Consider the following 57,671-nt stretch of genomic DNA (forward strand, 5'->3'; position numbering starts at 1 on the left):
CGACCATGGCGTGAACATCATCTCCGGTTCGATCTCCACCGGTTCTGACCGTGTGGCCACCAGCCAGTTCAGCTTCGAAATGGCTGACCCGCAACATCTGAACACGCTGCTCGCCGCCGTGCGCAAGATCGAAGGCGTGTTCGACGTGTACCGTCTCACCGGTGCCAAGGAGTCCGCCGAGCCGCGCATGCGCAAGATGAAGTAGCGACATGTTGCTGCATATGGAAAAGCGACCCTATTGAGGGTCGCTTTTCCATATGGTCATATGCCTTCGATCAGGCGGTGCGAATCACTTCACCACTTCGACGGAGACGATGCCCACCGGTTCGGTCGGGCGGTCCATGCGATCGGTGGAGACGGCTTCGAGCTTGTCGACCACGGCCTTGGACTCGTCATCGGCGACCTCACCGAAGATGGTGTGGTGGCCGTCCAGCCACGGGGTCGGCACGGTGGTGATGAAGAACTGGGAGCCGTTGGTGCCGTGGATCTGGCCGTCGCGGCCGCGACGCAGTCCGGCGTTCGCCATGGCCAGCAGGTACGGGTGGTCGAACTTCAGGCTCGGGTCGATTTCGTCGTCGAACTCGTAGCCGGGGCCGCCGGTACCGGTGCCCAGCGGGCAACCGCCTTGAATCATGAAGTCCTTAATGATGCGGTGGAAGGTAAGGCCGTTGTAGAACGGATCGTTGGAAGGCTGGCCGCTCATCGGGTCGAGCCACTGCTTTTCGCCGGTGGCGAGACCGAGGAAGTTAGCCACGGTGTTCGGGGCCTTATCGTCGAACAGGTTGATTCTGATGTCACCTTCGGAGGTGCGCATGATAACTGTAGTCATGTCTTCAGATTCTTCCATGCCTTCGGGACTGTTTTGGCCGACCTGCGTCGTGGAGGCACCTAAAGGCACCGGGAAGGATGGAACGGATGGCAATCCCGGAAGGCTTGAACGGAATGAACGGCAAGGCCTGGGCGCGTGCCGCGCGCGAACGTATCGGCATGACCCAGCACGACGTGGCCGTGCTCGCGAACCTCACCGTGGGCATGGTCAAGAAATACGAGTCGAAGAAATACCGGATCCAACCCTCGGAGAGGATGCGGGAGATGCTCGAACATTATCTCGCCGAACACAGGCGCGCCGTCGCGGCCATCGTGGAACGGCACAGGGGAGAGGAGCGGGCCACGCTTTCGTTCTCGCGCGTCTCCGACCTGCCCGGCGACCTGCCCGACTGGATCAAGGCCGAGGCGTCCGCGAAACGGCATGCCGCCGCCGTGCGCGAGGCGGTGGGCGTCGTCGTCGACTACACCTACATGCCCGAAGGAACGAAATAGGAGAGGGAAGGAAGGTCGATCATGTTCGGACTCTACATGCTCGCGATATACCTGGGCGTCGCCGTCATCGGTGCGGGCTTCGTCGCACTGCTCGTCGTCGCGCTGGCGGTGGGACTGGTCACGTATCCCATCCGCATGAGCAGTTAATTTCCGGTGAGATGGCGATGTACATGCCGGTATCGGAAGAGGTGACCAGAGTTTCTTCGGGAAAGACCGTTATGGATTGTAGATAACAGCATAACGGGTAATAATGGGATTGTGCGATAATCAAAGTGAGGATAGTGACATGCGAAGAGAGCATGTCGGTCCGATGCATGATTTGCATCACGGCAATGCATCGGAAAAATATGACAAATGGCCGGCACCGGATTTAATTGTGTCCGATGGTGCTTATGGAGTACGCGGTTTTCGCGGTGATACAACTGACGTTTCCGGTTTGGTTGAATGGTATAAGCCGCATGTTTTGGCATGGGCAAAAGCTGCAAAGCCTTCAACGAGTCTGTGGTTTTGGAACACAGAAGTTGGTTGGGCGACTGTTCATCCTTCACTTCTTGCGACTGGATGGGAATATGTGCAACTTGCATTTTGGAACAAAGGGCTTGCGCATATTATCCGGCATCGGGATTCCTCTTTAATCCTACGGATTATTTCTAATCAAACCCGGTCGATTATTTGATATGCAGCTTTGTGTGCTCCTTACAAAATCAGGCATAGAATACGCTTGTAAATTCCTGCTCCTGAACCTTCATCTTTGCGGTAAACTCTGAATAATTCTGCGCATCCATGGGAATTTTCAGGCCATGCTTGGTAATGCTGATGTCATCACGCGGCACGACATTTTTCTCATAGGTCGAACCACGATTCAACCACAATTTCAAATCGTCAGACCATTCCGCTTCTGGATAGAGATAGTAACCAGCCTTTGCATCAAACCGGAACATATAGGCAAGCACTTGTAAATAATCTCGATTGCCAATGTTGCCAAGGAGCTTATACTTCGCGTCAGCAATGATCCGTGGTTCGCTATTCCGGCTGATGAAATCAGGATAGATCAATCCTACATTTCCATCAAACAGTCTCTGAGCGCCTTTGCCACTCTTGTTCATTGGGTGGTAGAAGATATCTTTAATGAGCAAGTTAATATATTCCTCCCACAGCCATGCACCATCGAACAGAATGCCGTATATCTGCCTCGCTCCCGTACCAATTTGATGTCTCTGGTGTCGAAGGATCAAAAGACACAACCTCTGCAAAGCGAGATACTCCCTGAAATAGGCATGGCGGACGGTATTCTTTTTATTCTGTTCAATGATTTTCTGCCTGTCATACGGTTCATATCCTGGAGTCGCATCTATAACGAGTTTTACCTCGTCTTTCACCTTGATAAGAAGTTTTTTCCCGTAAGGCTTTCTTTTGATGTACTCTATGGTATGCCGCATCAGCTCCATCAGACTGTTATCATAAGAAAACTCTCGCTGGCTGTATGCAACATTTCCTACAAACGGGATGTTCTTCTTTATATGTCTTGCGACATCAATCGTGCCCTTTACATTTCCATCATTGTACCTGTGGCGGATATACTTTTTGAACAAACCCTTCCGCATCGCCGCTTTAAGGTAATGCGGAAACAGAAACAGCAGAAAATTGAACAGCCGATTGTCTTGATTGGCGTCTGCATCCAAATCCACGATGTTTGGAAAGTCCAGAACTTTGTCTAAAAGATACTGGAACAAGTAATCCTCGCCCTCTCCGCAAAAACGGGACGCGATCGCAAGCCGCTCATCACCGTAGCCGAGAAAGCCCATCACATTGCCGGAGCGATAGGTGTCATTGACGCTTTGGAGGATCATCTGATCTTGCGTAATATCCTTTGCATCCTTTACGGTTTCGGGAAATACGAACACACCTTCACGCTCAAGCTGTTCCAATGTTTTATCTGCAATTATGCCAGTCAGCTTCGCTACTTGAGAAAAGGCATCTTTTTTCTGTTGGGAGTTATCCTTGATCCTGAGTAGCTTCATGTACATCACCTCTGGACTGTCGCTGATAGCCATATGCCTTTGCAAACCGTTTCATAATCCCTTCCTCATCGTACATACCCTGAATGTATTCCTGGAGGAGCGGTTGCAGATAATCCGTCCAAAGCTGGTCAAAGTCCAGTGTTTTCAGCTTCAGGAAGTAAGAAGCGCCGATTTGATAATTCTCATTCAAATCATCAACGGCAGCAATTTCCTTGTTAAGGGCAGTCATCCTTCTGATTGCCTCAGCCTCCAACTCCTCGTTTTCCAGCGACGCAAGCATCTCAAGGCGCTCATCCGCTCTGAGCTCTACGAAACGGAAGCGACGACGCATGGCAAAATCAAAGCTGTCTACAGAGCGGTCGATATCGTTCATGGTGCCGATGATATAGACATTTTCAGGAATATAGAACTTTTCGCCAGGGTCAGAGTGCAGATTGGAATACTGCGTGGAGATTTCTCCGGCTTTACCGCGATAACCGGGATCTATTGCAAAGAACAATTCACCGAAAATCTTTGAAATTTCACCGCGGTTGATTTCATCTATGATGAATATGTATTTTTTCAGTTTCTCCTGTTTTGCCTTTGCTTTTGAAACTGTACTTTTCTTCGCTTTGATTGCTTTATAGATGGCAAAGTCATAGGAGTATCCTTGCGTAGCAAACGTCTTTCCGAAAAAGGACGTGATATCCTTTATTTTTTCAAACTTCTGCCCGGATTCCAGCATCTTCCGAACTTCATCCAAACTCAGAGCAAGCCTGTTGACAGATGCGTTACCGGGAATGGAAATATGGATATGCCCGTCATCCACGCCGGTAATGGTAAATTCATTTCCACTGATCGTCTTAAATGTGTTAACGCCAAACTCAACGCCGGAGAAAAAATCTGTCATGGATTCTTGAACCGTGACTTCCTTTTCTACGGTTTCTCTGGATTTTTGGGAGTCCTCATAGTTCTTTCTGGCACGGGCAACAAACTTCTTGAAAATGCCATCCTGCAATTCAAAGCCCATTGTCCCATCATCATTGATTTTCGGTCTTAGTCCTTCAACAAAATCAGAGTAGTCATAACTCGGATGGAACTGAACGAACTCAACCTGTTTTTTCTGCTCGTCAGTAAGAAGTGTGTAATCGTCAAAGTACCCATTGCTGATGATGTCCGCAGCGATTTCTTTGGCAAGATAAGATTTTCCGGTACCGGGCGCACCTCTGAAAATCAGATTTTTTGATTCAATCAGCATGGAAGAAAACGGATTTCGGTATCCCCTGAACTGTTGAACAAGCTCTTCCTGAACAGCAGCTTCCGTTTCTGCCGCTGCGGTTTCCTTCCCATCTTTTTCGCGGTATGTCAAAATAAACTGATCTCCCGGCTCACCGAAACGTTTCAAACATTCCTGAACGAAGATAATCGTAGAGAAGATATTCCAGCAATAGATAACAAACTGCCGTCCGTTGTCATAGCCGTATGTCAGGTACTCTATTGAGTTGCGGTGCTTCTTGAAATCGTCAACACTCGCATAAATACCTCTGATTACGTCGCTGTCCGGGTTATATCTGCAGACAGGGAAGTTCTCCTTGTCCTCAACCGATAATGCAGCAAGCTGCTTTTCGAACACCTGACAGGCAATGCGGGGCAAGGTTTGATTGGAATTTCTTCTTTCGCCTTTGCTGTAGGCTCGCTTGATTACGTCTCCATTTGCCCTCTTGAAACAGGCATCCAGCGGCTTATAGTTATCACCGAGGCTCAGATTATCCATTGTAAAGCGTTCATCTGTTGACGCGACGTTTTCGGCAGTAATAGATAACTCGAATTTTTCTTGCTGCTTAGTCTCCATGGAGAAGCCCAACTTTCCAGATAGTTCTTTGCATAAACGCTGTCAAAGGATTCTGTCGAAATATCCGTGCTGTTTGCCAAATGGTCAGCAACGGCTACCACATACTTCGGCGGATATTTTTCCCATCCTTGGACACAAGTACATATTTTGCGCTTGTATTATGTTCGGGAACTCCGTTTTCATCGATAAATTTCAGGACATCAAAACATCCTGTTTTTTCAGCTTTGGTATAGCCATGCTGCACCTCCTCAAAAGTGTGTACACATGTTATATCGCAAGGAGCGGTCTGTTTTCAATATGATATGAAATTTACCGCCTTAAAATGTAACTTTTCTGCGAATACAAGCTGATTTTCAGTTTCCACAGTGTCGAACATACTCTGCATCGAAATGCCCGTCTATCGACTTTGCGGCTTTATGAGGTGTTTTGCACGACTGCAAATATACGCACTCCTCAGCGAACTGTATGCACTATACAGCGATTCACTGTTTCACAAAGGAACTGTATGAGAGCGATAACTATTTCGCCCTTTTTACTATCCTTGCTTTACAGCGCTGAAAATCGGTGATTTTCAACCCTTAGATGTACAAAAACAGGCAACACCCAACCGAATGTATTTAGTCAAGTCGGCGTTTCGTGATTGGTCACGAAGATTTTTCGGTTTTAGTCAAGGAGCGTTCCGTCCGATTTCTTTGTTTTCTCTTTGGGCTCGGGCGTCGGCTTTCATGCGATGTTCGAGAACATCCATCCGTTCATGGATAGCAATGGGCGGACCGGCTGTCAGCTGCTCAACTTCGTGCTGCTGCGGAACGGATACCGTCCCGCAGCCATCAAATACGATGCGGGTCGGGCATACGCGCGAGGTCTGGAGCCATGGCAGGTGGGCAGCAAGACGGATTCGTTCTGTTCCATTTTCCTAGACTGCGTGGAACAGGAGGAACAGACGCTCGTCGATCTGATCGAGCGGCTTCGCCATCTGAGATAGGTCGCGGGAACACTCGCATGCTTCTTTCGTGTGCGTCGGTAAGCCGCTGATATGCACAGAAGAATGAGATTATTCTTGGGTTCCTGTAGGTGCCTCGTGGAGAACGAGCGTAATCGGCAGGTTTCCCAAAAATCGAAAACCTTGGAATAAGGCCAAAAACAGCTGGCCACGATTATCATGCGAGGTGCGCATGATGATGGTAGTCATGGTCCTAAGTGTCTCATGGGCTTGAGGTCGGGCGGGCTGGATTCCTGTGTGCCGGGCTGCAAGGCGCAGGTGTAGGCGTAGGATGGGTGCATGGATTTGCTGAATCTTGCGGAACAGGTGGTGCTGTGGTGGATGTGCTACTCGTGCATCGGCTGGGTATGGGAGACCGGGCTTAATCTGGTGCTGAAACACAAGTGGGTGGATCGAGGGGCGTTGAATGGCCCGATCTGCCCGATTTACGGCAACGGCGCGCTGCTGGTCATTCTGCTGCTGCATGATGTGACCAATCCGGTGGCCTTGTTTCTGGGCAGTGGCGTTATCGCCTGCACTTTGGAATACGTGGTGTCGTGGCAATATGAGCGTCTGTTCCGCATTCGGCTTTGGGATTACACCGATAAGCCGTTCAACGTCAATGGCCGTGTCTATCTGAACGGCTTTCTGGCGTTCGGTGCTGGAGCCACGCTGATCAAGCTGGTTGTGCAACCCGGGCTCGCGCATCTCACTGCCGCCATGCCGCAGCCTTGGCTGCACATCGCGGCTTGGGGCCTGCTGGCTGTGGCTTTCGTCGATTGGCTGATCAGCACCATGGGCATGGCCGATATGGATAATAGGCTCGCGCGGCTTGGCGAGGATGTCAAGGCCGGTCGTTTGGAGGCGATCGACAAGGCGAATAGCGATATGGCCGAGGCGAATGTGCGTATGGAACAGCGTCTCGCGCAGGCGCAGCGTTCCGCGCGGGATCGTCTTGACCAGGCCCGCGACCGCATCGACGATGCGATTCTTGATATTCGGGCGGTTGGGCGCAAGGGCGAGGCCGCGGCGTTGGATAGGCTTACCGGGGAACATGTGCGCCGTGCGCTGAGCCGCCAGCAGATTCGTCTGCTTCGGGCGTTCCCCTCCCTGCGTTCGTCGGCGCGTCGTGAGTTGACCGACCGTATCCACAAGCTGCTGGAACGTTAACGGTTCTATCGGCTGCCGCCGTGCGGCGGCAGAGACTGCGATGTTTGCCGCGTATGGGGAGTGCAATAGCGCGTAGAGCGATATTTTGACGGTTTGCGGCGTTCGGCGTTGGCGAACCATGTAAAGTTGGCGGTATCCCTCATCTCCGATCGTCACCTCGGCTGTTTTTGTCGAGTCGCAATCGTTTTCTCATATTCGCAGAAAGGAATCGGGCTATTGGACTACCTAGTATTATTGGGCATATTAATTGTAATTGTCGGTTTTGTGTTGAAGCTTGATGCAATTCTCATCATCTTCGCAGCCGCAATCGTCACCGCCCTGGTAGGCGGCATCGGCGTCGACGGGTTTCTTGCCACGCTCGGCTCGTCGTTCGTAAGCAATAGGAGCATGGCAGTGTTCATCATCATTCTGCTGGTGGTGGGCACGTTGGAACGCAACGGCTTGAAGGAAGCCGCAGCGGCGCTGATCGGCAAGGCGAAGCATGCCACGCCCGGCATCGTCATCGCATTGTACGGCATGATGCGTGTGGTGTTCGCCGCGTTCAACGTAGGGTTCGGCGGCGTGGCCGGATTCGTTCGGCCCATCATCATGCCGATGGCCGTCGGCGCCATCGAAGCGGCGGGCTATAAGCCCAGGGAAGAATACGTCGAGGAGCTCAAGGGCATGGCCGCCGGCATGGAGAACGTCGCATGGTTCTTCGGGCAGATGCTGTTCGTGGGTACCGGCGGCGCATTGCTGGTCCAATCGACGTTGAAACCTTTGGGCTACAACGTCGATTTGCTGCGCATGGCGTTGATCGAGATTCCGGTGGCCGTCATCGCCGTTGGAACAACCGCCGCATACTACATCATCAAAGATCGCCATCTGCGCGTCATGTACTACGGCGATGCCGCCGTTTCCGGCACCGCGGCCGCAAGCGTTCAGAAAGGCTGAGTCATGTCGTTCTTTACCAACCCCTCCAACACCATCGGCGCCAAAATACTTGAAGTGTTCTTCATCATCATGGGGCTGATCGTCATCTACACCGGCGTGCGCAACCTCCGTGACAGGTCGAATCCGACACGGTACGGCACCTGCATGTTCTGGAGTCTTCTGGGCGTGGTCATCGCCTTCGGACGGTGGATACCCGCCACAGTGGACGGGGCTCTGATCACACTCATGGCCATTCCTGCGATTCTGCGTCGTGTCGGGAACGGCAAGTCATCCGTTCCAGGCAAGCGGGAAAGCAGCGGAAACTTCGCCAGGATCGGCATGAGGATCTTCATACCGGCATTATCCATTGGCGTGGGAGCCATGATCGGCGCGCTGATTCCCAGCATCGGAGCCCTGGCCGGGTGCTGTATCGGAGTCATGGCATCGGCCGGCATTCTTATGGCGCTGAACCATGCCAATACGCCAAGGGTGTTTCTGGATGACTCCGAGCGTCTGCTCAGTGCGATGGGGCCGCTCAGCATGCTGCCGATGCTGCTGGCCAGCCTCGGCGCGATCTTCACGCAAGCCGGCGTCGGACATGCGATCTCGAAACTGGCCGGCGGCATCATCCCCAAAGGCAATGTGACCATCGGCATCGTGGTGCTTGCCGTCGGCATGATGCTCTTCACCATGGTCATGGGCAACGCCTTTGCCGCCATCACGGTGCTGATCGTAGGCATCGGCGCCCCGTTCGTGCTCGCCTTCGGAGCCAATCCTGCGGTCGTGGGCGTGCTGGCGCTCACCTGCGGCTACTGCGGTACGTTGCTTACGCCGATGGCCGCGAACTTCAACATCGTACCGGTCGCGTTGCTTGAGATGAAGGATCGCATGGGCGTGATCAGGAATCAGATACTGCCGGCGCTGGTCATGATCAGCGTGCAGATCGTGTACATGCTCATCGCAAGTTGACCGGCGCGGCAGCTAAGCGCATCGACGGCAATCACACTCAAACAATCAACCACACCTCAATGTTTTAAGGAGACAAATATGGCAACGGTATTGGTAACAGGATTCGACCCTTTCGGCGGCGAGACCGTCAATCCGGCGTATGAGGCGGTGAAGCTGCTGCCCGGTGAGATCGCGGGCGCCAGGATTGTCAAACAGGAGATTCCCACCGCGTTCACGCGCAGCGCTGTCGCCATCGAACAGGCGTTGGAACGCGAACATCCCGACATCGTCATCAGTGTTGGGCAGGCGGGTGGCCGCAGTACGCTCACCGTGGAACAGGTGGCCATCAATCTTGCCGAGGCGCGCATTCCCGATAATGACGGCGAGCAGCCGCTTGGTACCCCGCTGCGTACGGATGGCGACACCGCCTATTTCGCCACGGTTCCTGTCAAGGCCATGGTCGGTAACGTGCGTGCCCACAATCTGCCGGCGTTCGTGTCGTATACGGCCGGCACCTACGTGTGCAACAGCGTGATGTACAACATGCTCTACCTGTTGGATCGGCGTTTTCCCGGCATTCGTGGCGGATTCATTCATGTGCCGTTCGCGCCGCAGCAGGTGGTTGGCAAACCCAATGGCACGCCGTGCATGCCGTTGCACGATATGGCCAAGGCGTTGGAATATGCGATCGAAGCCGCCGTGAAGAACGAGGATTCGGCTACGGCGATCGCAATGGGGGAGACCCATTAGGAGAAAAGGCCATGCCGAACCCCGCTGCAAGTGCGGTGCATGCTGCGGCGGGCAGGACGGTCGGATGCTGATCGAAAAACGGTGCCGGGTCTGCTGGGCGATTAGGGAAGCCCGCAGACCCGACACCGTTTTTTCGTATATCGTGTGCTCTCCCGGTGGCATGTGCCGTCGGGGCCATAGCGCCGTCAGAGGATGCTGAAATGCTTCAACGCGTTCATGATGCCGTCATGATCCACATCGTCGGTCACATAGTCGGCCACGCTCTTGGGCGCTTCGGTCGCGTTGCCCATGGCCACGCCGATGCCCGTGTATTCCAGCATGTCCACGTCGTTGCCGCCGTCGCCGAAGGAGATCGTCTGCTCGCGGTCCCAACCGTAATGCCGCAGGAAGCGTTCGATGCCCTTCGCCTTGCCGCCGTCGGCGGCGATGAGATCCACGAAGTCCGGATGCCAGCGGGTTCCCCGGATATGCGGGCACAGGGAGACGAGCTCCGCTTCCGTACGCTCGTCGATATACGGGCTGATCTGGAACGTCTCGTAACGCAGCGTGCGCTCATGCGGATCGTCGAAATAGATCTTGGGCGCGGTTTTGCCCAGGCTTCGCCACGTCGCGGCCAAGGTCTCGTTGGAATGGTTGAAGTAGACGTAATCGGACTCGCAGAAGTTGGAGATGACGTTGGGATGCCCGTCGAGCCAGTCGAGGACGGTGGCGATATCCTCCTTGGCGAGTGGTTCCTTCTCCAGGAACCCGTTGCCGTCGACGCAGTATTGGCCGTTGATCCCCACGATGCCGTCGAATTCGACGGGAATGGTGTCGAGCACCACACCCATGACGGACGGCGCGCGACCCGAGCAGATGAACACGCGCACGTCGCGCGCCTTCAACTGGCGCAGCGCCTCGATCGTCGATTCGGGTACGACATGCGTCACGAAACTGGTCAGCGTGCCGTCGATGTCGAAGAAAGCGGCCTTGATATCGGTCGAAGCCATGAATGTGCCTTTCATGATCGCGGGTGATTCGTCGTACATCATTCTATGAACGGACGGGGGAGAAGGACACACCCCCGACGGTGCGTTCGCCCACGGAGGACGGGCTTGCCGCCAGCGGGGCGCGGAACAGCGGCATTCCCGCGTTCGAACACGCGCTATAACGAACGCCGATAAGCCAATTCACCGTTTTCGACGAGTCAGGGCGCGAACGTCGTTTATGGTAGAGCACGGTAACGTTCGGACGGTGCGGTGGCAACTCCCGTGCCCCGGATGGCACACGTTTACGAGAGAGGAAAAGAAACCATGACTCAGGAAGCTCCCCAGCCGGTGAACGGCGAAGAGCCGGTGCGCGTGAACCACACCACCCGCAACATCATCATCGCCGTGGTCGTGATCGCCCTGATCGCGGTCGGCGCCTTCTTCGGCGTCCGCGCGTTCGGCGGCAACAAGACCGCCGAAAAGGGCACCAAGGACAATCCGGTGAAGATCGGCGTCGTGGGCGCCACCGACCCGCAGTGGGTCGAATTCAAGAAGCAGGCCGAGAAGCAGAACCTGTACGTCGACATCGTCGACTTCCAGGACTACACCTCCGAGAACCCGGCCGTCGACTCCGGCGAGCTCGACCTCAACGAATTCCAGCATCTGCTGTACCTCGCCAACTACAACGTCAAGAACAACAAGGACCTGCAGCCGATCGGCGGCGTCGCCATCTACCCGCTGGGCGTGTACTCCAGCAAGTACAAGAACATCAAGGACATCCCGGCAGGTTCCACCGTCGCCATCCCGAACGATGAGACCAATCAGGCCCGCGCCATCGGCGTGCTGAAGGCCGCCGGCCTCGTCACCCTGAAGGGCGATTGGACCGCGTTCACCACCCCGCAGGACGTCGACACCGCCAAGTCCAAGGTCAAGGTGACCCCGTTGAAGGCCGAACAGGTCGCCAACTCCCTCAAGGACCCGCAGGTCTCCGCAGGCGTGATCAACAACGATTACGTCGCCGACGCCGGCCTCAAGCCCACCGACGCGATCTACCAGGACAACGCCGAATCCGAGGAAGCCCACCCCTACATCAACATCTTCGCCACCCGTAAGGCCGATGTGAACAACGAAATCTACAAGAAGGTCGTCGAGATCTTCCAGACCAAGAGCGTGCTCGACAAGCTGCAGGAGAACTCCGGCGGCACCGCGGTGTTCGCCGACAAGTTCACCCCCTCCGAGCTGCAGAGCTACCTGGCCCAGATCGAGAAGGACGCCAAGTCCGCCGAATGATCCCATGCCGGCATGCATGAACGCTCCCTCGCCCACACCGAGGGGGCGTTCCGTGTATCATGCCCCCGTTCGACAAGGTGTAGTTGTAAGTTCTACAACGGCGTGAAACCGCTGAACGAAAGTGACGGTATGACAGAGCAAACCCCCATCATCTCCTTCGACCATGTGGTCAAGGAATTCAAGCAGGCCGGCAAGGCCGCGAAAACCACCCGCGCGGTGGACGATGTGAGCCTGACCATCAACGCGGGCGACATCTTCGGCATCATCGGCTATTCCGGTGCCGGCAAGTCCACCCTCGTGCGTCTGATCAACGCATTGGAGAAACCGACTTCGGGCACGGTCACGGTGCTTGGCACCGAAGTGTCGTCGTTGAGCGAGGCGAAGCTGCGTCCCATCCGCCAGAAGATCGGCATGATCTTTCAGCAGTTCAACCTGTTCTCCACGAAAACCGTGGCGCAGAACATCGCGTACCCGCTGCAGCTGGACCATTGGCGCAAGGACTATCAGGAGCGCCGCGTCAAGCAGCTGCTCGAGTTCGTGGGTCTGGGCGAGCATGCGAACAAATACCCGTCGCAACTGTCCGGCGGTCAGAAGCAGCGCGTCGGCATCGCCCGCGCACTGGCCACCAATCCGAAGATCCTGCTGGCCGATGAGGCCACCAGTGCATTGGATCCGGAAACCACCACCGAAGTGCTGTCGCTGCTCAAGCGCGTGAACGAGGAACTGGGCATCACCATCGTGGTGATCACGCATCAGATGAACGTGGTGCAGCAGATCGCCAACCGCGTCGCAGTCATGAGCTCCGGCAAGGTCGTGGAACAGGGCGACGTGTACGACGTGTTCGCCGCACCGCGCCAGCAGGTCACGAAGCGTTTCATCGCCACCGCGTTGAACGGCGTCCCGGACGAGGACAGGGTGGCGCGCATGCGCGAACAGTGGGCGGAACGTCTGGTCACCGTGCTGATCCGTCAGCGCGACGTGAAGGACGGGGAGACGATCACCGCCGCATCCGGCCAGAACATCTCGACGCTCATCGCCAAGCATGGTGTGGACAGCAGCCTGCTGTACGGCGGCATCGACACGGTGCGCGGGTCGGCCATCGGCGCGGTCACCTACGGCTTCAAGGGTGACGGGCTGGACGCCTTCCTGCGGGAGCTGAAGGAGAACAGCGACATCGTGGACTTCGGCACGGCCGCCGAACCGGTACCGTACGCGCAGGCCGTCGCACGCGCCGATGGAAGCAACGAGTGAGAGGAGCGGAGACAATGATCGTACTCGCAAGCCGCAGTGATTGGAGCGTGCTGACCCCGCTGCTGGTCCAGTCCGTCGCCCAGACCCTGGAAATGGTGGTGGTCACGCTTCTCATCGGCGGATTCCTCGGATTGGTGTTGGGCGTGGTGTTGTACGGCACGCGACCGGGCAACCTGTTCGAGAACGCCGTGGTGTACCGCGTCCTCGACATCATCGTGAACATCATCCGACCGATACCATTCATCATCTTCCTCGCGGCCATGCAGCCGCTGACCATCAAGGTGGTGGGCACCTCCATCGGCACGACGGCCGCCATCTTCCCTATGGTGGTCATGTGCACCGTCGCCACCTCGCGACTCGTCGAACAGAACCTCGTGCCCGTCGACCCCGGCATCATCGAAGCCGCGCGTTCCATGGGCGCATCCAAGTTCACCATCGTGCGCACCGTGCTCATCCCCGAAGCGCTGGCCCCGCTCATCCTCGCCTACGCCTTCCTGTTCATCAGCGTGCTCGACATGTCCGCCATGGCCGGCTACATCGGAGGCGGCGGCCTCGGCAACTTCGCCATCGCCTACGGCTACCAGAAGTTCGACCAGACCGTGACCTGGACTGCCGTGATCATCATGATCATCCTCGTCCAAGTCGTGCAGGGCATCGCCAATTCGGTGGCCAAGCACCTGCTCAAACGCTGACGCGACCCACGACTTCCGGCTCCCGCAAACGGGGGCCGGAATGCTATCCGCCGCCATCGCACGCCATATAACCTTTCAATCGCAACCCACTAACCACACAACCGAAACCATTTCGGAGAAACCAGGAACCATCATGAGCGAACATATCGAAACCACCCCGGAACTCGTCGAGATCCGCCACTACCTGCATCGCCACCCCGAACGCAGCTTCAAGGAAACCTCCACCACCGCCTACCTGGCCGACCAGCTGCGCGCCCACGGCATCGAAGTGCTCGACACCCCGCTGCAGACCGGGCTCGTCGGCCTGATCGAAGGAACCAAGCCCGGCCCGCGCATCGCCCTGCGCGCCGACATCGACGGCCTGCCCATCCAGGAGAGCACCGGACTGGAATTCAGCTCCGAAAACGACGGCGTGATGCACGGCTGCGGTCACGACCTGCACATGAGTTTCCTGCTCGGCGCGGCGTTCTGGCTGGCCGACCACCGCGACCGCATCGCCGGATCCATCAAGATCCTGTTCCAGCCCGCCGAGGAGACCGGGCGCGGCGCCCGCCACGTAATCGCATCCGGCGTCGTCGACGACGTGGACGCCATCATCGGCACCCACAACAACCCCGACTACGCGCCCGGCCAGATCGCCGTCGGCGTCGAGCCGATGATGGCCGGTTGCGTGGAATTCCACGTGAACCTGCACGCCGAAGGCACCCACGCCGGCTACCCGCACATGGGCACCGGCCCGCTGGAGGCGCTCGCCTCCATGATCCTGAGCCTGCAGACCATCGTGAGCCGCAACACGAGCCCGTTCCATCCGCTGGTGCTGTCCGTCACCGAAGTGCATGGCGGCGACGTGTGGAACGTGGTGCCGGCCGAAGCCGGATTCATGGGCACCGTGCGCTACTTCTACAAGGAGGACGGCGAACTCGCCGAACGCCGCTTCCGCAGCCAGGTCGAATCCATCGCCGCCGGGTACGGCATCACCGCCGACATCGACTGGGATGACTTCCAGGACCCGATGGTCTCCGATCCCGATCTGGCGAAGCTCGTGGCCGCGGACGTGCCCGACTACGCCGACCTTCAGCCGATCCGCCCGTCCATGGCCGGCGAGGATTTCGCGGAATTCGCCAAGGTGACCCGCCCTGTGTTCGCCTTCATCGGCTCGAACGGCAAGCCCGGCCATCATGATTGGCACAGCCCCCAGTTCGTCGGCTTCGACGAGGCGCTGCAGGCGGGCGTGGAATTCTACGTCAACACGGCCCTGCGCCTGCTCAAGGAACTCGCCTGAACCGCCGGTTTCCTCACGCAAGTAGACTTACAGGCATGACTGATATTCGCTTCGCACTCGCACAGATCGACACCTGCGTCGGCGACCTTGACGGCAACGCCGACAAGGTCCTGCAATACGCCCGCAACGCCGCCGCCAACCACGCGAAGGTGGTGGCGTTCCCCGAAATGACGCTCACCGGCTATCCCATCGAGGATCTCGCCCTACGCGCCACCTTCCGCACCGCCGCATGGAACAAGGCCAACTGGCTCGCCACCGAACTCGAAGCCGATGGGCTCGGCGACCTGTTCGTCGTCGTCGGCACGGTCGGCACCGACCGTGAGCATGGCAAGCCGCTCAACCGTCTCGTCGTATTGCACGACGGCGTGGTGTGGTCCGGCTATGACAAGCATTTCCTGCCGAACTACGGCGTCTTCGACGAGTTCCGCATCTTCACCCCCGGCGAGAAATCCGTGGTGCTCGACGTCGACGGCGTCAAGGTCGGCGTCGCCATCTGCGAGGACATCTGGCAGGATGGCGGTCCGGTCGCCGAACTCGCCGAACGCGGCATCGACGTGCTGCTGACCATCAACGGTTCGCCGTATGAGGAAGGCAAGACCGACACCCGCTTCGCGCTGGCCCGCCGCCGCGCGGCCGAAGTGGACGCGCCGCTGATCTACGTCAACCAGGTGGGTGGCCAGGACGATCTCGTCTTCGACGGCGGCAGCTTCGTGGTCGACGCCGACGGCACGCTGCTCGAACGGTCCCCGATGTTCATGGAGGACCTGTCGTACATCAACATCAACACGGCCGCGGCCAAGCAGCTGGCAGGCAGCATCGCAGGCAAGCCCGATCCGGACGAGGAGGTGTACACCGCCTGCGTGCTCGGTCTGAAGGATTACATGGCCAAGAACCGGTTCACCGGCGTGACGCTCGGCCTGTCCGGCGGCATCGATTCCGCCCTTGTCGCGGCTATGGCGGCGGATGCGTGCGGCGGTTCCCGCGTGTACGGCATCTCCATGCCGAGCATGTACTCCTCGGACGGTTCCAAGGACGATGCGGCCGATCTGGCCGAGAACATCGGGGCGCATTACGACATCCAGCCCATCGAGCCATTGTTCGAGGCCTACCAGCATCAGCTCCACCTCGACGGCGTGGCCGCCGAGAACCTGCAAGCCCGCATCCGCGGCGTGATCGTCATGGCCTACTCCAACGCGAAGGGTCTGCTGGCCGTTGCCACCGGCAACAAGTCGGAGCTCGCCTGCGGCTATTCGACCATCTACGGCGACGCCGTAGGCGGTTACGCGCCGATTAAGGATCTGCTCAAGACACGCGTGTGGGAGCTGGCGCGCTGGCGTAACAAGGTTGCCGCCGAAGGCATGGGCGTAGGTGGCCTGCATATCGTCGGCAACGAGCGGGGGAGCGCCGGGGTGCCGCTGCGCGACGGCGTGATGATCCCCGTCAACTCGATCGAGAAGGCCCCATCCGCCGAGCTGCGCCCCGGGCAGAAGGATTCCGACTCGCTGCCTGAATACGAGCTGCTTGACCGGGTGCTCGCCGCATACATCGAGAAGGCGCACGGCCGCGCCGACCTGTTGGCCGACGGCTTCGACGAGGCGACCGTGGACACGGTGATGCGTCTCGTGGACCGCGCCGAATGGAAGCGCCGCCAGTATCCGCTCGGGCCGAAGGTGACGGCATTGGCCTTCGGCCGCGACCGCAGGCTCCCTATCACCAGCGCGTTCAGGGAGTAAGCCATGGGTAAACGGAAATGGTATTTCAACATGGTCACCGGCGAACCCGAGCTTGGCCCGCTTTCGCCGATCGACAGGCGCATGGGACCGTACGACAGCCGTGAGGATGCCATGAACGCATGGAAGATCGTGCGCGAACGCAATCGCCGTTGGGAGGAACAGGACCGTCGTTGGGGCGGCGATTCCGACTGAGTCCCCACCCTTGGAGGAAGGGGAAGCCGTTGTTCGGCTTCCCCTTTTCCCGTCCATCGCGACGTGCGGAAATGTGATATAGCTCACTCTTCTTTTGCGGGGTTCGCCCCAAGTCAGCCACTACACTGGGGGATAGCGCGGCATACAGGAGCGCCGCCTCTTAGCAACACCAAGGAGTGGATATGACAGCAGTTGAAGCATCTGCACCTACCCAGGAGGAGCTGAACGCAAAGGCGTGGGACGGCTTCACGGGTGGCAACTGGCAGTCGGACATCGATGTCCGTGACTTCATCCAGAAGAATTACACCCCGTACGAAGGCGACGAAACCTTCCTCGCCAACGCCACCGACAAGACCAAGCATCTGTGGAAGTACCTCGACGACAACTACCTGGCCGTCGAACGCAAGCAGCGCGTGTACGACGTGGACACCCACACCCCGGCCGGCATCGACGCCTTCCCGGCCGGCTACATCGATTCCCCCGAAGTCGATAACGTGATCGTCGGCCTGCAGACCGACGTTCCCTGCAAGCGCGCCATGATGCCGAACGGCGGCTGGCGCATGGTCGAGCAGGCCATCCGCGAGGCCGGCAAGGAACCCGACCCGCAGATCAAGAAGATCTTCACCAAGTACCGCAAGACCCACAACGATGGCGTCTTCGGCGTGTACACCAAGCAGATCAAGGTCGCCCGCCACAACAAGATCCTCACCGGCCTGCCGGATGCCTACGGCCGTGGCCGTATCATCGGCGACTACCGTCGTGTGGCCCTGTACGGCGTCAACGCCCTGATCAAGTTCAAGCAGCGCGACAAGGATTCCGTGCCGTACCGCAACGATTTCACCGAGCCGGAGATCGAGCACTGGATCCGCTTCCGTGAGGAGCATGACGAGCAGATCAAGGCCCTCAAGCAGCTCATCAACCTCGGCAACGAGTACGGTCTGGATCTGTCCCGCCCGGCTCAGACCGCCCAGGAAGCCGTGCAGTGGACCTACATGGGCTACCTCGCCTCCGTCAAGAGCCAGGACGGCGCCGCCATGTCCTTCGGCCGCGTCTCCGACTTCTTCGACATCTACATCGAGCGCGACATGAAGGCTGGCAAGCTCACCGAGGAAGGCGCCCAGGAGCTCATCGACAACTTGGTCATGAAGCTGCGCATCGTGCGCTTCCTGCGTACCAAGGATTACGACGCCATCTTCTCCGGCGATCCGTACTGGGCGACCTGGTCCGACGCCGGCTTCGGCGACGACGGCCGTACCCTGGTCACCAAGACCTCGTTCCGTTTGCTCAACACCCTGACCCTCGAGCACCTCGGACCCGGCCCCGAACCGAACATCACCATTTTCTGGGATCCGAAGCTGCCGGAAGCCTACAAGCGTTTCTGCGCCAAGATCTCCATCGACACCTCCGCCATCCAGTACGAGTCCGATAAGGAAATCCGTGGCCACTGGGGCGATGACGCCGCCATTGCATGCTGCGTCTCCCCGATGCGCGTGGGCAAGCAGATGCAGTTCTTCGCCGCCCGCGTGAACTCCGCGAAGGCCCTGCTGTACGCCATCAACGGTGGCCGCGACGAAATGACCGGCATGCAGGTGATCGACAAGGGCGTGATCGATCCGATCAAGCCGAAAGCCGACGGCACCCTGGATTACGAGAAGGTCAAGGCCAACTACGAGAAGGCCCTCGAATGGCTGTCCGAAACCTATGTGATGGCGCTGAACATCATCCATTACATGCACGATAAGTACGCCTACGAGTCCATCGAGATGGCCCTGCACGACAAGGAGGTCTACCGCACCCTCGGCTGCGGCATGTCCGGCCTGTCCATCGCGGCCGACTCCCTGTCCGCCTGCAAGTACGCCAAGGTCTACCCGATCTACAACAAGGACGCCAAGACCACGCCGGGCCATGAGGACGAGTACGTCGAAGGCGCCGATGACGATCTGATCGTCGGCTACCGTACCGAAGGCGAGTTCCCGATCTACGGCAACGACGACGACCGCGCCGACGACATCGCCAAGTGGGTCGTCTCCACCGTGATGGGTCAGGTCAAGCGCCTGCCCGTCTACCGTGGCGCCGTCCCGACCCAGTCCATCCTGACCATCACCTCCAACGTGGAATACGGCAAGGCCACCGGCGCCTTCCCGTCCGGCCACAAGAAGGGCACCCCGTACGCTCCGGGCGCGAACCCGGAGAACGGTATGGACTCCCACGGCATGCTGCCGTCCATGTTCTCCGTCGGCAAGATCGACTACAACGACGCCCTTGACGGCATCTCGCTGACCAACACCATCACCCCCGATGGTCTGGGCCGCGACGAGGCCGAGCGCATCACCAACCTGGTGGGCATTCTGGACGCCGGCAACGGCCACGGCCTGTACCACGCCAACATCAACGTGCTGCGCAAGGAGCAGCTCGAGGATGCCGTCGAGCACCCGGAGAAGTACCCGCACCTGACCGTGCGCGTCTCCGGCTACGCGGTGAACTTCGTCAAGCTCACCAAGGAGCAGCAGCTCGACGTGATCAGCCGTACCTTCCATCAGGGTGCGGTGGTCGACTGATCCGGCCTATCGACCGGATCGGCTGACGAATAGCCGATGACGCCGCATCGCGCGGCGTGAACGAAAGCGAGGGGCGGAGCTGGAACGGTTCCGCCCCTTTGCATAATGACCGCCGGCCTTGCCGCCGACGGCCGACCATCCAACAGATACCAAGGAGTGCAACGATGCCCGGTACCCAGCAATTCCGCAGTACCACGCGCCATATGCTTCGCGAATCGAAGGAATACGCGTCCCAGACCCTGATGGGCGGTCTTTCCGGATTCGAATCGCCGATCGGCCTCGATAGGCGCGACAGACTGCATGCGTTGAAGACCGGCGACATCGGTTTCGTGCATTCCTGGGACATCAACACCTCCGTAGACGGCCCGGGCACGCGCATGACGGTGTTCATGAGCGGATGCCCGTTGCGCTGCCAGTACTGCCAGAACCCCGATACGTGGAAGATGCGCGACGGCAAGCCGGTGTATCTGGAGGCGATGATCAAGAAGATCGACCGTTACGCCGACCTGTTCAAGGCGACGGGCGGCGGCATCACCTTCTCGGGAGGCGAGTCGATGATGCAGCCGGCATTCGTCTCTCGCGTATTCCATGCGGCCAAGCAGATGGGCGTGCACACCTGTCTCGACACTTCGGGCTTCCTGAACACGAACTACACGGATGAGATGCTCGACGACATCGACCTGTGCCTGCTGGACGTCAAATCCGGCGATGAGGAGACCTACCACAAGGTGACCGGCGGCGTATTGCAGCCGACCATCGACTTCGGTCAGCGTCTCGCGAAGGCGGGCAAGAAGATCTGGGTGCGTTTCGTGCTGGTGCCCGGCCTCACCTCCAGCGAGGAGAACGTCGAGAACGTGGCGAGGATCTGCGAGACCTTCGGGGATGCGGTGGAGCATATCGACGTGTTGCCGTTCCACCAGCTCGGCCGCCCGAAATGGCATGAACTGCGCATCGAATACCCGCTGGAGAACCAAAAGGGGCCGAACGCCGCCATGCGCAAGCGTGTGGCGGACCAGTTCAAGGCACACGGGTTCGTCGTGTACTGATCCATGCCCGCGGTTCGGACGAATCACGGCTGATTCCGCTGATTCCGCCGATTCCCGGTTGGATCAAATGGTTTTTCGATGATTCGGCCGAATCATTGCAGGACCTGCCGCCGCTCCCGAAACCCGAAGCGGGCCGTCTTCCCCGGTCCGATCGAGTTCCGAGTGCGGCGGCTTTCCTTGCCCATATGGTTCCGGCCGCACCGCGCGGGGAACGGAAATCGACGCCACCGCGCGTCAATCCGCGCCGAATGCCGCTTCAACACGTAGCCTAGATACATGGCCGAGATTTTCTCTTTTCCCGAGGGGATCGCTCCGCAGACGCAGGATCCCGAGGCGCAGTTGCCGCCCCGACCGCGCGGCGTGCCTGACGAGGTCTGGCGTGCCGTGGAATCCGTTCGCGCCATGCGCAGGCTGCCCGGCGTACGCTACCGGGAGATCCCCGTTCCCTCCACTCTGGCCGATTACGGCATCGGCGTCGCACTCGGCATCGGAGCCGACGACGCGTCCCGCACATTTTCCCGCCCCTATTCCGAAGAAAACGCCAGCGGTTGGATCATGCTGCTGTACAGCCGCCGCCCACGGGAGGAATGGGGCGGACGGTGGCGATGCGTCTGCTTCGCCCGAATGCCCCTTGATTCCAGTGAAAACGATGGCCTCGCGCCCTCCATGTATTGGGAGGATATGTGCGATTATCTATGCGATGTGGAACCGGACAGCGTGGCCGGCACGGTGAGTGTCACGCAGAACACGGCGTTTGGTTCGCAGGGTGCTGATACGTTTGCAGGCTGTGAGATACGTGTCTCCTACACGCCGTCGATTCCGCCCGCACACGGTTTCGAACCCGGCGGCTGCGTGGAGGCATGGGCAGAATTTCTGAAATCCACCGTTCGCGGTGAAGGAGAATCACGCGTTGAGCGAACTTATGCATGAGCCACGGTTGCAATCCGAACCACGCGGGGGAGTGCCCGACGTGATCGACACCCTGGAAGGCTTCCGCGACGCATGCGCCGAACTCGCCGCCGCCCGCGGATCGCTCGCGGCCGACGCCGAACGTGCGTCCGGCTTCCGCTACGGGCATGAGGATTGGCTGGTGCAGTTCAAACGTGAGGGGGCGGGCATCTTCCTGCTTGACCCGATCGCGCTGACGCGGCAAGGCGCGGACTGGAACGAGTTCAACCGTGCGGTGGGCGACGCGACATGGATCATCCACGACGCCATGATGGACCTTCCCGGTTTCACCCAGATCGGCATGACACCGAAACGCCTGTTCGACACCGAACTCGCCGCCCGCATGCTGGGGCTCAAACGATTCGGATTGGCCGCGGTCACCGAAAAATACCTGGGCATCACGCTCGCCAAGGAGCATTCCGCCGCCGACTGGTCGTACAGACCGTTGCCGCGGGATTGGCGCAACTATGCCGCACTCGACGTGGAACTGCTCATCGAACTCGAAACCAGAATGCGCGCCGACCTGAAGTCCGCAGGCAAGGAGGGCTGGGCCGAAGAGGAATTCCGCCACATCCTCGCCGAAGGAACCTCCGGCAAACCCCGCCACGAGCATCCGGTACCGTGGCTGCGCATCTCGCACATCACCTCGCTTCGCGGCGACCGTAGGGCGCTCGCCGTGGCCCGTGCGCTATGGACCAAGCGCGACGAGCTCGCCCGCCTCCACGATATCGCGCCGACCCTGCTGCTCTCCGATCAGGCGATCATCGAAGCATCGCTGAAGAAACCCCACAACGCCAGGGAATTCCGCGTCATCCGCTCCCTGAACGAACGCGTGCGCGTGCAGACCGGCGGCGAACAGGACAAAATGTTCGAATGCTACGCCCCGATCCAGCGTGAAATCAAACCCTCCGTATGGAAGCATGAGATCCAGGAGGCGCTCGCGCTGCCCGAAAGCGAGCTTCCCGTCATGCCCCCGCCCGCACACGACAAGGACGGCGCCGAAACGAACGCGCCCAAGTCGATGCGCATCTGGTCGTCGCGTCATCCGAAGCGCCTGGAAGTACTCAAGAAAGCCCGCCGCGCCCTCAACCAGATCGCCGAAGACACGTCCACGCCGGCCGAAGTGCTGCTCAAACCGCAGATTCTCAAGAATCTATGCTGGACGGATGAGCCGGGGAAGCGCGACGTCGCGGCGTTTCTCGCCGGGCAAGGCGCGCGCGACTGGCAGGTGCGGCTTATCGCAGCGTCCTTAAGCCACGCTATAGTATGAGAGTTGTGCCTAACGGCAAAAAAGAACAAACACGACTTTGCAGGAGCGTTTAGCGTGAAGATCAGCGTTCGTAACCTCGAACCCACCAAGGTGAAGCTCACCGTTACCGTCGACCAGGAAGAGTTCGACCCGTACCTGGAAGAAGCCCGTAAGAACATCGCCAAGGAAGTGAACATCCCCGGTTTCCGTAAGGGCCATGTTCCCGGCAAGCTCGTCGAGCAGCGTTTCGGCTTTGGTGCCGTCGCTGGCGAGGCTGTCAACGGCGCCGTTCCGGAGCTGTACTCCAAGGCCCTGGAAGAGAAGAAGATCCGCCCGATGGCCGAGCCGGAGTTCGATGTCGTCGACATCCCGGAATCCGCCAAGGACGAGAAGAAGCTGAAGTTCACCGCCACCGTCGAGCGTCGCCCTGAGTTCGACCTGCCGGAGATCGAAGGCATGGAGATCGCCATCGCCGCTCCGGAAATCAAGGACGAGGATGTCGACAAGCGCCTTGAGGCCCTGCGTCAGCGCTTCGGCACCCTGGTGAGCGTCGATCGCCCGGCCGCCAAGGGCGACTTCGCCAACATCGACCTGAACGCCGAGATCGACGGCGAATCCGTCGACTCCCAGGAAGGCGTGAGCTACGAGCTCGGCTCCAACACCATGCTTGACGGCCTGGATGAGGCTCTTGACGGCCTGTCCGCCGGCGAGGAGACCACCTTCGAGGGCACCCTGGAAGCGGGCGAGCACGAGGGTCAGAAGGCTCAGATCAAGGTCAAGGTCAACTCCGTCAAGGCTGAGGAGCTGCCGGAGCTCGACGACGAGTTCGCTCAGGAAGCCTCCGAGTTCGACACCCTGGACGAGCTCAAGGCCGACATCCGCAAGGCCGCCGCTCAGGACGCCAAGGGTCGCCAGGCCACCGAGGCCCGCGACGCCTTCATCGCCAAGCTCGAAGAGGGCCTGGAGATTCCGGTGCCGAAGGGTGTGAAGGCCAACATGATTGAGCAGCAGCTCAAGAACGTGACCGCCGATCCGAAGAAGGCCACCAAGGAGCAGAAGGCCGAGGCCGAGGAAGCCGTCGAGAAGGAACTGCGCGACCAGATGGTGCTCGATGCTCTGGCTGAGAAGCTGGACGTGCAGGTCTCCCAGACCGACGTGTTCAACTTCCTCGCTTCCATCGCCCAGCAGTACGGCATGGATCCGAACGCCTTCATCCAGGCCATCATGCGTAACGGCCAGCTTGGCTCCGCCGTGCAGGAAGTCGCCCGTTCCAAGGGTCTGCTTGCCGGTATGCGCGCAGTGAAGTTCACCGCCGACGGCGAAGTCGTCGACCTGTCCGACTTCCTGGGCAACGCCGCTGAAGAAGAGGAAGAGGAGTCCGTCGAGGCCGCTTCCGCCGCCGCTGCCGTGGCCGACGAGCTGAGCGCCAAGGACGGCGAGTGAGCCGTTAACGGCTTATGCCGGTGTACCGTGCAGACCTGTTGGTCTGACGGTTGTCTAGCGTCAAGGGCTGGGATCTTAATACGAGATCCCAGCCCTTTGCCGTATTCCACGCGTGTTTCATGTCGCAACCGTTCGCAACATGCCAAACATTGCGGACTATGATGGCAAGCGTCAACGAAGATGTCATCTTATGGATTGCAAGGTTGCAATGACACGGGAAATCCAGACCATTGCAATATCGGTTCGGGTACCATGGGGCATGCCACGGCGCACTGCGGCCCTGATTTGCGGTTCACGGTGCGCCGAAACGGTATGAGGCCCGGCGCGTAGGATATAAGCGTTCGGCTAGGCGAAGGAGAACGAATGAGAATCGTATTGCAACGGGTGAGTCACGGTTCGGTGGATGTGCTTGATGAAGAGACGGGGAAGCGGGATCTGACATTCGAGCCGCAAACCATAGGCCAGGGGTATGTGCTGCTTGTTGGGGTGAGTGATACGGACGGCGACGAGCAGATTGCATGGCTCGTGCATAAGATCGCCAACCTGCGCGTGTTCGAGGATGAGAACGGCAAAATGAACCTGTCTATCGGCAGTGTCGGCGGTTCGATTCTGTCCATCTCGCAGTTCACGCTGTTCGCCGACGTGCGCAAGGGCAATCGTCCCAGCTTCGTCAAGGCAGGCGCCCCCGACCATGCCAAGCAGGTGTGGCTGCGATTCAACGACGCGCTGCGTGCCGAAGGTCTGGACGTGAAGGAAGGGCGTTTTGGTGCGCATATGCGCGTGGATATCGCCAACGACGGGCCCGTCACCATCGTGATGGACACCGACGAGCTTATGAAGTGAGGACTGCGGGATATGCAGGCCGATGAGGTGTATATTCGCCGGCTCAGACGAGCCGACTACCCCGCATTGGTGGAACTGATTCGCCAAACATGGTATGCGGATCAGACGGATGGGGATACTGACGGCCATGAGTCGGCTGATCGTGCACGTCGTCACAGCGTGGCATGGCGTCTTGCCGCCATCGACGCGCACGACTGCCTGGCGCGAGCCATGCATGCCGCAGTAGCCGAACAAAACGGGCGGGTGCTTGGCGTGATACTCGGATCCATTCCCATGAACGTGACGCGTGCGCAAGTGCTGCGGCACCGCCTGAGGCAGGCACGCCTGGCATTGCCCATGCTGGCAAGTGGGGCAGGCAGAAACGGGCTGTGCGAACAGCTGGGCATACTGCACGCCGATCGGACGCTCACACGCACCGTGGACAAAACCTACCAAGCTGAAATCGCGTTGTTCCTCGTCTCGCCCGAAGCCAAAGGGCATGGTGTCGGCGGTCGGCTGTTCGCCCATATGCTCGACTGGTTTCAGGCGATCGGTGTCAGCGAATATTTCCTCTTCACCGACACCACCTGCGACTACGGGTTTTATGAGCATAAGGGACTGGAACGCATGGCTGTCGAAACGCTTTCCCTCGCGCCCGGCGAAACGCTGAACTGTTTCCTATACGAGGGGCGTGTGGATGATACAGAGCTGGCGGAAACGAGGATCGTCGAATCCTAGCGTTTCACCAAATATTTCAGTTCGGCGAAGAACTCGCGCAGCATATTGTTCACCAGCATGTCGCCAGGCGAACCGGAGGCGATGCCCTGTGCGTTTGCCAGTCCCTGGTCGCGTGCGATCTGCATGGCGCGCGCCACATGGAAATCGCTGGTGATGATGCCGATGCTCGCATTGCGCTTCGTCATGAGCTTGCGGCTGTTGGCGATATTCTGCCTGGTGTCTTTCGACTTGGACTCCCTGATGATGCGCGATGCAGCGATGCCATGCCGTTCCAGGTATTCGGCCATGCCCTGCGCCTCGGGGAACGGCTCGTTCGCGCCCTTGCCACCGGACACAATGCATATGGTGTTCGGGTTGGACTCAAGATAGTCGATGGCCTTATCAAGCCGATACTGCAACACCAGGCTCGGACGGGTCTTATGCACCTGCGCGCCAAGTACGATCACATAATCCAATCCCGGTTCACCAGCGGCGCGCATGCCACTGATTACCAAACCTTCGACCGCACCAAAACAGATAAGACCCGTGCAAAGCACCACGGCGCATACCCGGCGCACCACTTTCGGCAGTGCCTTCCACCAGCCAAACCATACTGCAAGGCCGGCAACCATGAATAGGCATGCGATGACAATCCACATCATCCAAAAACTCGTACCCGAATGCGCCGCCCACACATGCGCGCCATAGGCTGTGCTCGCCAGTGCCGCCACCATGCAGATCCCCAGTGCCACTCGTTTACCCATATTCGCTCCCTTCATATCGCCTTATTCTACCGGGATGCGGTTGGGACCGATACTGACCGGGCATACTGGCTCTGGTTCTTCGCAAAAGCCCTCCTAAAAATGCTTGTTGGCTTGCTTGTGGCACCGTTTGCCGATTATGGCGAGTACAAGCGTTGGAATTCCAATGCTTGTACTTCGCGTTTCGGCGTCCGAGTGCCACAAACAAGACGACTAGCGAAAAAATGGGCTATGCTGGCTTGGTTTGTCCGGTAGATAGCGGTGAATAATTACAGGATGCTGCAGGATTATCGCATTGAACAAGTGAAAACGCGCGATGGCGAGTGGCGCACTGAGGTGCAGGGCTGTTTAAAAATGAGTGCGAATCATCGGATTTTACCAATGCTCCGTCGATGAGGGCGACTACGGATATCGAAGAATGAGGTCGCTGACTGGAGGACATGTAGAACGTTAAAAAGTGAGCTGGGAGTATGCCCCTTAAGTCGGACATACTCCTAGCTCACGCCGTGATTCTCCAACCTATTTCTTGCCCCACCCGAACTTGGGCAGTTTAATCTCCGGGAGTTGTTTCAATCCGTCTGCTATTCCTTTGCCAAGCTGCTGCACTCCGTCGGCTATCCCGGCGCCTGCGTCCTGAGCACCTTTCGCAATGGCGTCGCCCGCATCCTGCGCGATGTGCGCGGCCTGATTTCCGGCGTCCTGCATTCCCTTGGCAACGGCGGCACCGGTGCTCTGAGCGCCATTCGCTATCGCATTGCCGACGTCTTGGACGGCGTGTGTGGTCTGCTGCCTGGCATTCTGCAAGGCCTTGCCGGTGTCGTCTACGGCCTTGCCCGCGGCTTCGATCCAGGTGGGACCGTCTTCGACATGCAGATGAATGTGCTCAAGTTGCAATGTGCTGGCGAATACATTGAGATCACTGGTGATGCTTTCGATGTTGGCAATGGCATGAGGTGAACTGTATGGGTTCAGCAGCACCTTCCCACCTACGATTCCAGCCTTCGTTTCCAGTTGCCTGCCCAATGCGTTGAGTGACTGCTCGATTTCCGCAAGACGCTTGTTCCTGGCAAGCACGATGCCCTTCTTGTATGCTTCGAGCTGTTCAGGCTCCTCTTGGCATACGCGCGCGAGCTCGATGCAGGAGACCTGATCCTGCATCCTGACTGCGGATGCGAGCATGCCCAACCACTGGTGGATCTCCTGACGAATCTGCTGGGTCAGCGGGCGAACCTGCTTGGGATCCTGCTCGCGTTCCACCTTCTCGGTGAGGCCCTTGATTTTGGCGATCGCATACGCTTGGATGGTGGCGATGTCTTGCGGGCAGCCTGACATCTTGGACCATGTGGTCTCGCTGATCGACCCGACCTGCTGGTAGATGAGCATGGTTTCGTCAATCATGTGGGATATCCCGGCGAGCTTGCTGACGGTCTGATCCTTCTGATCGCGTAGCAGATCATCGAGCTTCGCATCGATTTCCTTCAGATAATCGGTGATTTCGGAGACGGCCTGTTCCAGTGCCATCTGTGCCATGACGCCGCTGACACCGGTGAGCATAGCGGGGTTGAGCTGCCCAGGTTGGGTGAATTGCAGATGTTTGATGATGCGCCCGTTCGGTTGCCGTACAACACCGGCTTGGAACGGTCCTTTCTTACAGTTCGTGCCGTATTTGGCGACCAGTTCGGCCGATTCCTTGGTGAGTTTTACCCAGCGTCCGCTTTCGGCCATGGCATTGCCGGCTGCCTGTGCGCCTTTGCTGGCTGATGAGATGGTCTGCACGGCTTTAGCTGTGAATGCTTTGGAATCGAAGCCTTCGTCCTTGAGCCAGAGATCTATGGTACCGGCGTCGCCGAGGAAGACGATGCCTTGTTCGTCTTGGATGATGGTGACGCTTTGCGTGTCGTCTGGATTGTTGTTCCCGGTGTTGGCATCGGCATCACCGTCTCCGCCTTCGAATGGGATGAGTTTGTTGGAATCGTCGTCGATCATGGTTATTCCCTTCAAATCCACCTGGTAGCAGTATACGACCGGCAGACGCGTCGGTGCGCTTGGGAGTGGCGGGGAACAGGTATGCAAGCGGTGGGGAAGTGGTCAGTCTTCGATCTGGGCATCGCCCGAGTCAAGGGACTGGAAGATTTCGTTGAACAGGGCCTCGGTCTGTGTCTGGAGCTTTTCCAGGCGGTTCTTATGCTCGCTGCCGGTTGTGGATCTGTTCATGGTGTCCATAAGACGAAGGCTTTGCAGGGTGCTCTTCCATCGTTCGACTGGTGCGTTTACGGGAAATTGGTCGGCGTATTGCTCCAGTGTCTCCTCGATGGTGTCGAGTTGCTTGGTGACTCTTGCTGATGGGCTAAGCGCGGCAGGCAGATGCATGTTCGCGGCTGCCTGTTTGAGCTTGCTGCCTACCTGCTGCTCGCTGACAAGCTGCGCCACCTTCTGCATGTTCTCCGGATTGACCGCGATATCGACCGCCGTCTTGACGGCATAGGTCGCCGCCGACGCGACGATCCCCTTCAGAAACCCACCTTTGCGTGCCACCGGTTACCCCTTTCAACACGGAAACTCTTCTAGGAACAGTGTAGTTCAGGAAGAGAGCGAATATTGGTTAGGTGTAGACGTGTTTAATGCCATTGGTTGATGTGCTGGTGCATAATCTGAACGGTGAGTTCAACCAGACCGGTATGAAACTCCGCCCAGAATTCAGAAAAGCCGAGCCATCGGAAGATGACGAAGTCACGATTCATGCGATTGAGATAGACGACTGAAAAATGATGGGCTGGGTGATTAGCAGATTATATGTCTGTTAACCACCCAACCCATCAGTTCTGTCATCGGCTCAAAACGTTTCGTCTACTTTTCGCAGATCTCTACAGACGCTCATCTAGCAGTTATTTGGTGGGTATAACATTTACGTTTACCGATTGAAGGAATCAAAACAACGTGGAATCGCCTGATCGTTCTTTGATGAGCATTTCGACAATTCCTGGAACGTTGTGCTTCAACTCGTACTGCCAATATTCATTTACTGCTGACGCGGATACTTTGGGTTTCATATCCGGAAGGCAAGTGAGAGTAGTTTCTTTGCCATCCAGCATGAAAGTCATCTTGTCGCTTTTGAATGAACATACCGCCCTTACGTCATCCTGGATCACTTCTGCAAGCGAAGAAAAGGCATCCCGTGCATCACCATCAGACACGTGATTTCTCACAGTCCCATTCATCGCATAGTCAAGCAAATCAAGTGCTGCGTGACGATCGAGCTGATTGTGGAATTGCTTGTTATAGTAATGCTTCAGACAGGAGAAGCATGCATCTTCGCAATCGCAACTGGTGAGTATGCCTCTAGTCTTGCCGAAGAGTTTCTCGAGATTATGCCCTTTGGAAAGGGCGGACGAGTATCCGGCTCCACTGGAGAGAGAATCGAAAAGAAACACGTCTGCGAACGCGGATTCACCACTTCCATCAAGACGTGAGCGGCTGCCGACGCATAATTCATTGAAATCGATGTCCAACAGGTCGACGGCGGCGAGACGCATCGCTTCGGCAAGTGATACGCGAGCCCGTTTCAGCCATCTATTCGCTTGACCGACACTCACCTCGCTCGGGTCTAAGCGGAGGGCGAATATGATCATATCCGTATTGAACACGTCTCCGATATATATTCCGCTGTCAAAGTCATGCGTGCAGTCAGGCTGCCGGTTCTGCGGAGTCTTAGTATAAGGCGCCTTGATACGCTTAGCTATACCTGCTGAATCCGTTGTCGGGAAAGCGGCTCCGCACCGGGAACAAATCGTGAATCCCTCGCTATTCGGCCCTTTATTAATGACCATAAGGGAGCAGTCATGCCTTTCGCTGTACTTGATATGAGCATAACCGGCATCCGTCATCTCTTCGGAAGGCGTTGCGGAATAGAAGGGTGGTTCCGCAAAGGATAGTTCGGAGCGCTCGCTTGCTGATGGGGAAGGCTTTCCGTCCTTTGGCGCGAAGCCCCATGGTTTGAGGAATGGCTTGTGTTCAAGTCCGGGTTCTTTGCAGAATGGGCAGCGGTCAGGTTCTCTCAATTCTTTTTCGTATCCGAACCATCCACAGGTCGGGTTTGTGCAGAGAAGTACCTCGTTGTGATAGTCCTTATTATTGAAATATTTTCTTGCTGGTTCGAAAGATTCTCCCTGTTTTTTAGCGAATCTTGACGAATGCGAGTAGATCCCGCCAGAAATGTACCGTTTCTTATTCACAATGAGTTCCCGTCCTGGGGCGTATTCGCTGATGGCCATGTCGAGTGACCGTTCCGGACGTTGCTCGAGTGTTTTGGCATCGGATGAATCCTCGATATCGAATCCGGTGACGTTACGAGGGAAGGAATACGTTGGAAGTATGGCTGCTTCAAGGAGGCTGTCCAAAAGACTTTTGCAGGTTTTATTATCTGCGGACAGATAATTTTCTCTGTATTTCCCGAAATCTTCTTTAAGATTGTTCAATTCCACAGATAGGGCCCGACGGAATCCATCGGGATCCAGCTTCCAATTCTGTGGGATTATCTGTTGCTGGACGATGGTGCCGAAATCGTACGATTTGAGGAAGGAATTCCATTCCTTCCAATAGCTTTCGAAGAAATCCTCAATGGTGATGTTCTCCATTGAGAATCCATGTTCGGTGCTGAAATCGGTGAGCAGGATGGTCGCCAGATGCCGTCTGATTAGCTTCTCATTATCCACATCGATGTGTGGCTCTCTCAACTCTCCTCGAACAATATGATCCGGGTGTTCGAAGTAGTGGTTGTCGAATGGCCTGGCATCGACATATGTCACGATAGTGGATATCGAAGAGCCACGACGACCCGCGCGTCCCGCTCTTTGCTGGTAGTTCTCACGCATCGGTGGAATGTTGCGAAGCGCCACTGCGGTAAGGGATCCGATATCTATACCGACTTCCATCGTCGTCGTACAGGAGAGAACATCCACGGGCTCTTCGTTATCGGACGTATAAATATCTTGGAACCGCATCTCGTATTCCTCGGTGGTGGACCAGCTTTCGCTCTGACCATCCTTATGGGACAGCTGGGCTGTATGTTCCTCAGTGTTGATTCTTGCGCGTAGGGAATCGTCATCACCTTGGAGAATCTTGACTATTGGATCGCGCCAGAACGCAACGGAACTGAAATCCGCGAGTTCATGCATGTCGCCTTGCCGGCAATGAGGGCATTTGCCCCATAGATCATATGGTGCGTTTTTGCCGCAGCGACTGCATACTTTCCATTGGGTATTCGGTTCGATTCTCAATGTGAGGCGGTGCGGATTCAGGTATTTGTATCGAATATCTTTCGCCGATGTCTCAAGGAAATGATTTAGCGCATTCGTGAGATGCGTCATTTCATCAGCATCGAAACGTTTTTTCAAGAACTCGTACAACGATCTCTTTCCCTGAGTCTGTCCTTTGAAAATATTGTCATGGTCTATGCCATATTCTCTGGAGAAAGGCATTGCCTTATCTCGTGTGGACCATTTGATATTTGAGTCCAAAGCGGCGTTGTGGATGAGCAGATATTCACTCCACGCGTAGAAAATAGCCTTGAACTCGTCTTCAGTAATTCCGCTCTTGTCAAGTTCCTCGCTAATGTCGAATATATCTTCATCAAAAGGATCTATCCATCCGATGGCCATGTCGCTGAGGGACCGATAATGGTCGCAGACTAGTGCCAAAAGAAGGCGCTGATACTCTTCCGGCACATTGCTGTCGCTGCTTCTTAGAATTCTCAGGAAACGGTGTGGATTGTCGAAACGTCTCTGGTCGCTTTTGATTTGATCCATTACGACTGTGCGATCATCTCCATAGAAGATGCGTGATTTATGTTCCGAAACGGTTTTCAGGAACATCGGGTAAATCGCACTGACCGTTGCCTCGTCTTCGTACTGCTGGTACAGGTCGTATGCCGCCCGGCACAACAGCTTGCGCATCAGGTCCTTATCGGAGGATTCGGTTAGGTCGAGCGCTATTCTGGCGGCGGCTTGTCTGCTATCGGAGAAGAGGATCACTTTCTTTCCGGCGTTCGGATTCCTTCGTAGCTTTTCCGGGTCACTTGAAGGCTCTTGCAACGAGAATTGTTCGGCGACGACATTGTAGAACGGTTCGTTGCCTTTGGTCGTGAAATCGCTGACTGAAAGACGGCCATTGCATTTCGGGCAGGTGGTGAACTGCATCCTTTTGCCATCCATGTTTTGGGGTTGGTCGAAAGAGAAGGCCACATGTGAGAAATGCGGTTGTCCGTGATGATCGTCACGGTATATCTTGCCGGATATCGTATTGAGCCATCCTGTCTTGACGTCGTCTGGACGGGAATCTTCTGCTATCGGCATGACAATGATTTCTTTGATCTCACTGTTCCCGACAGGTTTCTCGTTCCAGAAGAAGAAGCCGTCTTCACCGGGATTGGCGTAGCCTTTAAGAAACAGAGCTCCGCAGGTACGGTCGGTGGCCAGTTCGTAGGTCTTTGCGCCGCAGGAACAACGTCCAGCCGATTTGTTGATGAACGCCTTGCCAAGCGGCAGATCATCTCTTTTCTCCACATGAGGACATCCAGGATCGGCGCAGATCGTGAGCGACTGGATTCCTCTGATGAAGAGATGCATGCGCGTCGGCAAGAGCGGCCGTCCATCGTTCAAGGCCAATGCGGCGATGTTCAGCAGGATGTCGGTCGCGTTGGTGGCATCGGGCTCGTCGTTGAAGATCTCTTCCGCGATCTCGTCCAAAGTCATTGTTCTCTGGCGGAGAATCTCCTCCAACATTCCGAATTGCTCAATCTTCTGGAGCTCGTCTCCGGCCAGTTCTCGTATCGTTTGTTCATCCATGTCATTCGGAACAGGTCGTCCGATTCCCGACAAGAATCGTCGGAGACGTGTCATCGACGTATCCGGCCCATCACTGGTTCCGGCAGCGGCTACTACGTCTTTCGCAGAAAGGATTCGGGAGCCATGTGTGACTTTCTGTTCTCTGCCTGTGATGATGCGCAGCTTTGAGGCTGTTCTGCCTGCCATGTCCTCGAAGAAGTGTGCGACCGGCTCATGGTTTTCAGGAATGGAAGCGGAAGTCAGTATGAATTGGAAACGCTCCATCCCGACACCGAGCTTTGCCGCAAGGCGTTTCAGCAGCAGGGCTACCTCGCCTCCAGCAGCGCCTTTATACATATGCGCCTCATCGAGAATGAGCAGCATTCGTTCCTTTGGATTCCGTTCTAGCCATTTCGCGGTATTCTTCCAGATACCGTTTTCTGTGGATCGGATAAGCATGTACTGCAGCATGGAGTAGTTGGTCACCAAGATGTCCGGCGTATGCCGTTGCATTTCAAAACGCATTAGCATCTCCGCATCCAGCGGACTCCATCCGTCCTCACCTTCCGCGATCACATCGGCATAGGCAAGAATATCCTGCTTTTCCGGGAAACGTCCCGTTTCCGACAGATGAAGCTTGTCCTCCTCACTGAGTTCACCGAAATCGCGCCGCAGCGTTTCGGCGTATTCCTTGTCGCGTCGCTTGCTCCTTGTGTCACCTGCATAAGGTGTCCTGCCGGTATACATGCCGAATTGGGGCCGTCGTACATTTCCGACGGCACTTTTCCATATGTCAAAGAAACTTCCTTGCTTGTCGCCGACCATTCTGCGCAGACGGCCGACCTGGTCGGATACAAGCGCGTTCATCGGATACAGGATCAATGCTCTGACCGCCCGGCTTCCTTCCCACGACAGACGGTCGCCGGTCAATCCTATGGCTTCTCCCGCCATTTTGGAGACGAGCGGCCACATGAAGCATTCCGTCTTTCCGGAACCAGTTCCCGTGGAGACCAGGACATCATAGCCGTTCCAGAATGATTCGAGGGATTCGATTTGGTGACTGTAGGGTTTGGCGAATACGCCCTTGTCTTTCTCCGCCATAGTCTGGAGAAGGATTTTGATTCGTTCCGGAATCTTGGCATTGCCGATACCTCCTTCGGCAAGCTGGTAGGCTTTCGCCGCCTCCAGATACGGTTTCTGGAACAGTGTTCCAGGAGCGGCGAGTGTTTCCTTGCATCTGGAAAGAAGCTCCCGTGTCTTGCCGAAGTATTCGGTCTCGATGTATTCGATGAGTCTATTCGAGATGGCTTTCTCGGCGTCGGCGATACTCAGTTGGACTGGCATGTTTTGCTGTTCCTTACTTTGATTCCGCAGGATTCAAGCATATCCGTGGCGGTTTTCAATAATTCGGTGCGGATGATTCGGAATACGCAATCATCGGGGGTTTTCTCAGGCCATGTCATGAAATCAAGCCATCTGGATGTTTCGGGCGGAAGTAGGCTGAAAGGCGCTTCAATCCTGTAATGGGCATCATCCAGTTTTTCCACGTCCGCCCAATAGGGATTGCCCACGATGTTCCTCAGATGCGTGTACAGCGACGGCCATCGGTAGTCGTCGATGATTCTCGCTTCGATAGTGTCCTGATGGTTATGCAAAAGGAAGTATGTGTATTTATGGGCTTCCTGTCTCCTTCCAAGACCGATTCCATCCGGTAAAACGGGTTTCGGAATCCAACAGTCCCTGACGCTCTTTCGGGATGGGTCGGCGTATTCGTTGATTCCCTCGTCGGAGCAAGACGACCAGGCATAGTATTCTCGTGGCAGATTCCACCATTCCGGGTTACGTTTGATCTGTGGTTCAGCTTGGTCGCGTTTCGAGAGCATCATTCCCGAAATCGGCAGAGACGTGTCGTCGCCTGTCGTATCGTAAACGCCTAAGAGCGCCTTCAAGCCATTGTCGATTTGAATCGTATGGCGGGAGGAACATCTGTATGTTTCGCCGTTGTTCTCGGAGATGATGTCACCGACCATGATGAGTCTGTTGTAGAGGAGTTTGGAAAATGGCGTATAGTGCCGTTGGCTGTTAATCCATTGTCCTATGAACGGATATATGGATGAGATTCTGTCGAGCCAAAGGTTCAGTTTTCGTGAAATGATGCCGGGCTGGCATCCATCAGCCCCCATCCGTTCATCGTCCAGACAAAAGGCTTCGATCCAGAATCTTGAAGCGGAATAAACCGTTCTGATGCCGAACGATTTATCCGATTCATTTCGATATCGACTCATTCCAAGATCCGCGGCCATAATATTGAGCAAGTCGTCATGCTTCATTGGCTGCGTCCTTGTCGATTCTTCTGAGAAGCCGTTCGGCTCGATTCGTCTCATCTATGTTTTTGGCGAAGATCATCATTTCTCTCGGTCCGGCGAAGGCATAGACCAGAATGAGCAGATGATCGATTGTCCATTGCTGGAAATCGCTCATTCCTTTTCTTTTTTGCTGCTCATCTGTTTTGGCGCTGTTACGTCGAAATGCCTCGAGTATCTTGCATGGAAGCACGAGCGCGTTATTTGGCAGCGTGTCTTGAAGATTTTCGTCTAATGATTCCTTGTTCTTGGGCTTGAATTCGACCTGCTCAATATCGGACAAGTCTTTTGCTTTGTATTGGGCCAGCATCTCATCCGAGGGATCCTGCATGAATCCATCGGTCGGTACATAGAAGATACGTTCCCATAATTCCGGCGCGAGGAGCTTGAGGTTTCCTCTCGCTCCGATGGGGAAGACGATGGTCTTATCGGTTCCCGATCGCACGAGGGAGAATAGAAGTCCTTCGTTCATGGTGTCGATGATATTGTCTATCACCAAGACTGTGCAGTCTACTTGATTTGCCTTCTCCAACACGGTGTCGGCGTTGGTCCAATCAATTGGCACTGCGACATGGTAAGCGGGTTTGCCGGATATCGTGAACGACAACGAATTGGCGATGCTGCAGCAGAATGATGAATCCATGGCAAGGAATCTGGTCGCTGCCATTGTTGCCAGTAATCCGTCTGATAATTTTTCCGTGCTGATTTCCCCGATTGCGTATATACCGGAATCTTTGAGATTGCCGATGAGCGTGCCGCCCGCTTCTACTCCCGGTTCTGCTTTCTTTGATGCGCCAGACAGAGGGCAGGGGAGGGGAATCGAATCGATTGGGCTGTCGGTGGCCGTTGGCATGTTCCGAACGACACTTCGTAGCCCGATTTTCAGAGCAACGTTATTTTCCAGTTCTTTCAGAACCTCGTCCTCATTTCGACGCGTCATCTTTATCTGTTGGTCGAGTTGGGAAAGCTCCTCAACAGACTTCGAATGTTTGGCTTCGTCGTCAGCTTCTCGTTGTTTTAGCGAAGAAAGCATAATGTTCTTTTCGCGTATACGATTCTCGATTTGCTGGAGGGTTTTGTTCCTTTCCTCGATTTCCTGGTCCTTGCTTGTAAGAACAACTTCAAGACATTTACGATGGAAGCTTTCGTCTGCCGCTAATACGTGGCTGATGATCCGATTCATCAAATCATCATCAGCATGTATCAGCCTTTGTACTACGCGCGAGTAGAGCTGTTCATCGTGCTCATTGAGAGGTCCTCCTGCATAGGTTTCCAGTGTGGTTGGTGAGCTGATGGTCTCCTTGAACAACGCTGCGATTCTTTGACGCTCGTCTTTGGAATAATTGAAGCCGGATTGGTCGCAATACCATTTCAGATAGTCATCAGCATAATCCTCAAAAGGCCTGATGGGTATGGTGCCTTTGGGATCCGGAAGAGTGGCTTTTGAATAAAGCATCCGTGCGGTCTTTTCTCCGAACTGTCTAGTCAGTACCAGCACGTCGTCTTCATTGATGATGAAGCAGGGTGCCGTCACTTTTCCGTCATGCATGTATTTGCGCAGCTTCGCTCTTCCATTCTGGAATTCAAATTTGCTGCTCTGGAGCATAGTCGCTTCCAGCATGTTTTTCTTGTGGCGCTTGTATACGAGGAGAATACGCTCTGCTGGTCTGCCTTGGTATTCGAATCCGACAGAAAGCATCTCAGAAAGCGCGGCGTTGTTGTCTGTCAGATAGACCACCTCGATGAGGCCACGCGGATTGGTGTCATAGGACGAATTATGGAAATCAAAAGGATCAATTACAGTCGGTCTGTTTGGTTTTGAGGGGTTAGGCCTCCACCTCAGGCGTACGAAATCGCTGCTGAAACGTTCACTATTGCTAGTGATGCTCATCGAATACAGCGTTGCTGGGTCATCCGGATCGTTCTTATCGATCCAACGACCGGGATCCAGCCACAGGAAAGGGATATCCTGCGCTTGGGAATCATAGTCGGCAAGACGGAGATAATTGTTGACTGTGCCGTCATGGTTGTACCGAACCATGCAGATTGATTCTCTTATGTACTCTTGTCCCCCTGCCATTTTTATTCCCCTCTCCTTGCTTGGATTAGTATTTTGTTTTTTGATGCGCTATTTTCCCTGGTTGCGATGCCGGCACGTCTCATTGCAATTGACATGCCGTGACTTACTTCTCGCAGTCGTGACTTCGAATCAAGCCCAGTGACGGGGCAGGACGCTGACTTCACTGTCATACCGGCATTGTTTACGCATAGCAGGAAAGACCTTGGGAATGCCTTCCTTGCTGATGCAACCAGAACCAGATCCTTCCGCTTCGCAGGAAGCGTTTCCTCGCTTGTAAGAAGGCTCTCGGTCTGGACGTTCCCTGTCCTCGAACGTATTTCCACGTTCACAGGGAATGAGCAAGTCAGATTCGGCTTGTCATCTGATGTCAGGATCACCGACGTTTCGTCACACTCCGATGCCGAAAATGCTGACAAATCGATTTGATCTTGGCTGATCATTCGCCATGTGTGGAATTCATCCGGTCGGGACACCAAAAAACCGGTGTCCAATTCATAAATTGGGCGTTCATGTTTGCCTGTTCCAATATATCCGAATGGAGATATGTAGTCGTCTCCCAGCGCATAGATTTCTGCGGGATGCGTGAGTTGAACGGTTCCATTATCCTTGTGGCTGCCGGTTCCCTCCGGTTCGTGATATATGACGGATGTGTTCTCGAACAATGGCTGATCGATTCCATTGGAGGTGAGAGATGGAGGCCAAAGCAAATCGACTGTTCTTTCCTTGTCGGTAAGACGGCAGCCGAAATGGGCGAACATATTCGCAGCGGTCTCTCTTTTGGAGGATGACGCGGCAACAGACACACGCCAAACAGTGAAACAGCTGTTTGCTGTAAGGACTCCGACTTTTTTCGCCGTATCGAAGGATGTGGCAACCGATTTGGACAGTTTCGGCTCCCTTGAATCGATTACAAGATAATAACGTCGTCCCACATACACGTCATTTCCACGTCGGATTCGGATTCCGATATGGTTGGCATGATTTGGCGGAGCGCTGTCATAGTCACTGGTGAATACCATGCCGGATCTGCAATCTTCGGCTTCTCCTATTCTTCTGCGTATGGATTCAGGAGCCATTACCGTTATCTCATTGCTTAGTTCCAGCGTTGGAAGTTTCCGAATGGGAATCCTCAAAGACTCAGCTGCCATCTGCCATAACGGGTATGTTCGCCCATTGACTGACATGTAAGCCTCTGTGGTCTTTTTGAGATCGCTGCGCAGTCTTTTTCCGATTCCATACAGTCCCGTCTTCAGCACGTACCGTTTTGTGGATTCGCCTTCGAAATCAAGGAAGATGGGAACGACAGGATTCCTCATGAGGAGGTTTCCGGATCCGTTACCGCTGACATACTCATCACAGAATTTGGCCAGTTCATCATTTCGGTGATGCTTGAAATAAGTTGTGACTTTCGTGGAATCCAATGCGGCGAGATCAACTGGACGACCACAGTAAGGGCACTTGAAACGGGCGCCACGAGTGACGCGCTTTCTCCCCTTACTGCTGAGATCATGCGCGAAGACAGTTAGCTCTCTGCCATCTTTTAATGTCTTCGCCCGATCCATCGTTTAACCTCCTGTGGTTGATGATGAACGCTGAATGGTCATGTCCTTACTGACCTTTTCATTGTAGGAACGGGTGGAAAGATTTTGTCAGATTTCTAAAGGGTGTGTTTCCGGAATTGGACGAAAAGAATGCGGAAAAGCAGAGGGTTTCCACCCCTAATGGCATACAATATATGCGAAAACATTGGGATTAAGAGCATATGGGGGAGCACATGGCGATGAAGCATGGCGCGCATTCGGAACGAGAACTGCTTTCTCCCGGCATGAGAGTGCTGATCCGCGGCCAGGAATGGCTTGTCGATAAAGTCGAACCGAACAGCCTTGGGAATCACGCCGTCTCATGTACTGGCATCTCCGCTCTGGTACGGGATGTGACGGCCACGTTCCTTGATGATTTGGACACAATTACACCTGTCGATCCGGTGAAGACGCGTTTCATTCCCGACACCTCGGCAAGAGCTGCGAAGTCGCATCTGTTCATCGAGAGTCTGTTACGTGCCACTGCACCGACCGATGCGAGGATTCATGTCGGCAACAAGGCTGCCATGGACTCCCTGCCATACCAGCTCGTTCCAGCAAAGAAGGCGCTCACCCAACCGCGCCAGCGAATTCTCATCGCCGACGCTGTCGGTCTTGGCAAGACCTTGGAGGCTGGCATCCTGATGGCGGAACTCATCAAGCGCCGCAAGGGCCGCCGTATTCTCGTGGTAACGGCGAAAAGCATGATGGTCCAGTTTCAGAAGGAGATGTGGGAACGGTTCACCATCCCGCTGATTAGTCTGGATTCCTCGCGTATCCAGCAGATTCGTTCCGAGATTCCTGCGAACGCCAACCCGTTCTCCTACTACGACAAGGTGATCATCTCCATTGATACGTTGAAACGGGACATCCAATATGGCGCGGCACTCGATGCCTCGTATTGGGACATCATCGTGATCGACGAGGCTCAGAATGTCGCCGACCGTGCCGTCAACGGCCGTAGTGCGCAACGCGCCAAGCTCGCCAAACGCCTTGCCTCCCGTTCCGACACGTTGATTATGCTGTCCGCCACGCCTCATGACGGCCGCGCTCGCAGTTTCGCCTCGTTGATGAACATGCTCGACCCAACCACTCTGCCCGATCCGGAGCAGTACGACAAGAAGGATGTCGAACACCTGTATGTTCGCCGTTTCAAGAAGGACGTGATGGCCGAGGTGTCAGGCAGCTTTCCGGAGCGCAAGGTGACGCAGGAGAAATGCACGGCCACCGCAGCCGAGGAAGAGGCGTTCGATTACTTGACCGATATGAAACTCGTCATGGATATGCATCAGAAGAGAAGCAATTCCTTCTTGTTCAAGACGATGCTTGAGAAGAGTCTGTTTTCATCGCCGGCAGCGTGCATCAAGACCATCGACGAGCGAGTAAAGCGGCTTGCCAAAAAAGATGTATCCGACCAGACCGGAGACGTCGACAGACTTGAAGGACTCAAAGCTGCTTTGGAGAAGATTGGTCCGATGCAGTTCTCTCGATACCAGAGACTGCTGCAGCTTCTGCGCAGTGCCGATTACGGTTGGCATAACGGCGAAGACGCCGATGACCGTATCGTGATTTTCACGGAACGCATCGAGACGAAGAACTATCTTAAGGAGCGTTTGCGGCAGGATCTCAAACTACCGAAGAAGGCCATCGTCTCCATGGATGGCGGCATGAGCGATGTGGAACAGCAGAAAATCGTCGAGGATTTCGGTACGAAGTCCTCGCCTATACGCATTCTCGTGGCCTCCGACGTGGCCTCTGAAGGTCTGAACCTGCACTATCTGAGCCACAGACTCATCCATTTCGACACTCCATGGTCGTTGATGGTGTTCCAACAGCGTAACGGACGCATCGACCGTTACGGGCAGCGCAAACAGCCTGATATTCGTTTCATGATGATCAACTCGCGTAATGCAAAGATTCAGGGTGACGCGCATATTCTAGAGATCCTGCAGCAGAAGGAAGACCAGGCACGTAAGGATATCGGCGATCCGTCCTTGCTCATGGGCAAATTCGACGTCGATCAGGAGGAGGATTTCACCCGCGAAGCGATTGAGTCCGGCGAATCGGCGGAGAATTTCGCAGCCAGACTTTGTATTCCTGATGAGGACATCGATCATTCGGACGAACGTTCCGAAGATGTCGAAACTGTGCCGGATGACGATGTTTTCGATCCATTGAGTTTCTTCAACCTCACTACGCTGGATGGCTCCGATACTACGAGCACTGAGGAAAACGAGTCCGCAGGGGAGAGCGTGACTGGGAGCGCCGACGATGGCGGCATAGCCGATCCCTCTACGCTGATGTCGGATTACGAGTATGTGGATGAGGGGCTCTCCTGCGAGGAGTTCCGGCAGTCGGCTGGTCTTAAATCGAAACGTCAGTTGCGTGATACTCATGGATTCGCGGTGGAGTTCCAAGGGGATAGCCCGTTGCGCGCGTGGCTGCGCAGACGTGTGCCGAACACGCAGGTGTTGCGAGACAACATCGCCGAATGGAGTGATGACGCGAAATATTGCGAAGACCAAGCCAACGGTCTGCTGGCCCGTATCAACGACGAGTCATGGAGTCGGGTCCAATACCTGTGGGAGTTGAATCCGATCACGGAATGGGTCGGGTTGAAGGCTTCTTCACTGCTGTACCAACGTGACGAGGCCCCGATTATTGGCGTGACCAACGGAAACCTGCATGCGGATGAGACGATTATGCTGATGAACGGCATGGTCGCCAACAGGCACGCATCCCCGGTGATCGATGAATGGTTCGGTGTACGGTATCTCGATGGCGAATGCATGGGCATGTTGCCACTTGAGGAAGTGTGGCGTATCACCGGATATCGTGGGAACTTGATTCCGGGAACCACTGAACGTCGTTATGTGAATCGAGAGGATTCCGCGGCCAGCTCCGAACAGATAGATGCGGCACAACTGCTGTTGGAGGATGCGGTATCGCGCGGCAAGAGCATGCTCAGCGATTGCGGTGAACAATATCGTGCGCAGGCAGATGAAGAAGTGGCTCGGCAAATGGGCCGCATCGAGCATTGGTCCCATGCACGCAAGGCACTGTTGCAATCCCAAGGCAAAAACACCAAGGAAAACACAAAACAGGTTGATCGGATGCTCGAACAATATGCCGACTGGGTTCAGGACACATTGGATGCCTCCGGCGAACCGGTGATTCGCATTGTGGCCGCATTCGTAGGTAAGGAATAGAGGGGGAGACCATGGCGAAGGAACTGAACGAGACATTCCCAGGTATCGAGGCGGTCAATGACTTCTACACGCCGTATTACATGAAGGAATATTTTCCGGATGAAGTGAAGAATGCCTCTGCACCTTGGAAACAGCTTCCTCCTGAGGAACGCCCAGTGCGACTGCTGAAGGACATGCGCCAGTCGTTCACCGAAGTCATCAACAACAACGAGAACGATCTGTTTCCAGCTGAACGGGTACGGAATTTCATCGACGGCATGCTCGCCGCACTCGGCTATACGCAGGAGGGGAATCAAACCAAAGACGAGGGATTACCTGACCGGATTTCAGGGAAGTCTGTTCCTGTCTACTATCAGGTCAATGATTCCGATGGGGCTCCGCGCTTGCAAGTTCTGGTGAGCCTGTCCGATAGTGCTGAGGCAGGCGTTCTGGAATGCCCCATCGAAGATGGCTCTGGCAAGGACGGCACCTCCTGTGAGGAATATGCACGTATGCTGCTTGCCGATTTCGACGAGCCGGCACGGTGGATTCTTCTTATGGGGTTGCATCAGATAGCGTTGATCGACCGCCGTAAATGGAATGACAAGAAATGCATGCTGTTTGACCTGGACGAGATCTTCAGCCGCCATCAGGATCATGTGTATACGGCGATGGCTGTGCTGTTGCGTCGTGATAGTCTCTGCCCGAACAAAGGTGACAGTCTGCTTGACGCGTTTGATGACACGTCTGCGAAGAACGCGGTTGAGGTGTCTGACAATCTGCGTTCCGCGTTACGTGAATGTGTGGAGATCCTTGGCAACGAGGTCATCCACGACTGGACTTGTAATAAGGGGCGAAGCATCGACGAAATCGACGCAGGCGACCTGACTGTGCAGGCGTTACGCTACATGTACCGTCTGCTGTTCCTCCTGTTCATCGAGGCGAAGCCGTCGCTCGGCTACGCGCCGATGAAATCCGACATCTACCGTACCGGCTATTCGCTGGATAGTCTGCGAGATATTGCAGAACAGATGCGTGGTCGCATGGATGAGGCTGGCGATTCCACCTATCTAGCGGACACATTGCGCCGACTCGACGATCTGGTGTTCAACGGTTACCCGAAGGCGGATGAGGATTTCAAGGGGCTGGTTGGCGAGGAAGCCATCAATGCGGTGTTCATGGTTCCGCCGCTCAAGGCGCACATTTTCGATCCGGAGCGGACCGTGCTGATTGAACATGCTGCACTCCGCGACAGCGTAATGCTGCGCATCATAGACCTGATGAGCGTCACCAAGACTGGTAAGGGAGTCAAACGCAGGCAGCGCATCTCCTATGCGGCCCTGGGCATCAGCCAGATGGGTGCCGTGTACGAGGCATTGCTGTCCTACCGTGGTTTTATCGCCAAGGAGAAGCTCTACGAGGTCAAACGCGCCAAGGATTCCTACGATCCTTTGAAAGTCGGCTACTTTGTGCCGGAACGCGAACTCGACAATTATTCGGAGAGTGAACGCGTCCGTTACCCGGACAAAAGCCCGCATGCCGGCGAGCTACGCACCTACGAGCCGGGCACATTCATCTACCGGCTTGCAGGCCGGGAACGTGAAACGTCGGCCTCCTTCTATACGCCGGACAGTCTTGCGCAATGCCTGGTGAAGTACGCGCTCAAGGAGATTGAGCCACGTATCCATCAAGCCACCGATATTCTGAGCCTGAAGATCTGCGAGCCGGCTATGGGCTCTGCGACCTTCCTGAACGAGACCATCAACCAGTTGGCCACTATGTATCTGAACCGCAGGGAGAAGGAGCGGGTTGCCGAGGAAGGACAGAAGGCGGCGATTCCTGCGGAACGCAGGCAGGCTGAACTGCAGAAGGTCAAGATGTACATCGCCGACCACAACATTTATGGCATCGACCTGAACCCCGTTGCAGTGGAATTGGGGGAAGTGTCACTATGGCTCAACACCATCTGCGAAGGATCCTTCGTGCCATGGTTCGGCACGCAGCTGCAATGCGGCAATTCGCTGATTGGCGGCCGCCGCGTCGGATACTTGGAGTCGGATCTGGCCAGCACGACCAAGAACCGTCACTGGTATGAGGTCGAGCCCAAGCGCATCGGATTCGACCGGAGCTCGTCGTCCGTCAAGCGCATCTACCAGTTCCTGACCGGGGATCCGGACATGTGCAAGTATGACGACAGGACTGTCAAAAGCATTGAATCCGAGAATCTGGAAACCATCAAGGCGTGGAAGAAGGCTTTCGCCAAGAAGCCATATTCCAAAACGGAGATCGGCCTGATGAGGGCGTTGTCGAAGACCGTCGACGAACTGTGGCGCGGCCAGATCAAGGCACGTCGGCAATTGGAGAAGGCGACCCAGGACGATCTGATCATCTACGGTTTCGATGCGAATGCTTCCGCGGCAACAACCTCACCATCCGTGAGAAGGACGAGATGCTTCGCGTTGCCTACCATTCGGAGAAGGCCGAGAATGCCAGCGAATACGCTCGTCTGAAACTCGCCATGGACTACTGGTGTTCGCTGTGGTTCTGGCCCATCGGTCAGGCGGAATTGCTTCCCACAAGATCGCAGTACCTCACGGAAATGTCGCTGATTCTTACCGGCGAGGTTCTGCAGGAAGAGGGATTCACGCTGATGTCGATGGATGACGATCAGCCCACGCTTATGGACACCATTGACGATAGTCATGAACGCGACTACATGTATGACCATGCTGTGGATCTCGATGAGCTGTGCAAAGGTGATGGGGAACCAGCGCAAAGGCTTCGACTGGTGAAGGAAATCGCCAAGAAACAGCGGTTCTTCCACTGGGAGCTCGAATTCGCCGACGTGTTCAAAGACGGCGGCTTCGACTTCATGGTTGGTAATCCGCCGTGGGTGAACGTGCAGTGGAGTGAGACGGATGCCGTTTCCGATGCGAATCCTTATTTTGCGATTCATAAGCTTACGGCTTCCGATTTGAGTAAGCGTATGGGTGAACTTCTAAAGAACGCACGTATACGAACTATGTATCTTCGGGAGTATGTGAATATTGCCGGTGCTTTGGCATTCTATGGTTCAACAGGTAATTACCCGCTGTTGCAGGGGCGGATTAACTTATTCCGCTGCTTCTTGCCAAACGCTTGGGATTACACACGTAAACATGATGGTGTGAGTGCATTCGTGCATCCCGATGAACTGTATGGTGACACGAGAGCAGGCGTACTGCGTGAGCAGATGTACCGCAGACTTCGATACCATTTCCAGTTCATCAATGAAAAGAAACTTTTCTCCGGGGTTCATCACGAGACGATGTTCAGTTTGAACGTGTACCGGAATCCGGAGACGAATGACAAGCTTCCTCAGTTTGATTCCATCTGGAATCTTTACGATCCCAAGACTATTGATGAATGCTATGCGTCCGATGGCGTTGGTACCATTCCCGGAGTCAAGAACGAACTGGGGGAATGGAATACGCGGGGGCACAAGGGTCGTATCATTTCCATCTCCAAGGGCGAACTGTTAATGTTTTCCAAACTCGTGGGGGATAGCCAGAAGGATGGATGGAAGCAGACCCCGATGGTCGGTATCCATGCCGCAGAGCTATTGCATGCTTTGGAACAGATGGCAGATATTCCTCGATCGCTGAGAACCTACGCTAACGAGATCACCTATTCTCCAATGTGGAATGAAACCAATTCCCGTAAGGATGGCACTATCAAGGATGGTGTTCATTTCCCGACCTCAACGAAAGCGCTGATTTATTCCAGTCCTTTCATTGGTGTTGCCAATCCGTTACTGCAATCCACCCGCAGAAACTACAAGGTCAACAGCGATTATGATCCAATTGACTTGACCGACATTCCAGCGGACTATATGCCGCGCGTGAAATACTCGCAGGCATGCACGGACGCGGAATATAAGTCGCGCGTGCAAAAAATGGCTGATCCGAATCAAGAAGACGGTGCCGTCAGCCGATTCGATGCTGTTTATAGGCTCTGCAATCGTGAATACGTTGGGCTCGGCAGCGAAAGGACGCTACAAGCGTCCTGTGTTCACCCAGGCGCAGCCTGGGTGAACACCATAGCAGGCTATGGTGTGCACCCAGAGCGCTACGCGTTGCTTGCGCTCATGAGCGGCCTGGAGGCTGCTTTGCCCTATGATTTTTTTGTACGTTCGGCTGGAAAACCACACATCAACAGATCCGTGCTGGAATCTTTACCAGTTCCGGAAAACATCCTCGCTCCCGAAATTCGTCTCCGCGGTCTGCTGCTCAACTGTCTGACCAAGTCGTATGCAGACCTGTGGCAATCCTGCTGGGATGAGTCGTACACGTCCATGAGCTGGGCGAAGGATGATCCTCGACTTACCGCCGATGCATTCACCTCATTGACGGATGAATGGAACTGGCATACGCCATTGCGCACGGACTATGAACGCCGGCAGGCGTTGGTGGAGCTGGACGTACTGGCATCCATGGCGCTCGGCATCACCTTGGCCGAGCTCATCGACATCTACCGTCTGACCTTCACCGTGCTGAGCGGCTATGAGGATGACACCTGGTATGACGCGAATGGTCGTATCGTGTTCTCCAAGAAGAATTACGGTGATTTGACTTTCAAACGTCCTGATTTCGAGAAAATCAAGAACGCGCCTGCGGGCAAGGTGTTCCCCCGCACCATCACGGACGACACCCAGCCGGGTGGTCCACGTGAGCGGACCATCGAATATGTGGCGCCGTTCGACAAATGCGATCGCGTGGAGGATTACAAAACCGCGTGGAAGTTCTTCACGCAGAAGTATGGAGATGTCAAATGATTCCCATGGTGCTTGCACGGCATATCCAGTCCGGACTCGCCGATTACGTGGAGACTACGTTCCCCATGACCAATATGCCGTTCCGTGGCTCCATCCGTAAACTCGCCCATCAGGAGGGCATGCTTTCCCAGGAGCCGTTCGTATCGGTCAAATTGCCGTTCCGTGTGGTCGGCAAACATGCGGAATTTCCGTTCCCATGCCTGCACCCCGCATACCGGCCATATGCGCATCAGATGCGTGCCTTCGAACGCATAGCGGCGGGTGAATCCACATTGGTGGCCACCGGCACCGGATCGGGCAAGACCGAATGCTTCCTGTACCCAATCCTCGACTACTGTTATCGGCAGCGCAGGCTCGGACGCAAGGGCATCAAAGCCATCCTCGTCTATCCGATGAACGCCCTCGCCACTGACCAGGCGAAACGACTGGCAGAACTCATCCACGATAGTCCGGAGCTGCGCAACAACGTGACCGCGGGCATGTATGTGGGCCAGATGAGCCAAGGCGGCAGCGACAAGGATAACCACGCCATGACTGCCACCAACATCGTGACCAGCCACGATGAGCTGCTCAAAAACCCGCCGGACATCCTGCTCACCAACTACAAGATGCTCGACTACCTGCTGGTGCGCCCCAAAGACTCCCGGATTTGGGACAGCAACGATCCGGACACGCTCAAATACTTCGTCGTGGACGAATTGCACACTTTCGACGGCGCGCAGGGCACTGACTTGGCCTGCCTGCTGCGCAGGCTCACCGACAGGCTGAACACCACCAGCGACGATATGTGCTTCGTTGGCACGTCGGCCACCATGGGCACCGAAGAGACAGTACGTGACGTCTGTGAGTATGCCAGCCAAATCTTCAACACCACGTTCACGCCGGAATCCGTGGTGACTGAGGATCGTCTTCGCGTTGACGAATTCTTCGTCACCAGCGACTATGACGACACCATGCCTACTGCCGCGCAGGCCGATCGGCTCATCGAACTCGAAGAGGACGTCGACCCCGATAAATACCTTGCCTATGCGGCCCAAGCGTGGCTTGACGACGCCCCCACAGAGCCGGTCTCCGCAGACAAGGCACGCATCCGGCTCGCCGAATCCCTGCGTCATTCAAGGTTCCTGGCCAGCTTGTCCTCGCTTATCTGCGACGAACCTCGGCAAATCGATCGCAAACTGCTGGACAGGCTCGCCATCATGGATGCAAGGTTCAACGCCTTGCACCCACGCCAGCAGAAGGCCTGTGTAAACGCGCTGATAGCGCTCGTCTCCCGCGCTCGCAACGGTTCGGAGGGGCACACACGTCCGTTCCTGAATGTACAGGTACAACTATGGGTCAAGGAACTCGGCCGCGTGGTCGCCAACATCACCTCGCAGGAGGGGAGCATCGACTACCGTCCGGTCGTCGAACTGTCCAAAGACGACCTCAAGACCCGCATGCCGGTGATTAACTGCCGTGATTGCGGAGGGACCGCATGGATTGGACTTGTCGGCAAAGACGGCGGTATCAGCATGGGCGATCCCAGAACGTTCTACAACGAGTATTTCGCCTACCATGCCGACAATGCGTTGGTGACTTTGCAACCCTGCACCATGGATTATGTTCTTGATTCGCATGCCGACAACGGAGCCATGGTCTGGTTCTGCAATGCATGCATGAAGGAACAGGCCGTAGAACGTTTCGAATCCACGGAACGTGAATGCCCGGCCTGTGGAGAGCAGCGCATACCCATGGTCGCTAGGGGCATGGAGCTTGTATCCGGCAACCGCAAACACTATCAGTGTCCGTTCTGCGGCAGCGAACAGGACATCGCCATGGTCGGCGTGAGAACCACCACGCAAGTCAGTGTGATGCTTACCCAACTTTCCGGAGACTCCTTCAACGACGACAGCAAGGCCATCGTGTTCTCCGACAGTGTGCAGGATGCATCCTACCGAGCCAGCGTGTTCAACTCCCGCACTTGGCGATTCGCCCTGCGCAACTCCGCCATGGACTACATGCGCGAGGAACACAAGGACGGCGTTTCCCTCGCCGAATATCTCAACAGCCAGAACGACTACTACCATCGCCGCTATCCGGACGACAACGAATACATCGTGCGATTCATTGCGCCGAACATGACATGGATGCGCGAATACGAAGCCGTATTGCAAGGCAATCCCGCAGGGCCCGGCCGGCGTCAGCTGCTCGATTGGATCGAGCGCAGACTCCGACTGGAATCGCTGCTGGAATTCGGCATGCGCTCCCGTACCGGACGTACGTTGGAGAAATCCGGCTGCGCCGCAATAGCATTCGACCAGAGTCTCCTGAAACGTGTGGCACAGACCGTTGCCGAATGTTGTCATAACGAGATTGGATTGCACGAGAATTCCATCATGGAGACTGACTGGCTCCGACTGATTATGGCGTTCCTCGACCAGCTGCGCACGAAAGGCGCGTTCTTCGACGTGACCTATGACCAGTTCCTGCAAAACGACGGCAACAAGTTCCTGCTTTCCAACACGAACATCAAATGGATGCCCGGCATGTACGCGGATGGTATGCCCTATTTCCTGTCGGACAAGGAGCCAGTGCGCAAAGGCGTTTTCAATACCCTGAATTCGCCGGCATACCGTCAGATCGTCGACCGGTACCTCACCGACGGCGCCCTTGAAGGCGACATCCACCACGAGCTGTTGGGAATCGTGCTCGAAGAGTGCATAGCAGCAGGATTCATCACGCAGCAACGTTATCCAAGCATGAAAATGGAACGCACCGTGTACGGGCTCAACGAGTCCGGCTGCATGGTCAGTGGCAAGGTAACGCAGTTGATCTGCGACACGTGTGGACGGAGCTATTCGTGCGCTACGCAGAACCTTGACGCGTGGAACGGAGCACGTTGCCGTATCCGCAAATGCCCGGGCAGACTGGTCTCCGGCACTCCCGAAGCCGAAGCCCTGGAATTGCGCTACTATGGCAAGCTGTACTGCGGGGAGCCAGCCGATCGCATCCACGCTGCCGAACACACGGGGCTGCTCAATGGCGATGACCGTGCCAAGGTCGAAGAGGAATTCAAGCGCAAGAACCGCAAGCCCGGCGACGTGAACGTGCTCGCCTGTACGCCGACTTTGGAGATGGGCATCGATATCGGAGACCTCTCCACAGTGATTCTCTCGTCAATTCCGCCTACCCAAGCCCAGTACATCCAACGTGCCGGTCGTGCAGGGCGACGTGACGGCAACTCCTTGGTGCTGGCGGTGGCCAATACCAAGGAACACGACACGTACTTCTACCAGCGTCCGAAAGATATGCTTGGAGGCGCGGTGAACCCGCCGCACATCTTCCTCGACGCGACCGCAGTGTTGGAGCGTCAGCTCACCGCCTACGCATTGGATCGTTGGGTGCATGCCATGCTGGATGCCGGCAGCGAACCGGCCGATGTGGTACCCGACAAACTGAAAAACTGTTTGGATAATGTCAACGGCAGCGGCTCCAGCGGGTTCCCGGTGAATTTCCTGAACTGGACAGGCCAACATTCCGGCGAACTGCTCGACGGATTCGGAAGAATGTTCTCATTCTCCGAGGAACTCCGAACGCAGCTCGACGGATTCGTACGCGGTACGGAAGATGGCAGCACCATGGCCAGACGCGTCTACGATGTGTTCCAAAAACCAACGATACCGTCAGAACGCTGGAATCGCAGAAGAGCGCTGCGAGGCAGCTGCTCGACGAGCTCAAGAAGAAGCCCTCCGACTCATCGTTCGAAGAGCAGCAGCGCGAATGCGAAGATGAGATTCACAATCTTGGCCGCATCGTCACAAGCATTCTCAACACCAACACGTTCAACTACCTTTCCGACGAAGGTATCCTGCCCAATTATGCGTTCCCGGAAACCGGTGTGACCCTCCACACCATCCTCAAAGAGGACAAGGAACCGTCCGATGCGGCACACGGAATCGAGCCTGCCGCGCAGGACAAGACGAAACGCAGGGGGAAGGCCACGCGTGATTTCGTGCGCCCGGCGGCCACGGCCATCACGGAACTGGCGCCGGGAAACACGTTCTTCGCGGGCGGACGCAAATACAAAATCAGCCGCGTGCTATGTTCGAAAGGCGGTGCCGACGACGAACTGGCAATGTGGCGCCTATGCCCGAACTGTTCGCACGCGGAACCCGCCTCCAGCACCGAGAACCTCGCCAGCTGTCCCTCCTGTGGGTCAATGCAGTGGGCCGATAACGGCCAGAAAAGGCCGATGCTGCGCATCGACACCGTCATATCCGATGAGACCTACAGCGAAAGCCTGATTGAGGACACCTCCGACAGCAGACCCAAGACCCAGTTCCTGAAGAATACGATGGTGGACATTGATCCGGCAGACATCCAATCGGGATGGCAGTTCAAGGGAATCACGAACTTCGGATTCGACTACACGCCGCAGGGCACAGTCCGTGAAATCAACTTCGGACAGGTTTCTGATAGGGGAGCCTCGGTGGAAATCGCCGGTAGCAAGGAGATACGTAACGGTTTCAACGTGTGCCTGAAATGCGGCGCGTTGCTCGGCGAGCGCGAATCACGGCACGCCTACTTCTGTCCGGAACGCAAGAAGGCGCAGGAACAGCAGTTGGAGCAATCGGAGCGGAACGGCACGTGCCTGTTCCTATACCGTGAGGTCAAATCGGAAGTGCTGCGTATGCTCGTGCCAGGGCTTGCCGATGCCCAAGGTGCGGACGGTGCTGCGGAGTCATTGACCGCCGCAGTGATGCTTGGGCTGCGTGAACGCTTCGGCAACGTGGAACATCTACAGGCGACACTCATGAACGAGCCGTTGCCGGATAACTCCGGACTGCGCAAAACCTATCTTGCTCTATATGACACAGTGCCCGGAGGAACTGGCTATCTTAAGCAGCTGTCCGATCCGGATACGATGTTCGAGGTGTTTTCCAGGGCAAAGGAAGTCATGGAGCATTGCGAATGTGCAAAGAACGGCGGCGACGGGTGCTACAGATGCCTGTATGCATACAGACAAAGCCAGGACCTGAAACTTATTTCCCGTAAGACCGCGCTGGCGATGCTCACGGGCATCCTCGACCTGGCCAACAAACGCAGTCGTGTGACAACCGTTTCGAAGATCAACACGAACAAACTGTTCGACAGTGGACTCGAACAGCAGTTCATCGAAGCTCTCCGGTGCATGCATGCCCATCCCTTCGCGGAATCCGACGATGCCAAGGGACGTCGCGCCATCGTCAAGGACGAATTCATCAATAGCAAACCTGGATATTCCATCACCGTGAACGGAAGCGTGTGGAGCGTCGAGCTACAAGTCGCGTTGGGGCCGGCCGATGGGGTCGCGATTCCCTGCAAGCCTGATTTCGTGCTGACGGTCAGCAATATCGATGAATCTGGTGACGTGGTTGAGCATGACGGAAGGAAGCCGGTTGCCATCTTTACCGATGGCCTGCAATACCATACAGGCATCGTCGCCCAGGATTCCCTGAAGAGGGAAGCGCTTCGTCAGGCAGGCTATCGCATATGGTCCTTGGATTATGACGATGTGATCGGATATGTGCAGGGCAAGGATGTGGCGCAGCTCGCCGATCCGATGCTGGCACCCAAGTCCATGCCGTCTCCGGTGGCTTACAAGAGCACGATTGGCAAGAGGACTGACGAATTCAACCCCAGCGAAGTTTCGGCAATGGCCATGCTGGAATATTATCTCGCGGAACCGGATGCCGAACGGATATTCGCCATCCAAGCGCTGGCAATGAGCTATGCTCTGAATCCGCGAAACAAGAACGTTGAACCTCAGGCCGTGGATATGCTGCATCGGAATGAAGCGTTGCACGGCGAGAACGAATCGACATTCATGATTTGCTCGTCCTGGAATCCTTCGAACTGCACGAGACTGAAATTCCAATCCGGTTTGTGCATTGGAGAGGATATGCGGACCACCGAACCCCACGTCGGCATGGTGTTCTCGGACATTCAACGTGATGCCGCGAAAGCAAAGAACGATGATTATAATCCGTTGGATGCTTTGGACGAGAACGAGGCAGAGGCGTTCAAAACGCAGTGGGCAGCCTTCTGGCATTTTGCGAACGTGATGCAATTCTCGGAATACTTCCATGCTATCGGTGATGCTGCGCTACGTGACGAATCCATGTACGAGCCGCTTCGCAACGGCCTGCGGAACGCTCCTGATCTGCAGAAAGACAATGATTCCGAATGGAACGATATTCTGGCGGATCCGACCTACGTGTATTGCGCGGATGAAACCAAGGAGGCCGTCAAACGGTTTATTGAGTCTGACATACCGGCACCGGATGCACTCGGATATGAGCTGCTGGACGAGAACGAGGAAATCATTGCGCAGGCAGAGCTCGCATGGGAGGATGGGAAGATCGTGTTTTTCCCGTCCTACGACTTGCAATCCGACCGAGAGAACGCCGACGAATTCGTCAAGCGCGGCTGGACTATCATTACGGAAAACAACGATGACCTTGACAAGGTATTCGCTTCACTGACGGAAGGCATGGAACGCTGATGGCAGATATACGTACGATGAACAAACCCGTGGTCGCGCTCGGCAGCGATCTTATGTGCAGCCTGCTCGAGCTGCCTAAGAAAGCGCAGAAACATGCCACGACGTTTCTGACAAAATTCCAGGCGAATCCTCGATCATCCGGAATCAATCTGGAACGAATCGCCAATGCGGCGGACGAAAAACTGTATTCCGCGCGCATCGACCAGCGATATCGCGCCATCATCGCTTTCCAGAAAAGCAGCAACGTGTACGTTTTGCTGTACGTTGGAGACCACGATGACGCTTACAAATGGGCGGAAACAAAGCGAATCAGCGTCAACCCGAATACGAGGGCCATCCAGCTGTACGATATGGCTCCTCAAGAGGAAATCGACGCAGCGATGCATGAGGATTCCCAAAACAAAGTTGGATGGGGGAGCGTTGCCGCAAACGCGCCCCAATCAGATTCCGCTGCGTCGGAATCTGTTCCCCAGCCCACGGAAGACCATGCCGGCACGAATCACGGAATAGCTTCAGCTATTGCAACTTCAGCTGTGACGGACAAGACGCCGCAGATGCCACAGCAAGCTCCCGAACCTCATACCGGTCCGCTTCCAGACACTTACCGGGCATTGACGGACAATGACATGCGCCGGTTCGGTGTGCCTGACATGTACGTGCCGGTCATGTGCACGAGAAAAACATGGGAAGCGTTTGAACGGTGGGGGGCCAGGCTCCCAAAGGATGCTTTCACGTACCTTACCTTCGTTGCTGAAGGACTTCCCAAGTCCGAGGTCTTCGGACTGCTCGATGAAACCGAAGGCAAGACCAGCGACAGGCTGGGGCTGGAGCAGCAGATGTCTGCCTCGTCCATCGAATCTGGTGAAGAGGCCGATCCGGAGGACTTCCGTGCCGCCCTGTCAAGCTATGCGTCGCAGCAGTCTTTCGTGGTCGTGCAGGGAGAAGCGGATCTCAAACGTATTCTGGATGCGCCGCTGGAACAGTGGCGTGTGTTCCTGCATCCATCGCAGCGTCTTTATGTGGAACATGATTACCATGGTCCGTTCCGCCTGCTCGGCGGTGCCGGTACGGGAAAGACCGTGGTGGCCATGCATCGCGCGAAACGTCTCGCTGCAAGACTGCTGAGAAGCGGTAGCCGTCAGAAAGTGCTGTTCACCACATACTCGCGTAATCTTGCCACCGATATTGCATCGAACCTGAAACTCATCTGCACGCCAGACGAATTCAATACCATCGACGTGGTCAATCTCGACAAGCTCGTAAAAGATCTGCTGACGGGGCATGGCTATTCCGGTGAGATTTGGTATGACGGCAGCCCCGACCATGGCAATGATCTTGACGCTGTGTGGCGTAAAGCCATCACGTCCATCGGCGTGAACGATTCGAAACTCACGGTTTCCTTCTTCAAAAGCGAGCTCAGCCAGGTGATTGTGCCGCAGCAGGTGCGGAATGCAGCCGATTACATGCGCGTACTACGCAAGGGGCGCGGCACGAAACTAAACCGAGCGCAGAAGCTCGCCGTCTGGAAGGTCGTGGAAACGTATCGGCGCATCATGCAGGCGAACGACGCGTACGATGTGGACACGGCCATGCAGAACGTCGTGTCGTTGCTCACGCAGGGTGATATGCCAAGGAAATATGCGCATGTGGTGGTCGATGAAGGGCAGGACTTCTCCACGCCGGCATACCGTGTGATTCGTGCTCTGGTGGATGAGGGAGACGATGATATCTTCATTGTCGGCGATGCACAGCAGCGCATCTACGGGCATATCGCGGTGTTATCGAAATGCGGCATCCGAATCCAGGGACGTGCCCGCAAACTGCGGATCAACTATCGCACCACCGAACAGATTCGTAGCGCCGCCGACTCCATTTTCCGTAGTTCCGGCGCCGATGTCGCGGATTCGGTGTTTGCGGCTGTTCGCGGCATCGGAGATGCTTCGCCGGCCACAACGTTCGATGACCTGGACGGAGGGGAGAGCCCGACCGGCGACAGCCGGTCGCTGATGAGCGGTCCCGTTCCTGAAACGCGGCGGTTTGCATCCCAGTCAGATGAGATGGATGCCGTTAGGGAATGGATTTATGGATTGTGCGGCACGGCGGAAGACGCGGCCAGCGATGAGTCCGACGGCGGGCGTGTGGATCCGCGTAATGTGTGTGTGGTGGCAAGAAGTCGTTACTGCATCGACCAGTGGTATAAGACGCTTGATGACGGCTTGCCGTATGGCGTGTACCGGCTTGGTAGGGATGCAGAAAACAGGCAAAGGCAAGGAATTCGCATCGCCACCATGCATCGAGTTAAAGGTCTGGAATTCGACTATGTGGTGGTAGTTGACGTGAACGATGGGGTATGCCCGCCGAAGCCCGCGTTGCAATCTGCTGGTGCCGATTCGGCCGCGTTGAACGAAATCTACAGGGAGGAACGAAGCCTCATTTACGTAGCCATGACACGTGCTAAAAAGGGTGTGCTGCTAACTGGCGTCTCGGCGCATGTGAGGTAAGGGAAGAGGAGCACCATGGACGCTGGCAAGAAAATTCTGCTGGATTTATTCACCGGTTCGCTTCGGTTCGTGGTTCCGGTGTATCAGCGTAGATACTCATGGGGCAAGGCGCAGTGCCGGCAACGCATGGAGCACACGCCACTACCTGTGGACATGTCTCAACTTGATGACACCCTGCAAACAGCGAACTGATCGTCGCGCCATGGACGGCCATGATCCAAAGTGCACAACTTTTCGGGCACTACCTCTGCCACTCGTTTCACTCCTTAATTGTTGATAGATATTCTATGAGTGATACAAGTAATCTCGGAGAAATGATTTGGAGGCTTGCCAGCATCTTGACTTTCAGGAATCAAGGCTGTATTCTAGCTTCCATGGATTGGGAGAGCCCGATCGGCGAAGGCCTTGGAAGAGATTCCAAGGCCTTTCGTTTACTGGTATTACAGATAGGCAGGGGCATCGTGGATTTTGGGCCCAAACTCTATTGGGTCGAACAGAGGATAGATCTTCAGCCCATAGCCTGCCAGTTTCCCGTCACGTGACGTGCGCATCTTGGGCAGGAGCATTTCCCATGCCCTGTTGCGTTGTTCGGGGTGAAGATAGTGTACGCCTATTGGCCTTGCTACGAGATCGGCGAGTTGCAGGCCGGGAAGGTTCGCTTTCTTACTAACACAATGGAAATCGAACATTCCTTTCAGTCCATCGATGCCGGATTGGTTTACCATTTTTTCGAATTCCCGTTCAAGAGTGCGGTCCTCGTTGCCCCCTCGGCTTTCAAACACGATAGGAATCCGCCGTCCACGTTGACCTCGTTCCTGCATTTCATAAAATACGCGCTCCACACCGAATTGCGTGCCAATGGAGTATGGATTGTCTGGCGCGTTAAAGTGTGAGTACTTCCGTTTGTCAATGA

General features: G+C 55.9%; 42 protein-coding genes and 1 pseudogene (2 of these 43 cut by a window edge). 30 read left to right on the top strand and 13 right to left on the bottom strand.

The genetic code is table 11. The features are described 5' to 3' along the window. Nucleotides 1-205: the 3' portion of a RelA/SpoT family protein gene (locus BUB29_RS01590; protein ID WP_033522954.1), read on the top strand. 2,120 nt of this gene lie to the left of the window's left edge; the window shows 205 of its 2,325 coding nt (coding positions 2,121-2,325); its start codon lies off the left edge, out of view; the stop codon is at nucleotides 203-205. Nucleotides 206-289: 84 nt separating this feature from the next. Here BUB29_RS01590 and BUB29_RS01595 read toward each other — a convergent pair whose 3' ends face one another. Beyond that, nucleotides 290-829, bottom strand: a complete 540-nt coding sequence (locus tag BUB29_RS01595; protein WP_033522953.1) for a peptidylprolyl isomerase — start codon at nucleotides 827-829, stop codon at nucleotides 290-292. Nucleotides 830-915: 86 nt separating this feature from the next. On the opposite strand from BUB29_RS01595, the gene BUB29_RS01600 reads away from it, so the two are divergent. The 3 genes from BUB29_RS01600 (at nucleotide 916) to BUB29_RS09995 (ending at nucleotide 1,996) form a co-directional block, all read left to right on the top strand. After that, nucleotides 916-1,320, top strand: coding sequence for a helix-turn-helix domain-containing protein (locus BUB29_RS01600; RefSeq protein ID WP_234945670.1), 405 nt, complete (start codon nucleotides 916-918; stop codon nucleotides 1,318-1,320). Between the two features lie 21 nt (nucleotides 1,321-1,341). After that, complete coding sequence (locus BUB29_RS10215; protein ID WP_268751042.1) at nucleotides 1,342-1,467, top strand: hypothetical protein; 126 nt, start codon at nucleotides 1,342-1,344, stop codon at nucleotides 1,465-1,467. A gap of 139 nt (nucleotides 1,468-1,606) precedes the next feature. Beyond that, entirely contained in the window at nucleotides 1,607-1,996 is a 390-nt protein-coding gene (locus BUB29_RS09995; protein ID WP_143155117.1) for a hypothetical protein, read from the top strand. Nucleotides 1,997-2,024: 28 nt separating this feature from the next. On the opposite strand, the gene BUB29_RS01610 is transcribed toward BUB29_RS09995, so the two are convergent. Both BUB29_RS01610 and BUB29_RS01615 read right to left on the bottom strand, forming a co-directional pair. Then, the gene (locus tag BUB29_RS01610; protein WP_033523016.1) at nucleotides 2,025-3,341 is read right to left on the bottom strand and encodes a 5-methylcytosine restriction system specificity protein McrC; all 1,317 of its coding nucleotides are present in this window, start codon (nucleotides 3,339-3,341) and stop codon (nucleotides 2,025-2,027) included. Next, nucleotides 3,316-5,172: an McrB family protein gene (locus BUB29_RS01615; protein WP_033522951.1), complete on the bottom strand. Its 1,857-nt coding sequence runs from the start codon at nucleotides 5,170-5,172 to the stop codon at nucleotides 3,316-3,318. Before BUB29_RS01615 ends, BUB29_RS01610 begins: the two co-directional genes overlap by 26 nt. Nucleotides 5,173-5,890: 718 nt before the next feature. Here BUB29_RS01615 and BUB29_RS01620 point away from each other — a divergent pair. Further along, nucleotides 5,891-6,157, top strand: a pseudogene (locus BUB29_RS01620) (Fic family protein); the annotation flags it as partial. A gap of 69 nt (nucleotides 6,158-6,226) precedes the next feature. On the opposite strand, the gene BUB29_RS09890 reads toward BUB29_RS01620, so the two are convergent. Continuing rightward, nucleotides 6,227-6,364, bottom strand: a complete 138-nt coding sequence (locus tag BUB29_RS09890; protein ID WP_162832077.1) for a hypothetical protein — start codon at nucleotides 6,362-6,364, stop codon at nucleotides 6,227-6,229. A gap of 90 nt (nucleotides 6,365-6,454) precedes the next feature. Here BUB29_RS09890 and BUB29_RS01625 point away from each other — a divergent pair, with 90 nt between their 5' ends. From BUB29_RS01625 to pcp, 4 genes are all read left to right on the top strand, one after another. After that, entirely contained in the window at nucleotides 6,455-7,324 is an 870-nt protein-coding gene (locus tag BUB29_RS01625; protein WP_033522950.1) for a putative ABC transporter permease, read from the top strand. 234 nt (nucleotides 7,325-7,558) lie between these two features. Then, complete coding sequence (locus BUB29_RS01630; protein ID WP_268751043.1) at nucleotides 7,559-8,257, top strand: 5-oxoproline transporter, DUF969 family subunit; 699 nt, start codon at nucleotides 7,559-7,561, stop codon at nucleotides 8,255-8,257. 3 nt (nucleotides 8,258-8,260) lie between these two features. Further along, the gene (locus BUB29_RS01635) at nucleotides 8,261-9,205 is read left to right on the top strand and encodes a DUF979 domain-containing protein (protein ID WP_033522948.1); all 945 of its coding nucleotides are present in this window, start codon (nucleotides 8,261-8,263) and stop codon (nucleotides 9,203-9,205) included. A 78-nt stretch (nucleotides 9,206-9,283) separates the two neighbouring features. Beyond that, nucleotides 9,284-9,934 (top strand): pyroglutamyl-peptidase I, encoded by a 651-nt coding sequence (pcp, locus tag BUB29_RS01640; RefSeq protein ID WP_033522947.1) that lies wholly within the window; start codon nucleotides 9,284-9,286, stop codon nucleotides 9,932-9,934. A 185-nt stretch (nucleotides 9,935-10,119) separates the two neighbouring features. On the opposite strand, the gene BUB29_RS01645 is transcribed toward pcp, so the two are convergent. Beyond that, nucleotides 10,120-10,923, bottom strand: a complete 804-nt coding sequence (locus BUB29_RS01645) for a Cof-type HAD-IIB family hydrolase (protein WP_081888416.1) — start codon at nucleotides 10,921-10,923, stop codon at nucleotides 10,120-10,122. Between the two features lie 303 nt (nucleotides 10,924-11,226). Here BUB29_RS01645 and BUB29_RS01650 point away from each other — a divergent pair, with 303 nt between their 5' ends. The 13 genes from BUB29_RS01650 (at nucleotide 11,227) to BUB29_RS01710 (ending at nucleotide 26,146) form a co-directional block, all read left to right on the top strand. Then, nucleotides 11,227-12,192, top strand: a complete 966-nt coding sequence (locus BUB29_RS01650) for a MetQ/NlpA family ABC transporter substrate-binding protein (RefSeq protein ID WP_033522946.1) — start codon at nucleotides 11,227-11,229, stop codon at nucleotides 12,190-12,192. A gap of 129 nt (nucleotides 12,193-12,321) precedes the next feature. Then, nucleotides 12,322-13,443, top strand: a complete 1,122-nt coding sequence (locus BUB29_RS01655; protein WP_033522945.1) for a methionine ABC transporter ATP-binding protein — start codon at nucleotides 12,322-12,324, stop codon at nucleotides 13,441-13,443. A gap of 14 nt (nucleotides 13,444-13,457) precedes the next feature. Then, entirely contained in the window at nucleotides 13,458-14,135 is a 678-nt protein-coding gene (locus BUB29_RS01660) for a methionine ABC transporter permease (RefSeq protein ID WP_033522944.1), read from the top strand. A 133-nt stretch (nucleotides 14,136-14,268) separates the two neighbouring features. Continuing rightward, nucleotides 14,269-15,417 carry a M20 metallopeptidase family protein gene (locus BUB29_RS01665; RefSeq protein WP_033522943.1) on the top strand — a complete coding sequence of 383 codons (1,149 nt, stop codon included), beginning with the start codon at nucleotides 14,269-14,271 and terminating at the stop codon, nucleotides 15,415-15,417. Nucleotides 15,418-15,452: 35 nt separating this feature from the next. Continuing rightward, a complete protein-coding gene (locus tag BUB29_RS01670; protein WP_033522942.1) occupies nucleotides 15,453-17,150 on the top strand; it encodes an NAD+ synthase in 1,698 nt (565 codons plus the stop codon). A 3-nt stretch (nucleotides 17,151-17,153) separates the two neighbouring features. Next, entirely contained in the window at nucleotides 17,154-17,342 is a 189-nt protein-coding gene (locus BUB29_RS01675) for a hypothetical protein (RefSeq protein WP_033522941.1), read from the top strand. A 182-nt stretch (nucleotides 17,343-17,524) separates the two neighbouring features. Beyond that, nucleotides 17,525-19,900 (top strand): formate C-acetyltransferase, encoded by a 2,376-nt coding sequence (gene pflB / locus BUB29_RS01680; RefSeq protein ID WP_033522940.1) that lies wholly within the window; start codon nucleotides 17,525-17,527, stop codon nucleotides 19,898-19,900. 164 nt (nucleotides 19,901-20,064) lie between these two features. Further along, nucleotides 20,065-20,946, top strand: coding sequence for a pyruvate formate-lyase-activating protein (gene pflA / locus BUB29_RS01685; protein ID WP_033522939.1), 882 nt, complete (start codon nucleotides 20,065-20,067; stop codon nucleotides 20,944-20,946). Between the two features lie 276 nt (nucleotides 20,947-21,222). After that, nucleotides 21,223-21,876 (top strand): DUF3000 family protein, encoded by a 654-nt coding sequence (locus tag BUB29_RS01690; protein WP_033522938.1) that lies wholly within the window; start codon nucleotides 21,223-21,225, stop codon nucleotides 21,874-21,876. Then, nucleotides 21,869-23,164: an HRDC domain-containing protein gene (locus BUB29_RS01695; RefSeq protein ID WP_033522937.1), complete on the top strand. Its 1,296-nt coding sequence runs from the start codon at nucleotides 21,869-21,871 to the stop codon at nucleotides 23,162-23,164. Before BUB29_RS01690 ends, BUB29_RS01695 begins: the two co-directional genes overlap by 8 nt. Nucleotides 23,165-23,218: 54 nt before the next feature. Then, entirely contained in the window at nucleotides 23,219-24,586 is a 1,368-nt protein-coding gene (tig, locus tag BUB29_RS01700; RefSeq protein ID WP_033522936.1) for a trigger factor, read from the top strand. Nucleotides 24,587-24,949: 363 nt separating this feature from the next. Continuing rightward, entirely contained in the window at nucleotides 24,950-25,429 is a 480-nt protein-coding gene (dtd, locus tag BUB29_RS01705; RefSeq protein WP_003826129.1) for a D-aminoacyl-tRNA deacylase, read from the top strand. A 12-nt stretch (nucleotides 25,430-25,441) separates the two neighbouring features. Then, nucleotides 25,442-26,146: a GNAT family N-acetyltransferase gene (locus tag BUB29_RS01710; protein WP_033522935.1), complete on the top strand. Its 705-nt coding sequence runs from the start codon at nucleotides 25,442-25,444 to the stop codon at nucleotides 26,144-26,146. Here BUB29_RS01710 and BUB29_RS01715 read toward each other — a convergent pair. The 3 genes from BUB29_RS01715 to BUB29_RS01725 all read right to left on the bottom strand — a co-directional run bounded on the left by BUB29_RS01715 (nucleotide 26,143) and on the right by BUB29_RS01725 (nucleotide 29,421). Further along, the gene (locus BUB29_RS01715) at nucleotides 26,143-26,889 is read right to left on the bottom strand and encodes a YdcF family protein (protein WP_234945672.1); all 747 of its coding nucleotides are present in this window, start codon (nucleotides 26,887-26,889) and stop codon (nucleotides 26,143-26,145) included. The two genes, BUB29_RS01710 and BUB29_RS01715, sit on opposite strands and share 4 nt — an antisense overlap. A 516-nt stretch (nucleotides 26,890-27,405) precedes the next feature. Continuing rightward, nucleotides 27,406-28,872, bottom strand: coding sequence for a hypothetical protein (locus tag BUB29_RS01720; protein ID WP_033522933.1), 1,467 nt, complete (start codon nucleotides 28,870-28,872; stop codon nucleotides 27,406-27,408). A 102-nt stretch (nucleotides 28,873-28,974) separates the two neighbouring features. Then, the gene (locus tag BUB29_RS01725) at nucleotides 28,975-29,421 is read right to left on the bottom strand and encodes a hypothetical protein (RefSeq protein ID WP_033522931.1); all 447 of its coding nucleotides are present in this window, start codon (nucleotides 29,419-29,421) and stop codon (nucleotides 28,975-28,977) included. Between the two features lie 86 nt (nucleotides 29,422-29,507). Between BUB29_RS01725 and BUB29_RS09770 the strand changes: the two genes are divergently transcribed. Next, nucleotides 29,508-29,648: a hypothetical protein gene (locus tag BUB29_RS09770; protein WP_156098197.1), complete on the top strand. Its 141-nt coding sequence runs from the start codon at nucleotides 29,508-29,510 to the stop codon at nucleotides 29,646-29,648. 165 nt (nucleotides 29,649-29,813) lie between these two features. Here the strand turns inward: BUB29_RS09770 and BUB29_RS01730 are convergent, their stop codons facing one another. The 4 genes from BUB29_RS01730 to BUB29_RS01745 are packed head-to-tail and all read right to left on the bottom strand — an operon-like array spanning nucleotide 29,814 to nucleotide 39,712. Beyond that, a complete protein-coding gene (locus BUB29_RS01730; protein WP_033522930.1) occupies nucleotides 29,814-35,051 on the bottom strand; it encodes a DEAD/DEAH box helicase in 5,238 nt (1,745 codons plus the stop codon). Further along, entirely contained in the window at nucleotides 35,036-36,037 is a 1,002-nt protein-coding gene (locus tag BUB29_RS01735) for a hypothetical protein (RefSeq protein ID WP_033522929.1), read from the bottom strand. Before BUB29_RS01735 ends, BUB29_RS01730 begins: the two co-directional genes overlap by 16 nt. Further along, on the bottom strand, nucleotides 36,027-38,111 hold the full coding sequence (locus tag BUB29_RS01740; protein ID WP_143155118.1) for a hypothetical protein: 2,085 nt from the start codon (nucleotides 38,109-38,111) through the stop codon (nucleotides 36,027-36,029). The genes BUB29_RS01735 and BUB29_RS01740 overlap by 11 nt, the downstream gene beginning before the upstream one ends. A gap of 41 nt (nucleotides 38,112-38,152) precedes the next feature. Next, complete coding sequence (locus BUB29_RS01745; protein WP_073117551.1) at nucleotides 38,153-39,712, bottom strand: hypothetical protein; 1,560 nt, start codon at nucleotides 39,710-39,712, stop codon at nucleotides 38,153-38,155. A gap of 212 nt (nucleotides 39,713-39,924) precedes the next feature. Here BUB29_RS01745 and BUB29_RS01750 point away from each other — a divergent pair, with 212 nt between their 5' ends. From BUB29_RS01750 to BUB29_RS09895, 7 genes are read left to right on the top strand one after another with little or no spacing between them, the layout of a single operon-like run. Beyond that, nucleotides 39,925-42,939, top strand: coding sequence for a DEAD/DEAH box helicase (locus tag BUB29_RS01750; RefSeq protein WP_051915036.1), 3,015 nt, complete (start codon nucleotides 39,925-39,927; stop codon nucleotides 42,937-42,939). Nucleotides 42,940-42,950: 11 nt separating this feature from the next. After that, nucleotides 42,951-45,428, top strand: a complete 2,478-nt coding sequence (locus BUB29_RS01755; protein ID WP_052109182.1) for a DNA methyltransferase family protein — start codon at nucleotides 42,951-42,953, stop codon at nucleotides 45,426-45,428. Beyond that, nucleotides 45,368-47,731, top strand: coding sequence for an Eco57I restriction-modification methylase domain-containing protein (locus BUB29_RS01760; RefSeq protein ID WP_052109181.1), 2,364 nt, complete (start codon nucleotides 45,368-45,370; stop codon nucleotides 47,729-47,731). The genes BUB29_RS01755 and BUB29_RS01760 overlap by 61 nt, the downstream gene beginning before the upstream one ends. Beyond that, nucleotides 47,728-51,615 (top strand): DEAD/DEAH box helicase, encoded by a 3,888-nt coding sequence (locus BUB29_RS01765; RefSeq protein WP_033522926.1) that lies wholly within the window; start codon nucleotides 47,728-47,730, stop codon nucleotides 51,613-51,615. Before BUB29_RS01760 ends, BUB29_RS01765 begins: the two co-directional genes overlap by 4 nt. Then, nucleotides 51,612-54,257 carry a DUF1998 domain-containing protein gene (locus BUB29_RS01770; protein WP_033522925.1) on the top strand — a complete coding sequence of 882 codons (2,646 nt, stop codon included), beginning with the start codon at nucleotides 51,612-51,614 and terminating at the stop codon, nucleotides 54,255-54,257. Before BUB29_RS01765 ends, BUB29_RS01770 begins: the two co-directional genes overlap by 4 nt. Next, nucleotides 54,257-56,758: a UvrD-helicase domain-containing protein gene (locus BUB29_RS01775; RefSeq protein WP_033522924.1), complete on the top strand. Its 2,502-nt coding sequence runs from the start codon at nucleotides 54,257-54,259 to the stop codon at nucleotides 56,756-56,758. Before BUB29_RS01770 ends, BUB29_RS01775 begins: the two co-directional genes overlap by 1 nt. Before the next feature lie 15 nt (nucleotides 56,759-56,773). After that, nucleotides 56,774-56,950: a DUF262 domain-containing protein gene (locus BUB29_RS09895; RefSeq protein WP_162178570.1), complete on the top strand. Its 177-nt coding sequence runs from the start codon at nucleotides 56,774-56,776 to the stop codon at nucleotides 56,948-56,950. 248 nt (nucleotides 56,951-57,198) lie between these two features. Here the strand turns inward: BUB29_RS09895 and BUB29_RS01780 are convergent, their stop codons facing one another. After that, nucleotides 57,199-57,671: the 3' portion of a DUF3800 domain-containing protein gene (locus BUB29_RS01780; RefSeq protein ID WP_051915040.1), read on the bottom strand. Its footprint extends 325 nt past the window's final position; the window shows 473 of its 798 coding nt (coding positions 326-798); its start codon lies beyond the right edge, outside the window — the gene reads right to left on this strand; it ends in the stop codon at nucleotides 57,199-57,201.

Source organism: Bifidobacterium merycicum DSM 6492 (genome assembly GCF_900129045.1).
Taxonomy (GTDB): domain Bacteria; phylum Actinomycetota; class Actinomycetes; order Actinomycetales; family Bifidobacteriaceae; genus Bifidobacterium; species Bifidobacterium merycicum.

Excerpts from the sequence above, each read along its gene's own strand:
- BUB29_RS01755 (WP_052109182.1), top strand. The coding sequence starts at position 42,951 with ATGGCGAAGGAACTGAACGAGACATTCCCAGGTATCGAGGCGGTCAAT.
- BUB29_RS01675 (WP_033522941.1), top strand. The coding sequence starts at position 17,154 with ATGGGTAAACGGAAATGGTATTTCAACATGGTCACCGGCGAACCCGAG.
- BUB29_RS09770 (WP_156098197.1), top strand. The coding sequence starts at position 29,508 with ATGCCATTGGTTGATGTGCTGGTGCATAATCTGAACGGTGAGTTCAAC.
- BUB29_RS10215 (WP_268751042.1), top strand. The coding sequence starts at position 1,342 with ATGTTCGGACTCTACATGCTCGCGATATACCTGGGCGTCGCCGTCATC.
- BUB29_RS01750 (WP_051915036.1), top strand. The coding sequence starts at position 39,925 with ATGGCGATGAAGCATGGCGCGCATTCGGAACGAGAACTGCTTTCTCCC.
- BUB29_RS09890 (WP_162832077.1), bottom strand. The coding sequence starts at position 6,364 with ATGACTACCATCATCATGCGCACCTCGCATGATAATCGTGGCCAGCTG.
- BUB29_RS01650 (WP_033522946.1), top strand. The coding sequence starts at position 11,227 with ATGACTCAGGAAGCTCCCCAGCCGGTGAACGGCGAAGAGCCGGTGCGC.
- BUB29_RS01670 (WP_033522942.1), top strand. The coding sequence starts at position 15,453 with ATGACTGATATTCGCTTCGCACTCGCACAGATCGACACCTGCGTCGGC.
- BUB29_RS01760 (WP_052109181.1), top strand. The coding sequence starts at position 45,368 with ATGCTTCGCGTTGCCTACCATTCGGAGAAGGCCGAGAATGCCAGCGAA.
- BUB29_RS01615 (WP_033522951.1), bottom strand. The coding sequence starts at position 5,172 with ATGGAGACTAAGCAGCAAGAAAAATTCGAGTTATCTATTACTGCCGAA.
- BUB29_RS01625 (WP_033522950.1), top strand. The coding sequence starts at position 6,455 with ATGGATTTGCTGAATCTTGCGGAACAGGTGGTGCTGTGGTGGATGTGC.
- BUB29_RS01660 (WP_033522944.1), top strand. The coding sequence starts at position 13,458 with ATGATCGTACTCGCAAGCCGCAGTGATTGGAGCGTGCTGACCCCGCTG.
- BUB29_RS01690 (WP_033522938.1), top strand. The coding sequence starts at position 21,223 with ATGGCCGAGATTTTCTCTTTTCCCGAGGGGATCGCTCCGCAGACGCAG.
- BUB29_RS01765 (WP_033522926.1), top strand. The coding sequence starts at position 47,728 with ATGATTCCCATGGTGCTTGCACGGCATATCCAGTCCGGACTCGCCGAT.
- BUB29_RS01695 (WP_033522937.1), top strand. The coding sequence starts at position 21,869 with ATGCATGAGCCACGGTTGCAATCCGAACCACGCGGGGGAGTGCCCGAC.
- BUB29_RS01740 (WP_143155118.1), bottom strand. The coding sequence starts at position 38,111 with ATGGTTCGGTACAACCATGACGGCACAGTCAACAATTATCTCCGTCTT.
- BUB29_RS01730 (WP_033522930.1), bottom strand. The coding sequence starts at position 35,051 with ATGCCAGTCCAACTGAGTATCGCCGACGCCGAGAAAGCCATCTCGAAT.
- dtd (WP_003826129.1), top strand. The coding sequence starts at position 24,950 with ATGAGAATCGTATTGCAACGGGTGAGTCACGGTTCGGTGGATGTGCTT.
- BUB29_RS01635 (WP_033522948.1), top strand. The coding sequence starts at position 8,261 with ATGTCGTTCTTTACCAACCCCTCCAACACCATCGGCGCCAAAATACTT.
- BUB29_RS01735 (WP_033522929.1), bottom strand. The coding sequence starts at position 36,037 with ATGAAGCATGACGACTTGCTCAATATTATGGCCGCGGATCTTGGAATG.
- pflB (WP_033522940.1), top strand. The coding sequence starts at position 17,525 with ATGACAGCAGTTGAAGCATCTGCACCTACCCAGGAGGAGCTGAACGCA.
- BUB29_RS01595 (WP_033522953.1), bottom strand. The coding sequence starts at position 829 with ATGACTACAGTTATCATGCGCACCTCCGAAGGTGACATCAGAATCAAC.
- BUB29_RS01715 (WP_234945672.1), bottom strand. The coding sequence starts at position 26,889 with ATGGGTAAACGAGTGGCACTGGGGATCTGCATGGTGGCGGCACTGGCG.
- BUB29_RS01710 (WP_033522935.1), top strand. The coding sequence starts at position 25,442 with ATGCAGGCCGATGAGGTGTATATTCGCCGGCTCAGACGAGCCGACTAC.
- BUB29_RS09895 (WP_162178570.1), top strand. The coding sequence starts at position 56,774 with ATGGACGCTGGCAAGAAAATTCTGCTGGATTTATTCACCGGTTCGCTT.
- BUB29_RS01655 (WP_033522945.1), top strand. The coding sequence starts at position 12,322 with ATGACAGAGCAAACCCCCATCATCTCCTTCGACCATGTGGTCAAGGAA.
- BUB29_RS01600 (WP_234945670.1), top strand. The coding sequence starts at position 916 with ATGGCAATCCCGGAAGGCTTGAACGGAATGAACGGCAAGGCCTGGGCG.
- BUB29_RS01610 (WP_033523016.1), bottom strand. The coding sequence starts at position 3,341 with ATGAAGCTACTCAGGATCAAGGATAACTCCCAACAGAAAAAAGATGCC.
- BUB29_RS01665 (WP_033522943.1), top strand. The coding sequence starts at position 14,269 with ATGAGCGAACATATCGAAACCACCCCGGAACTCGTCGAGATCCGCCAC.
- BUB29_RS01775 (WP_033522924.1), top strand. The coding sequence starts at position 54,257 with ATGGCAGATATACGTACGATGAACAAACCCGTGGTCGCGCTCGGCAGC.
- pcp (WP_033522947.1), top strand. The coding sequence starts at position 9,284 with ATGGCAACGGTATTGGTAACAGGATTCGACCCTTTCGGCGGCGAGACC.
- BUB29_RS01720 (WP_033522933.1), bottom strand. The coding sequence starts at position 28,872 with ATGATCGACGACGATTCCAACAAACTCATCCCATTCGAAGGCGGAGAC.
- pflA (WP_033522939.1), top strand. The coding sequence starts at position 20,065 with ATGCCCGGTACCCAGCAATTCCGCAGTACCACGCGCCATATGCTTCGC.
- BUB29_RS01645 (WP_081888416.1), bottom strand. The coding sequence starts at position 10,923 with ATGGCTTCGACCGATATCAAGGCCGCTTTCTTCGACATCGACGGCACG.
- BUB29_RS01745 (WP_073117551.1), bottom strand. The coding sequence starts at position 39,712 with ATGGATCGGGCGAAGACATTAAAAGATGGCAGAGAGCTAACTGTCTTC.
- BUB29_RS09995 (WP_143155117.1), top strand. The coding sequence starts at position 1,607 with ATGCGAAGAGAGCATGTCGGTCCGATGCATGATTTGCATCACGGCAAT.